We start from the raw sequence: 52,462 nt of genomic DNA, 5'->3' as shown, positions 1-52,462 counted from the left end.
CAGGGATAGGGAAATGTTTTTTAATCTTGCTTTTTATTTAATTTCATTATTGATTATATTTTAGTGCTTTATTTTTCTGTTGCTTTTTTCATTTTTTTTGTTTTTAGTTGTTTTGGTTTGGGGTTTTATTGTTTTATTTAAAGGTTTTTGCTTGCTTATTTTGTTTAAGTTTTTTTATTGTTTTTAATGGTTTGATAACACGCATTGGTATGTTTTACTTTGTTTTATATAGTATCACTATTTTTAGTTTCTTGGGTTTTTATCCCTATATAATTAGTGTAAGATAACAACTATAATAAATAAATTTGAAAAGGTAGTCAATGTCTAGTGGTTTTAAAATGTTAAAAAGTCAGAGTTAAAGAATGGCACTGAACCTGAATTAATCATTATGGGACGGCTGAAAAATTCGCTAAATTGAGAGCGAGTAACCCTAACTTAAAAAGAACAATAGCTTTCACAGAAGCAGAAAGGGCTGACTTGAGCGCTGCGGGTCTATCTAGGGTTTATGAACATATGATAGAGGGTCAATGCGGAATTGTTTCAGTATTCATGGGGAATTATACTAGAGAAACCAATATGAAGCGGACTAAACACCTCAAGTCTCTCTTAAGAGCGTTATACCCTGAAGTGGGATTTATTACTATTCAAGGTTCTTGCCAAGAAAAAGCTAGCGATATTCCTAGTAATGAAGTTTCTTTTTTGTCTATACGCTCAAAGACCATCGCTTTGATTTAAGAGCAGAACTCATCAAATTAGGAAACAAATTCGAGCAAGACAGCATTGCGTGGTGTCCTGAAATGGTAGAAAAAGGCGGTAAGGTTTATGCTAGATTTAGTCTCATTTGCACCACACCAAACCTTGATGGGGTTGAGGCTTATGGCTTCTCTGGCAAAATACACAGGAAATGTAAATTCGGTCAGTTAATAGGAAAATCAGAGCTTGTCAGTTTTGGTAAAGATATAAACCCTAGCACTAAATCATTCCAAAGTGCTTATTCAAAAATACACGGAAAGAAGTTCTTTTTCTATAAACCCACACAAATAGCCGAAAACACCTTACAGAGTTTAAAAGCCAAACTTGACGCTAATAGAATGAAAACTAGCACAACGGGTGGGGTAATAAGCACTTTCCGGTTATGTGGATATGAAAAAGGCGTTCAGGTTGGATAGCGTTCTAGGAACTAACCCATGAAAAATTTCAACATTACAAGCGATAAAGTCAGTCAAAGTCTCATCAATGCTATGAAAACTTACAAAATCAAACCGACTTTAAAAACGACTTTAAGTGAAGCTATGAATAACCCTAACTTAAAGGCGTTTGATGAGCTGACTAAAAAAGAAAAATACAGCATAACCGCTCCTTTCTAGATTGTATAAACATCTATATAACGATGAGTGCTTGTGTCTTTCAGCTAACAGAGAGTTTAAGTTGAGCTTATGGCAAGATGAAGGGTTTGATACCGCCGCTGATATGATTGTGGATTATTATAAGTGGGTCTGTTGGTACTATCCTTTCTAAATACCTAATGAGCGATGCAGAGAATGTCCAAAGAAACAAGGAATGAGAAGCGGATATTAAAAAGCTATACCCAAAAATCGGTTATATTAAAGTCAATGGCGTTTATCAAGGCAGTAAAGAACCTAGCTTTCTTATCTACGCATTAGGTGTGGATTTATTGACAACCATTAGAGAGCTTGGATACCAATACAAACAAGATAGCGTGGTGTATTCTACTAGCAACAGCTCTGAAGCGTGGTTGTATTTCACTACCCTTTAAAATCCGCATTCTTTGAGAAAAAGGAAGGGTGAAGGTTATAAGCCTTATAAAAGGGGTCAAAAAATTAAGATTGCTAACCACATCAATATTGACCAAAATTGAGAAAGCCCCAACTCCCCTAAATTCTTAAAGAATTACTCAGAGACTTTTAAACACATCATAGCTTTTATGCGAAAATCTTATAGAGCGGTATCTGTTGATAGCGTAACGATAAAATCCATTAAAGCCAAGCTAGGGAAAAACCATTGCCATATAGTGAGCGGTAGCTACCAAGTAGGGGGTGTGCGTAAAGTAATCTCTAGGTTTAACACTAAAAAACCCCTTTTTCATTAGACAGCGTGCTAAAAGCCAATCCCTTTGACACTGGCATTGGGTTAGGCGTTTGAGTTGTGGTAATAAGGTTAGTCCTAAACATGCTAACATGTCAAAATTAGCTACATAAGGGTAAGTTATCTTGTCTCTGTTAGCGATTTTGTGATTTGCAAGGAAAGATTTATGGATGAAATTAAAACGCTGTTAGTGGATTTTTTCCCACAGGCAAAGCATTTTGGGATAATCTTGATCAAGGCTGTTGTTGTCTTTTGTATAGGTTTTTATTTTTCGTTTTTCTTACAAAACAAAACCTTGAAACTTTTATCCAAAAAGGATGAGATTTTAGCGAATTTTGTCGCGCAGGTTACTTTTATCTTAATCCTTATCATCACCACAATCATTGCGCTCAGCACGCTAGGCGTGCAAACCACCTCTATTATCACTGTTTTAGGAACGGTGGGGATTGCGGTGGCGTTGGCTTTAAAAGATTACCTTTCAAGCATTGCTGGAGGGATAATCCTTATTATTTTACACCCTTTCAAAAAAGGAGACATCATTGAAATCTCTGGCCTAGAGGGCAAAGTAGAAGCGCTTAATTTTTTTAACACTTCTTTACGCTTGCATGACGGGCGTTTGGCGGTTTTACCCAATAGAAGTGTCGCTAATTCTAATATTATCAATAGCAATAACACGGCATGTCGGCGCATTGAATGGGTTTGTGGGGTAGGGTATGGGAGCGATATTGAACTGGTGCATAAGACGATAAAAGATGTTATTGATACAATGGAAAAAATTGATAAAAACATGCCCACTTTTATTGGAATCACGGATTTTGGATCCAGCTCATTGAATTTCACCATTAGAGTTTGGGCAAAGATTGAAGACGGGATCTTTAATGTGCGCAGCGAACTCATTGAACGCATCAAAAACGCTCTAGACGCTAACCACATTGAAATCCCTTTCAACAAGCTAGATATTGCTATTAAAAATCAAGACTCTTCTAAGTGATTGGTGTGAGACGCATTGATTGCAGTGATACTTGAATTTTAAAGGAGACCCTATGTCAAGCGATTTTAAAAACCTTTTCATCGGTGCTAATAATTCTAAACGCACCAAGTTAGCTTAATAGCGAAAAAAACCCTATCAATTCTAACTCGTTATCATCTCTCATTGATGCCCGCCTTTAAGGAATACAAGGAAGCTAAAAGCCAACTACCTCTCTTTAAAATCTCTGTCAACTCTAACCAACCCCTATCCGTTCAATTAAACGAGTATGATAAGAAAAAGTCAGTGTTAAGAGCCGTTTTAAACACAAGATCAAAAAGAGACAATAACCTGGTGCATTATGATGATTTGACTATGGCTCAAAAAATGAATACCACCGCTTTATCTATGAGCCGATTATGCGATCGGATGCTAAACTGCCCAGTAGCGGTTATCTCTGGTTGTAGGACTTATAACGATAAAGCCATTATTGCGGATTATGGATTAAAAGAAGCCACCAAGATTTTAGAACTGAATGCGACAACAGAGGTCGAGAAAAAAGAGGAAGTTGAAGCCCTTTTAAAACCCTTTATGCTCACTAACACTGATAACGAAAAAAGAACCAAGTGGTTGAGAAAAAAGCTAGACCTATACAAGGGCTACATAGGATACAAAATTGTTAAAGGTTATACAGAGAAGCAGGTATGCCACAAGCTAACATAGAAACTAGCTTCATTTGTTTTGAACTCAAACCATTCCATAATAAAAATCAGTTCAAAGACATCATAGTGAATTTGGGTAGGGAGTTCAACCAAGACAGCATTATTATCAACAGCCCTAAAGATAAGCGTGGGGCTGTATTCACTTTAATATGCACTACCCCTTACCCCTACTTGATGCTTGATGGGGAAAAAACAAGACTTGGAGAACCCTTTGCTGAATTAAAAGACCCTAAATTTAGGAACTCTATCGCTGATGAAGCCTTACCTAATGGTCAGTCAAACCCTGATTTTTTGATTGCTTTCACGGAGTTTATGCGTAGCGTTGCTAAACACAGCTACAGCGAAACTAAAAAAGATAAAATCAAAAGAGATGATAAATCTAAATCCGCTAGGTTTGGATTCTCTACCTATGAAAGTATAGCAAGAACTTATAAGGCAACCGAACAAAAAGACATTACCCTAACAGTGTTCTTGCTAAATTAAAAGCCAATTTGATAGAGAACGGGCAGAGAAAAATAAGAGGAACTAGGGGTAGTTGGGAAAATTGGAGCAAGTGGGTTCCTGGATACTCCTACGACTTGAACGCTTCCTTTACTATGGATAGCGTTCTAGATAACACATACAAACCCAAACCCCTTAAAACTAATCAATTTGATACTAACACTGGGTATTGTTCCATTAACGAACAAGACCTACTCAATCAGTTCATCAATGTGAGCGCGAAATTATCCCACGACACCTTATTAGCGATAAGACAAACAGAAAACATAGACCTAGTTTATGCTTTGATTAAAGACACCACTTATATGATTTTATCTTTGAGATTGATAAAGCGGTGAAGCGTTCAATCATCTAGTCATTGAAGTCCCCCAAATCCGTCCTTAAGAATGCAGAACTCAATCAAATTAAAAATGCATTAACCTCACAAATCTATAATGGAGCGTATAGTTTCAGGGGTGGTGAGTGTGAAAAACAAAGCCCTTGGTTTTTGCCAAATGGGTTTCTAGCGTTTCATTGACTAGGGGGTGTTTTTTTGGGATAATTTCCCCTTTAAGCGCCTTAAAATCCCCTAAACGCTCTAAAAACTAGCACACCCATTAAAATCAAAGCTTTTTAATTTTATTCTAAAAAAATAAATGAGAGCAAACCCAACAAACCGCTTTATTATGACCCTATAAAAATAGGGGAAAAAGCGAGATCTGCAATTAATCTTGCTGGATTCTTATGGCTGTGGGTGTGGATAGTTCTTCTTCAGTAGGGATTCTTAAAAAATCGCTATTACCCACTTTTCTTGTTTGTTTCACCACAGGCTGAGAGGGCGTAGCGATAGATTCCAAACCCGCTCCACCGCTGTTTCTTTCAGCACCGGTTGCAATGATAGTAACGCGCACATGATCAATGGGGATACTCTCGCTCGTGTGTTGGCCAAACTTAACATCAACATCTTGATTGGCTCGTTCTTGAATAGATATGCAAGCTTGAGAATAAGCATACATAGGATAATCAGGGTGGTGTTCAAAAAAGACAATAATGCTCTTAGCCCCATCAATAGAAGCGTCATCAAGAAGAGGCGATTGGATCGCATTTTCCACTGCTAATTTAGCGGATTCTTCGCCAGTGGCCTCACCAATACCCATTAACGCAAAGCCTTTAAAACCAAGAGCGCTTTTTAAATCGGAAAAATCAACATTAATATCACCGGGCTTAGTGATGATCGTAGAAATACCGCTCACAGCTCTAACCAAGACATCATCAACTTCCTTATAGCATTCTTTGGTGCTGGCATTTTTTTTCATGGTCAAAAGAATTTTATCATTAGGGATAACCAAAATAGAATCGCTAGATTGCTCCAACTCCTTTAACCCCTCTTCGGCTTTCTTGCTTTTTTGAGACCCTTCGTATTTGAAAGGCTTGGTAACGATAGCAATCGTGAGCGCTCCCACTTCTTTTGCGATTTTAACGATAGTAGGGGTGGCTCCAGTCCCAGTCCCTCCTCCAAGCCCTGTAGAGACAATGACTAATTTGGCGTCCTTAATCGCTTCTCTAATTTCATTAGCGCTTTCTTCAGCGGCTTTCCTACCAATATCAGGAACCCCTCCAGCACCTAAACCTCCAGTAGACTCTTTGCCTAAAAGGATTTTAACCGGAGCGGGATTGTTTTTGAGATGTTGGCCATCAGTGTTCGTTGCAATGGGGGTAACATCTTGATGCACGCCGTATTCAACCAAGTGTTTAATCATGTTAGACCCTCCACCTCCAACACCGATGACAACAATCTTAGCCCCTTTATAAGCTGGATCGCTTACTTCTTCAATGCTCGCTTGACCAATATTATAATTTTCCATCTCTGATTGATGAACCATAGCCACATTCCCCTTGAGATACGATTTTTGCAAATCTTAAACTTTGATAAATAGCTGAAAGATTATACCATGTTTTCTGGCTTTTGATAACTATCAAGGCGTTTTTATCGCATAAAGAAATGGCTGTATCTTAAAAGATTTTAGAAATCTTATCAAGGAAACTTTTAAAAAAACCTTTTTGTTCGGTGGGTTTTATAGGCAAGAAGTCATCGTTTTTAGCGGTGTTTAAAGGAGCGTTAGAGGTTTTTAAATCGCTCAAATTCCTTTCTGTGGGCGATGAATGGATATGGGGGGTAGGGCTTGATTGATGGGCTGTTCTTGTGTAATCATCGCTTTCATGGTAGCGGATAACCCCTTTAGAGTCTCTTTCATAATTGGTATGCCCCCCTGCTTTGTATAAAATCAAGCCAACCACGACTGAAAAGCGAGGATCTTTCAAGTCTTCAAACATGCCCATGATATTGTATTTTTCCACAGGGGCCGCCAAACGCACCGGGTAATTAGTGAAATGGGTTCTGGCTAATTCTTTGATCCCTTTCATTAAAGCCATCCCACCGGTTAACACAACGCCCCCACCCAAATGCTCTTCTAAGCCGCTATCCTGAATGCTCCTGTGGATGATTTTAAAAGTTTCTAAAGCCCTTTCCCTCATGATAGTTTGGATTTCACTAAGCGGCACAATATGGCTTTCATGGCCATCAGAGCCGGTGGTAGGGATTTGGACATTTTGAGAGGGCGTTTCTGTGCCTTCAAAAGAAAGATCCCCATATTTGATCTTAACTTCTTCAGCGTAAGGGAATGGGGTGTTGAGCATGTGCGATAAATCCGTGGTTAAATGGTGAGAGCCTACGGGTAAGTATTTGTTATAGCGTATGGAATTGCCGCTATAAATCGTAAGGTTGCATGTCTCTCCGCCCATATCCACGCAAGCCACGCCCAATTCCCTTTCATCATTAGACAAGGTGGCAATCGAGGCTGCATAAGAATTGATCACGATGTTTTCAATCTCTACTCCAGATTGGATCATGATTTTTTCTAAATTTTCAATGTTGTTTTTTTCTGTATAGACAATGTGGATAAAGACTTCTAAGCGAGTCCCGCTCATTCCTAAGGGGTCATTCACTTCTTGTTTGTCTAAAGTGAAGCGATAGGGGAGAGCATGCAAAATATGTTTATCATTATCTAAGCCTGCTTTAGCGCATGCGTTATTGATAGCGCGATTGATTTCATCTATAGTAACCACATTGTCTTTAGTGCTAGCCACACCGGTGATATCTCTAATGCTTTCAGTATAAGCCCCAGAAAAAGAAACAATCGCTTTAGTTTTAGGGTAATACGATTCCCTAAAGGATGAAATGGGGTTATTCCTGTCTTCATCAGCGTTCAAACCTGCCATTTTTTTAGCGCTATTGATCACTTCTTTAATGGCGTTAGAAGCGTGAGCAAGGCTATTGATACGCCCTCTTTTAATGGCTTTTGAATTGATTTCTTTAGAGTCTTGATGGGCGGTGCCAATGATGCGCAAAATCCCTTCTTTAAATTCAGCCACTATCGCGCAAATCTTTCTAGAGCCTATATCAACCCCTATAACGATTTCTTTATGTTCCATGATTTCCCCTTGCATTTATTGAATGTATTTGACTATCTTATAGCGTTTTTTCAATTCTTCTATCAACGCTTTATCAAAAAAATCCGTTTTAGTGTTATTGACTAAACGTTGCATATACTGGCTTTCTTCTGCACTAAAGGAGTGGTTGAAATTTTGTTCTGTGATTTGATAGAGCACCACTTTATTACCAATAGTAATAAACCCTTTTTTTTCTTGGCGGTTAAAAAGGGTGTTGATAAACTTAGCGCTTTCTTCTTGGTTAAGTTCGCTAATAGTGCCTCCAAAATTAGGGCTTACATAGCCCACGCTTTTGCCTTTAAAATCCTTAAGCTTTTCTTTAGCTAAAGCTTGCAACGCCATAAGGGTTTTTTCTTGAGTCAAGCGGGTTTTAAGAGCGCTTTTAGCTTCATTAAAATTTTGCAATTCGTCTTTAATTTGAGAGATGAGTTGCACCACAATAAAACCATCTTTAAAAGACTCTGGTTTTAGGATTTCAAGGGGCTTGAGAGCGGCGAGTTTTTGCGTGATTTCAGCAGTATAGGGGGAGTTGTTTTCTTCAAAATCTTGCGTGGTGTAGTTTTGCACGTTCGCTTTTTTTAAAGCGATATAACTCCTTAAGGCTTTTTCATTCGCTTTTTGCATGCTTAAATCATGCTTGACTTGCTCTTGAACGCTTTTAAAATCCCGCAATTTCCCCTCTTTATCCAAATAAGACACCTTGTTTTTATGGTAGTATTCCTCCAACTCTTTCAAATCAGGTTTTTCCAAACTAGCGTCAAAATATAAAGAGCGTGTTTTAAAGCTCGTGGGCTTTTTAAAATCCTTTTTATGGGACTCGTAATATTTTTTCATCTCTTCTTCATTAAGAGAGATTTTAACATCATTAGGGTTTAGGATAAGAATGTCTAATTTGTCTTGCAATTTTGCCCAAAGCGATAGGCTGGATTGCTCTAAAGGGGTAGTGGTTTTGGGGAAGAGAGCGCTGATTTTTTGAAGGATTAAAAGCCTTTCAACGCTTTCTTCAAAATGCTTGGGGCGGTAATGGCTTTGCTTTAAGATATTTTTATACAATTCTTCATCAAAAACGCCATCTTTTTGAAAAACGCTCGTTTTTCTGATTTCTTTGGCCACTTCTTGCTTCGTAGCGCCAAGCCCTAAATCTAAAGCGAGATTCCTCAATAAGGCTTGATTGATGAGCGAATCTAAAGCGCTTTTTTCCAAATGCATGGCTTTGATTTGATCTTCAGTGAGTTCTTTAAAATCAGGGATAGACTCAGCATATGCGTCTTTAAGGCGGCGGTATTCTTGGGCTAATTCTTCTTGAGAAATCTTAATCTGTCCCACTTTGGCAGCGCTATCGCTGTCTAAAGAAAAGCTGTATTGCCCCCAGCCTATCATCCCGGCAGCAATAAAAGCGATCGTGCTTATCCATATTGTAACCACTAAATACTTTCTATGATTTTGCATCCATTCAATCATAAGAACTCTAATCCCTTTTAAAAAATCAAAAATGTGAAATTCAGGTTTAAACAACCTTATAGTAAAATCAAATAACCCTATTTTAACCAAAGGTTATTAAAATTATCCTTATTATAGAGAGTTTTTAACATGAATTTTCAAGAAAATTTAGCCGCTTTGGATTTGGAGTATCTTTGGCACCCTTGCTCGCAAATGCAAGAGCATCAAAATTCCCCCATTATCCCCATTAAAAAGGCTCAAGGGATTTACCTCTATGATTTTAATGATAACGCTTACATGGATTTAATCAGTTCATGGTGGGTGAATCTTTTTGGGCATAATAACGCCTACATCAGCCAGCAGCTTAAAAATCAAATTGATAATCTAGAGCATGTCCTTTTGGCTTCTTTTAGCCATAAGCCCATTATCACGCTCTCTCAAAGGCTTTGCCAGCTCACCGGTATGGATAAATGCTTTTATGCGGATAACGGCTCATCTTGCATTGAAATCGCTTTGAAAATGAGCTATCACGCCCATTTTTTAAAAAACCAAACGCGCCGCAAAAAGCTTTTTTTATCGCTTTCTAATTCCTATCATGGCGAGACTTTGGGAGCGTTAAGCGTGGGCGATGTGAAACTTTATAAAGACACTTACACCCCTTTATTGCTCAAGAATCTCACCACACCCGTGCCTAAAAACGATAGCGAGATAGAAAATAGTTTGAACGCTTTAAAGCGTTTGTTAGACAAGCATCATGAAGAAATTTGCGCCTTCATTGCAGAGCCTCTTTTGCAATGCGCAGGGAACATGCATATTTATAGCGCAAAATATTTAAAACAAGCCGTTTTATTGTGCAAGCAAAAAAATATCCACATTATTTTTGATGAAATCGCTACCGGGTTTGGGCGCACAGGGAGCATGTTTGCTTATGAACAATGCGAGATTGAGCCTGATTTTTTATGCTTGTCTAAGGGGATTAGTGGGGGGTATTTGCCTTTAAGCACGCTATTAACCCGCAATGAAATCTATAACCAATTTTATGCCCCCTATGAAGAAAATAAAGCGTTTTTGCATTCGCACAGCTACACAGGAAACGCCCTAGCATGCGCATGCGCGAACGCCACGCTGGATATTTTTGAAAAAGAAAATGTTATTGAAAAGAACAAGGCTTTAAGCGGGTTTATTTTTAGCGCGCTCCAAAACGCGTTAAAACCCTTGATAGAGCAACAAGTGGTGTCTAACTTAAGGCATTTGGGCATGGTCTTTGCCTTTGAAGTTTTTATTCAAACTAAAGAGCGTTTGAGTTTGGCGGTTTTTAAAAAAGCTCTAAAAAAAGGTTTGTTATTACGCCCCTTAAACAACACCATTTACCTCATGCCCCCTTATATTATCACGCATGAAGAAATCAAAAAGGCGGTTGCGGGGTTAGTGGAAGTGATTGATGAATTAAAAAAGGCTGAAAACAAATAGTAAAGAGCTTGAATTTTAGTCAAGCGGTAGCTTTTTCCTGTCTGTTTGATTTCAAAAATCAAGTTTTTAACTCGATATAAAACCTATTCAATCAAACCTATTCAATGATTTTGGGCACAACGAAATAATGATCCTGGCTGTGTTTGTTGTGGCTTAAAATCTCTTTGGCAATGTTAGGTTGGCTTTTGGGCTCGTCTTCTCTTAAGGGGGTGCTAAGATGCGTATCTGTTTTTAGATCATGAGTTTCTAAAGCGAAGATGTTTTCTACAAAGCCTAAAACCTCCGCTAAATGGCCTTTAACACTCTCTTTACGCTCGTCTTTAATCTCTAGCATGCTCAATTTTTCTAAGCGTTGCAATAGTTTATCATCAATTTGCATTCTTTTCCTTTAGTTTAAAATAGGGGTTCGTCCATCGTTGCTGGGGCTTTGATGCCCATGAGCTTTAACACGCTGCTAGCGATATTGTTCAACGCTCCGTTTTTTATGGATTTGACTCCATCCCCCAAAACAAAGCAATACACGCTCCCAGCGGTGTGGTTGGTTAAGGGGTTTTGGTTTTCATCTTTCATGCGCTCGCAATTCCCATGATCGCTGGTTAAAAGCATGGCGTAATCCAATTCTTTAGCCAGTGAAAGGATTTCCCCTAAGCATGCATCCACTGCTTCTACCGCTTTGATACTCGCTTCAAAATTCCCTGTATGCCCTACCATATCGCCATTAGCAAAATTCACAATGATCAAATCCGTGCCTAGTTTCATTTGCTCTAACACCGCAAGGGTTACTTCTTTAGCGCTCATTTCAGGCTTTAAATCATAAGTGGTTACTTTTGGGCTTTGGATAAGCACCCGGTTTTCATTTTTAAAAGGCGTTTCCACTCCGCCATTGATGAAAAAGGTTACATGCGCGTATTTTTCAGTCTCAGCGATATGGCTTTGGGTCAGGTTGTGTTGAGAGACTACTTCAGCGAGCGTGTTTTGAACGCTTTCTTTGGGGAATAAAACAGGGTAGGGGAAAGTGTTATCATAAGGCGTCATGGTAGCGATATGGAGTTTTTTAAAAGCTTGGCGTTTAAAGCCACTGAATTCCTTTTGGCCTAAAGCGCTCACGATTTCTCTAGCCCTATCATTCCTGAAATTGATAAAAATAAAGCTTTCATCATCTTGCATGCCGCAATAATCTTTAAAACAAGCGGGCATGATAAATTCATCGGTAATATTTTTATCATACTGGCTTTGGATATACTCGCTAGGGCTTAAAGGCGTGTGATTAAGCCCCATTAAGCTATGATACGCAAGCTCAATCCTTTCAAAGCGCTTATCCCTATCCATGGCATAAAAACGACCGCTTATGGTAGCGATTTGAATGTTTTCATTGCAGATATTTTGCATGGTTTCTAAATAAGTTAAAGCGCTTTTAGGAGCGACATCGCGCCCATCGGTGATTAAATGCAGACAGACTTTTTTATGGGATTTTTCACACTCTAAAGCCAAAGCGATAAAATGCTCAATGTGTGAATGCACGCCTCCATCGCTCATCAAACCCATAAGATGCACCACAGGGCTTTTTTGGATCGTGTTTAAAAAAGCGGAGTTGTTTTTTAATCCATCGTTTTGAAGGCTTAAAGAAATTTTGACTAAATCCTGATACAGCACCCTACCAGCCCCAATGCACATATGCCCCACTTCAGAATTCCCCATTTGCCCCTTAGGTAAACCCACGCTCAAGCCATGCGTATCAATCAGGCTATAAGGCAAGGTTTTAAACATCAAGTCATAAGTGGGTTTTTTAGCATGAAAGAAAGCGTTATGATCGCTATCTTTACGATACCCAATGCCATCAGTGATAATCAAAAGAGTTTTTTGCGCCATTTTTAGGACTTTTTAAAGCTCTTGCATGAGAGTGATGTGGTTGGCTAAAATCGCATTCCTTTGCCCTGGAGAGCAATTTTTGCACACTTCTTGTTTTTTGGAATTTTTGGAAGCGGTTTTAGCGTGGCTTTTAATATTATTTATATTATTTTTAGAGGAGCGTTTTGGACTCACTTTAGCCGGTTTTTGAGAGCGTTTTTTAGCGGGTGTGAAATCAGCACTATTGATTTGAGCCAAATACATGGGTTTATCTTTTGCTTTTTCTGGCTTGTTGGTTATTTGCTCGCTAGTTGCCTCTTTCATTTCTTGGGGTTTTTCTGCTTGGGTTTGCTCTGTTTGAGTTTCTTTAGCAATTAAGGTTTGGGGCATGGCGTTGCCGATAGGGTCTAAATCCAGGTTGCTATTAGCGCTTTTTTGCAATTCTTGGTCATTACTAGACTGCGAATCAAAGATTTTAGATTCTTTCAAACGCCTGATCCTGTCTTGTATATCCTCATAATATTTTTCAGCATCAGCGTTAGACTTTTCGTTTTTTTCCCAACGACTGCCCTTGTTGTAAGATTTAATCATGTCTTTTAGATTGTCATGGTAGCGTGTTTTCCAATAGAGCAACTCTTTTAAAGCCACTTCAGAAGCAAACGAATCGTTTTTAATGAGCAATTCCCCCATCACATTACGCAAAAAGGGGCTATCATTATGCCCATAGCTTTTTAGAACGCTTGGGATATAAGAATGATACACGCCCGCGCTCGGATCTGAAAAATTGATTTTATAAACCCCTGCGCATGACTCTTTCCATGCAATGCCTGCCATTTCATAGCCTAAATTTTCTTTAGAGCCGAATTGATAGGCGGCTTTTAAAACTTCTTTTTGCTTAGCGTTAAAGTCTTTAAGGTTGTCGCAATTGGTCATCATGACTTTAGTAACGGGCGATTTGGGCTTGTTTTTAACCCCTTTAGCGGACTTAGGCTCTGTTTTAGTGGGGCTTTCTGTTGCGGCTAAGCTTAAAGATGCGCTTAAGGCTGTGCCTAGCCATAAGGCTTTAAAGATGGTGTGAGTGAGTGGGGTTAAATGTTTCAAAACGCCTACCTTTTGTATTTAAAAAATAAACTAAACTAAAAATAAATTCAAGTATAATTCTAACATGATTTAGTCTTAAAAGTGATTTTGTTTTTTAGGGAGAATTGAGATTTTGCATTCAGATGAATTGTTAGTAGAGATTTTAGTTGAAGAATTGCCCGCACAAGCGTTATTGAATGAATATAAAGAAATGCCTAAAAAACTCCACGCTCTTTTTCAAAAACGCGCTTTAGAAGTGGGAACTATAGAGGTTTTTTACACCCCTAGGCGCTTGTGTTTGTTCATCAAAGACTTTCCTCTTTTAACCCAAGAAACTAAAGAGGAATTTTTTGGCCCTCCCGTTAAAATCGCATGCAATCACCAAGATAAAACGCAAGGGTTGAACGTGCTAGGTTTAGGGTTTTATCAAAAATTAGGACTAAAGGATCCCAAGCATTTCCAAACAGCGTTTAAAAACAATAAAGAAGTGCTTTATCACGCTAAAATCCATGAAAAAGAGCCTACAAAAGACTTAATCATGCCTATTGTGTTAGAGTTTTTAGAGGGTTTGAATTTTGGGAAGTCTATGCGTTGGGGCAATGTGGAAAAAAGCTTTATCAGACCCATTCATAATATTTGCGTGTTGTTTAATGGGGAAGATTTTAACGGTATTGAAGTCAAAGAGTATGGCTTTAAAACCAAGCAAGCCACGAAAGCACACCGACAAGAGGGTTTTGATTTTATCCAGGTGGATAGCCCTAAAGCGTATTTTGAAGTTTTAGAAAAAAACCATGTCATTTTAGACCCTAAAAAGCGCGAAGCGAAAATCTTGCAAGAAATTAAAGAGTTAGAAACAAAGCATGACATTATTGTAGAAATAGATAGGGATCTATTAGATGAAGTTGTAGCGATCACAGAATACCCCAGTGCGCTTTTAGGGGAGTTTGACAAGGCGTTTTTAAAATTACCCAGTGAAATCATCACCACTTCCATGAAAGAAAACCAACGCTATTTTGCAACCTTTTGTCAAAAAAGCCAAGAAGAAAGCCCAACATTATACAACGGCTTTATCGTGGTGAGTAACGCTATCAATAAAGACAAGCAAAAAATCATTGCAGGCAATCAAAAGGTTTTAAAAGCCCGTTTGAGCGATGCGGTTTTCTTTTATGAAAACGATCTCAAAAAGCCTTTGGATAACGCTCCTTTAGAGAGCGTGGTTTTTGTGCAAGGTTTAGGGACTTTAAAAGATAAAATGGAGCGCGAATCAACCATCGCCCAATACTTGACGCAAAAATATATTTCATCTTTAAACATGCCTTTAGAAAAAGCCCTTGAGTTAGTTAGCCGAGCCGTTAAAATCGCTAAGGCGGATTTACTCAGTGAAGTGGTGTATGAATTTAGCGAACTTCAAGGGATCATGGGCTATTACTACGCTTTAAAACAAAACGAAAACGAGTTAGTCGCTTTGAGTGTGAAAGAGCAGTATTTGCCCGCAAGCGAAAACGCCCCCTTGCCCTCTAGCGTTTTTAGTTCAATCGTGGCTTTGAGCTTGAAATTAGACAGCCTGTTTTCTCTTTTTAGCGCGGGTAAAATCCCTAGCGGTTCTAAAGATCCTTTTGCTTTAAGGCGCTTGAGTTTTGGGCTATTGAAAATCATCGCGCATTACGGGTTAGAATTTGATTTGAAAGCGGATTTAAAAAATCTCTTTGAAGAAGTGGCCGTTTATCAAAGCTTTGATTTAGAAATTTTAGAGAAGTTTTTACTAGAGCGCTTTAATAATTTAATAGATTGCAACCCCTCTATTATAAGGAGCGTGTTAAACACCAATGAGCGAGATATTGTTACAATCATTCAAAAAGTCAAAGCCTTAAAACGCTTTTTAGACGATCCTAAGAACGCTCAAAAAAAAGAGTTGCTTTTTAGCGCTTTCAAACGCCTAGCCAATATCAATAAAGACAGAAACCCTAACGAGTCAAGCGGGTTTTCCACGAGTCTTTTCAAAGAATCGCAAGAGCATGCCCTTTTTGAAGCGTTTAACGCGATCAAAACAAGCACTTTTGAGGGTTTGGATAGCAAAATAGAGGCTTATTTTGGTTTGCATGCGCCTTTAGAAGAATATTTTAAAAGCGTGCTAGTCATGGATAAAGATATAGAAATCCAAAAAAATCGTAAAAATTTCTTGTGGGGCGTGTATCAAAGTTTCTTAGAGATTGGGGATATTAAAGAAATTGCGATTTAATGCTGTCAAACGCAAAGTCCGGCGTTTTTTGGGGGTAACTTTTTTTATAAGCATGTTTAGCGTGGGCATGCTTAGCGCGAAAATCTTTACCCTACAAGAGTTTTTTAAAGAAGTAGAAACCAATTCAATGGAGTTGATCGGCAAAAAAGCCGATTTTAAAAGCCGTTTGAATGAGCAACGATCCGTGAATGCTTGGGATTTTCCCTATATTGAGAATGAAACTTCTATGGTGAAAAACTTCCAAGGCATTATAGAAGCGCAACCCAGAACCCTTTTAATGATAAGACCCAAACTTCCATGGGTGAGCTCGCTTTTATCCAAAAGCCTTTCTATTAAAACCATTCAATACGATAAGAGTTATCAATTAAATAAAAATCTCGCTTTTATTGGCGCTAAACGCCTTTATTTGACTTATGTGATGACTAAAGAAAAATATCAGGTGTATGTGCAACGGGAAGCGAACTTTTATTCGCAGCTCAAAATCGCTAAAGAAAAAGTCAAAGCCGGCAGCATGAGCGAAAAGGACTATATCAACTTCAATAATTCTTATTTGGAATCCAAACTCGCTAAAACCAATGTGGAAACCAAACTCATAGATTTAGAAAAAATGCTAGACACGATGCTCGCTATTGTGGAGCCGGTCAAAGAGGGGGCGCATTTTGACACTTATTTAGATCATTTGCATGATGTCAAGGTGATCGGTTTAGATTTTGAATACGTGCGATTAGAACCTGAAGCGTTAAAGTTTAAATTGGATCGCTCGTTGTATGTGGATATTTTGGATTTGACGGCTAAAGATTATCAGGTGAATGCGAAATTGGCTAATAGAGATGTGTTTAATGCATTTGAGTTTGGGATTGGCTCTGAAAGCTATAACTCTTCAACTAATCTTTCTGTAGAAGTGCGTATCCCTTTACCGGTAACGCCTAAAAATATCTATCAAAAGCGTAAATTCTTGGATTTGCAAAGCGGGACGCTCGTGCAAAATGAAGTGATGAAACGAAACATTAGAATCAACGCCAACTCCTACTTAAACCAGCTCAAAACCAAAGAAGCATACATTGAAACCCAAAAAGAAGCCATTGCTAATAAGAAGCGTTTGATGGAAATGGGGCGCCTCGCTTATGAAGCCCAAAAAATCGGACTTTTTGAATACTTGATTTATCAAAATTCTTACATGGACGCTCTCATCACTCTAGCGGAAGCTAAGATTGAATACATTGATATTAGCGCGCTTTTAGAAGAGACTTTAGGGGAGAGCTTGACCAGATTAGGAGTATTGCATTGAAGCGGGCGTTATTGTGGCTGATGTTAATGGGCGTTTTTTCAATGGGTGTTTCTTTAAAGGCCAAAGAGTATCCAGAAATTGTTTTGGAAGAAAAAAACTTGCAACCCATGGGGTTAAAGGTTATCAGTTTAGATAAAGAAATTTTTAGTAAAGGGCTTCCTTTTAACGCTTATATTGATTTTGATAGTAAAAGCTCTGTGGTGCAGAGCTTGAGTTTTGATGCGTCTGTGGTTGCGGTTTATAAAAGAGAGGGCGAGCAGGTGAAAGCTGGAGATGCGATCTGTGAAGTGAGCTCTATTGATTTGAGCAATCTGTATTTTGAATTGCAAAACAACCAAAATAAATTAAAAATCGCTAAAGATATTACTAAAAAAGATTTAGAGCTTTATAGGGCGGGGGTGATCCCTAAAAGGGAGTATCAAACGAGCTTTCTAACCAGTGAAGAAATGGGCTTAAAAGTCAATCAACTAGAATCCACTTTTAAAAGCTTTGGCGTGGATCCCAAAAACCCTAAAGGGCATTATGGTTTTAGGATTGTGGCTAGCGATAGCGGTCTTTTGGCGTTAGCGCCTAAAAATGTGGGCGAGAAGATTTTGGCTTTCACTAGCTATGTGCGTATTTCAAAAAGCGATGATTTGATTGCTCAAATCAAATTGCCTATAGGCGTTTCTAAATCCATTAAAAGAGATTCGCCGGTCTATAATGAAGAGGGGGAAAAAATCGGGAAGATCCAAAGCGTTTCGGTGGTGTTAGACAAAGGCTCTAACACGATTTTAGCCACCGCCTTATTAGATGAGAGCAATTACCATGTGGGGGAAATGGTAGAAATGTATATTCAAGGCTCTCAACCCAAAGACTCGGTTTTAATCCCTTCAAACGCTTTAATCAGAAACGGGAAAGATTACTTAGTGTTTGTGAGAACGCCTAAAGGTTTTAGGCCTGTGGTGGTTCAAGTTTTAGAAGAGCGCAGCAAGATTTTTATCGTGAACGCTCAAAATTTACACCCTAATGACAGCGTGGCAGTGGGGTCATTGATAGGGTTAAAAGGCATGATCAACAATTTAGGGGAAGAATAATGCTCGCTTCCATTATTGAATTTTCCTTACGCCAGCGAATAATCGTGATTGTTGGCGCTATTCTTATTTTATTTTTTGGGACTTATAGTTTTATCAACACTCCAGTGGACGCTTTCCCGGATATTTCGCCCACTCAAGTTAAAATCATTTTAAAACTCCCTGGCTCTAGCCCTGAAGAAATGGAAAACAACATCGTGCGCCCTTTAGAATTGGAGCTTTTAGGGCTAAAAGGGCAAAAATCTTTAAGAAGTATTTCAAAATATTCTATTTCAGACATCACGATAGATTTTGATGACAGCGTGGATATTTATTTAGCGAGGAATATTGTCAATGAGCGCTTGAGCAGCGTGATGAAAGATTTACCCGTGGGGGTTGAAGGGGGCATGGCGCCCATTGTTACGCCGCTATCAGATATCTTTATGTTCACCATTGATGGCAATATCACCGAGATAGAAAAACGACAGCTTTTAGACTTTGTGATCCGCCCGCAATTAAGAATGATTAGCCGCGTGGCGGATGTCAATTCTATTGGAGGCTTTAGCAGAGCGTTTGTGATTGTGCCGGATTTTAATGACATGGCGAGGCTTGGGATAAGCATTTCTGATTTAGAAGAGGCTGTAAGAGTGAATTTAAGAAACAGCGGAGCGGGGCGCGTGGATAGAGATGGCGAAACCTTTTTAGTCAAAATCCAAACCGCTTCTTTGAGTTTAGAAGACATTGGCAAAATCACCGTTTCCACGAATTTAGGGCATTTGCACATTAAGGATTTTGCGAAAGTCATCAGCCAGTCTCGCACCCGTTTGGGGTTTGTTACTAAAGATGGCGTGGGTGAGACCACAGAAGGGTTAGTGCTTTCTTTAAAAGACGCCAACACCAAAGAAATCATCACTCAAGTGTATCAAAAACTAGAAGAATTAAAACCCTTTTTACCAAGTGGCGTGTCTATTAATGTTTTTTATGATCGATCAGAATTCACGCAAAAAGCCATTGCCACCGTTTCTAAAACGCTCATTGAAGCCGTTGTTTTAATCATCATCACGCTCTTTTTATTTTTAGGGAATTTGAGGGCGAGCGTGGCTGTGGGGGTGATTTTACCCTTAAGCTTGTCCGTGGCGTTTATTTTTATTAAGATTAGCGATTTGACTTTAAACTTGATGAGTTTAGGGGGGTTGGTTATCGCTATAGGCATGCTCATTGACTCAGCCGTGGTGGTGGTGGAAAACGCTTTTGAAAAATTGAGCGCTAACACTAAAACCACTAAACTCCATGCGATCTATCGCTCTTGCAAAGAAATCGCCGTTTCAGTGGTGAGCGGGGTGGTGATTATTATGGTGTTTTTTGTGCCGATTCTAACCTTACAGGGGTTAGAGGGCAAGATGTTTAGGCCTTTAGCGCAAAGCATTGTGTATGCGCTTTTAGGCACTTTAGTTTTATCCATCACTATCATTCCTGTAGTGAGCTCTCTTGTTTTAAAAGCCACGCCCCATAGCGAAACCTTTTTGACGAGGTTTTTAAACAGAATCTACACCCCTTTATTGGATTTTTTTGTGCATAACCCTAAAAAAGTGATTTTAGGAGCGTTTGTTTTTTTAATCGCAAGCCTTTCTTTATTTCCCTTTGTGGGAAAGAATTTCATGCCCATTTTAGATGAGGGCGATGTGGTTTTGAGCGTGGAAACCGCTCCTTCTATTTCTTTAGATCAATCTAGGGATCTCATGTTAAACATTGAAAACGCGATTAAAAAGCATGTCAAGGAAGTCAAAAGCATTGTCGCGCGCACAGGGAGCGATGAATTGGGGCTGGATTTAGGGGGCTTGAATCAAACCGATACTTTTATTTCTTTCATCCCTAAAAAAGAATGGAGCGTTAAAACCAAAGATGAATTATTGGAAAAAATCACAGATTCCTTAAAAGACTTTAAGGGGATTAACTTTTCTTTCACCCAACCCATTGAAATGAGGATTTCTGAAATGCTTACAGGGGTTAGGGGGGATTTAGCGGTTAAGATTTTTGGAGATGATATTAGCGAATTGAATAAATTGAGTTTTCAAATCGCGCAAGCTCTAAAAGGGATTAAAGGCTCTAGTGAAGTTTTAACCACGCTCAATGAGGGCGTGAATTATTTGTATGTAATCCCTAATAAAGAATCGATGGCGAATGTGGGGATCACTAGCAATGAATTTTCCAAGTTTTTAAAATCCGCTTTAGAGGGCTTGGTTGTAGATGTGATCCCTACAGGGATTTCACGCACGCCGGTGATGATCCGCCAAGAGAGTGATTTTGCAAGCTCTATCACTAAAATCAAAAGTTTAGCCTTGACTTCAAAATATGGCGTTTTAGTGCCTATCACTTCTATCGCTAAAATTGAAGAAGTGGATGGCCCTGTTTCTATCGTGCGTGAAAATTCAATGCGCATGAGCGTGGTTCGCAGTAATGTGGTGGGGCGCGATTTGGACTCTTTTGTAGAAGAGGCTAAAAAAGTGATCGCTCAAAACATCAAACTCCCTCCCAGCTACTATATCACTTATGGGGGGCAGTTTGAAAACCAGCAACGGGCCAATAAAAGGCTTTCCACCGTTATCCCTTTAAGCATCTTAGCGATTTTTTTCATTCTTTTTTTCACTTTTAAAAGCATTCCTTTAGCCTTGCTCATTCTTTTGAATATCCCTTTTGCGGTTACTGGAGGCCTTATTGCGTTGTTTGTGGTAGGGGAGTATATTTCCGTGCCAGCGAGCGTGGGCTTTATCGCTCTTTTTGGGATTGCGGTTTTAAATGGCGTGGTGATGATAGGCTATTTTAAAGAGCTTCTCTTACAAGGAAAAAGCGTAGAAGAATGCGTTTTATTGGGCGCTAAAAGGCGTTTGAGACCGGTTTTAATGACCGCTTGCATTGCCGGTTTGGGTTTGCTCCCTTTATTATTTTCTCATAGCGTAGGATCAGAAGTCCAAAAACCTTTAGCGATCGTGGTGCTTGGGGGCTTAGTCACCTCAAGCGCTCTAACCTTACTCTTACTGCCGCCCATGTTCATGCTCATCGCTAAAAAGATTAAAATCGTTTGAGTTAAAGGATTTTGCATGCTCGCTTTAGAAATTTATATTGATATTTGCTTGAAAGACGCTTTAATAGATTATTTGTTTGAAAAAGGCTTTGATGATTTTTTTTATGTGGAGTGCTATAAATACGCCGCTTCTTCATTGCTTTTAAGCCAAAAAGAGCAGGTGAGCGGGCGCAAAGACTACGCTAAATTCAAGCTTTTTTTAAGCGATGAAGTGGCTTTATCTTTGGCTCAAGCTTTAAAAAATCAGTTCGCTTCTAAAGAAATGAAATTGTTTTATTCTCAAACGCATGGGTTGTAGAATACTTGTTTAAGCGATAGTTTCTTAAAGTGGGGGAAGGGTTTGAGCTAAAAAGAAAGAAATCGGGCTTTATAAAAAATTTCTACAATCAAATAAAATGTAAGGCAATAAAAATGCTTGAAGCATTTTTTGCAATCAAATATCAAAAGAGCTTGATGTTAATCAAGCGATAATTCTTTAAGCGGTCTTGGGGGATAGGGGGTTTTTAAGGGGGTTAAGGGGGGGTTATCGCAAAATCCCCCCTCATCCCCTTAAGGAAAGAAGTTTGACCATATCAAAATGAAAGAAAAAACGAGTTTTTGATTAATAAAAAGAACCTTGAATAGAGTATCAAAATTGAGTATAATGAGAGCCATTAAATGGTGCTAGGAGTTTGTAATGACTATTATTCTTAAAAATCCGCTTTTTCTCTCTCTCTAGTCAGCCGTTTTATTTTTTCACCCCCATATAAACCCATACCCATATAAACCCTTTTTTTAGGGATTTTTTGGGGATTTTTGCGTCTTGTTTAGATTTTAATTTTTAATATAAAGGATTGGTAATGATTTTATACGCACAGACAAATTTTGTGGAGTTTTTAGAACAGGTTTTAGAAGTTTTAAAAGAAGTGGAGATCGATAAAACAGAATGTTTCACTCTTTTAGCAAGCATTCAAAAACAACAGCTTGTGATACCCGTTGTGGGGAATTTTAGCGCAGGGAAAAGCACGCTATTAAACCGCTTTTTAGAAAAGAGCGTTTTGCCTACCGGTATCACGCCAGAGACTTCTTTAGCCACTGAGTTGCACTATAGCACTAATGAACGCATAGAGGCTTTTTCAAACAATGATGAAAAAACAGAGAGTTTTGAACTGAATGAGCAAAGTTTTGAGACGATTAAAGAGAATGCCACGGAGTATTCCTACCTTAAGGTTTATTTGAATAATGAAGCTTTGAAAAACAGCGCTCCTTTAGTGTTTGTGGATATGCCTGGGTTTGATAGTCCCATTTCAAGCCACACCCATGCCAAATATTTAGAAAGAAGCGTGCATTTTGTCATCCTCACAAGCGTAGAAGAGGGCAACCTCACTAAACGCATGGTTAGGGAATTAAAAAACCTTTTAGAGTTTGACAAAGGCCTTAGCTTTATTTTGAGTAAAACGAATTTAAGGACGCCTTCGCAAGTAGAAGAAATCTCTCACTACATTCAAGATCAAATCCAAGATCACCTTGATTTGACAACGCATCTTATTTATTCCAATAAAGACAATAACGCTCTTTAGAGGTAGCGGATAAAATAGACGCTGAAAAGCTTTTTAACGCTTTGTATTTGAAACGATTGAAGTTTTTAAATTCCCGGTTACAAAACAGCCTAAAAAGCGTGATGGAAAGCTTTGATTACTCTAAAGAAAAGGCTTTAGAAGAAATCAAAGCTTTGGATTTGGGAGTTAAAGACATTGAAAAAACCTATGAAAAATTAAGGGCTAATTTAGAAGAAGAATATTCTAGCGTGGCTGTGGGATCGGTGGTTAAAAAAGTGCTAGAAGATGTCAGGGAGCAAAAATCTTATTTAGCCGCTTTAATCAACAGGCCTAACGAGCTTAATAGCGAAATGGAAAGCATCATGCAACAAAGCTTGATCAAAAACGCTAAATTAGAGATTGAAAAGATCAACCTTTCTTTTTCAAAAGATTTTTGCACAGAATTTGAAAGCCTGAACAACACGCAGCTTTCTAGCGATTTGTCTGTGAATTTAGAGCATGGCCTTGAACTAGGGATCAACGCCTTAAGCGTGATTTTAGCCAAAAACCCGGTTACAAGACCCTTCGAGCTGATCTTGCAAGGGTTAAAACCTCTTTTAAAAGAATTATTGGCGTTATTGCCTAATATCATCGCTTCATTCTTTAGAAACGAGGAAAAAGAGCGGGCGAAATTAGAAAATCTGATTGAAGTTAAAGTGATACCAGAGGTTCAATACAATCTTAAAAAAGTTTTACCGGGCTTGTTTAATGAATGCTTTGAAAATTCCCTAAAAGGTTTAAAAGATCGTTGTGAATTAGAAATCACACATAAAAAACAAGAAATCGCACTCGCTCAAAAAGAAAAAGAAAAACACCTAAACGATTTAGAAAATCAAAAACAAATCTTAGAAAACAAGATCAACGCTTTAAGCGATCTAGAACAACAATATTTAAAGGATTAAAAATGAACGCTCAAGAACTCATCAAAAAAAGCGCTTTAGTTGAAAAAACGCTACAAGAACAAGGCTTGCAAGAAAGAGCGAAGCCTTTTATGAGCGATAACTCTGTGATCAAAACCGAAGAGTTAGAGAAAACGCTAAAAGAAATGCAGGCTAAAGATAGGGATCTTAAAGTCGGTATCATCGGGCGCGTGAAAGCGGGCAAAAGCTCGCTTCTAAACGCTTTGATTTTTGAGGGTGTAGAGGTTTTACCCAAAGCGGCAACGCCCATGACGGCTAGTTTTACTGTTTTAAAATACGCCAATACCCTGAGTGCTGAAGTGGAGTTTTATAGCCCAAAGGATATTGCAGAGCTTGAAAACGAACATGAAAGGTATGTAAGGGAGTTTAACAGGATTGTTGAAGAAGAAGTCAAAAAACAAAAAGAAAAACAGAGTTTGTCAAATAGGGCTAAAGAGGGAGTAAAGAGTTTTAGCAACAAAGCGTTAAGTATGGTTAGCAGAAATAAAAGCGATGAAGCAGCACCCAAAGAGAGGGTTTTAAGCGATGAAGAAATAGTAAAAAGGGCTGAAAGGATCGCTAAAGATACATTAAAAGGGGACGAAAAACTCGTTTCATCACACGATCAATACGAAAGAATGAAAAAAAGCGGATCGCTTAACACGAAAAACTTAGATCCGCGCATTCAAGCCAACAGCTTACAAGAGCTGAATCAAAAATTGCTCCAATTCGTGGGCGCGGACGGGAAGTTCATGCCCTACACTAAAGCGGTGCAAATTTCTTTGAATAACCCCAACCTTAAAGATTTGGAAGTGATTGACACCCCTGGCGTGAATGATCCCATCGCTTCTAGGGAAGAGCGCACCAAAGCCTTATTGAAAGATTGCGATGTGGTGTTTATTATAAGCCCTTCTGGTCAGTTTTTAACGGATAGCGATATGGATCTGTTTGACAGGGTTTCTAATAAAGAAGGCCTTCAAGAAATTTATTTTGTGGCAAGCCAAGCCGACAGCGCTGTTCTTTCTATGAGTGAAGTGGAAAAATCCAACCAACACCTCCCTACAGCCTTAGAAAACGCGCAAAAAGCCCTTTCATCTCAATTAAATAATATCATGGAAAAGTTGATTCAAAACTACCCTAACCAACGAGAGATTTTTGAAAAAGCAATCAAAAACGGCGTCATTTTGACTTCAGGGGTTTGCTTTAGCATGTATAAAGACTTTAACAACCAAGCTTCTTGGGAAAGAAACCAAAAAACAGAAGAGTATCACAATGCCTTACGGAATTTAAAAGATTTTTACCCTGACGCTTTTAATAGCGATGATAAGTCTAAAGAAAGTTTATTGTTTTTAAGCAATATGAGCGCGATTAAAGAGCGTTTAGAAAAAGCCGCTCAAAGGAAAGAAGAGATCATTTCTCAAAGATTGCAAGATTATGCAAAAAGCCAAGCCAACAACCTCCATAATTTGATCGTGCAGTTATTGCAAGACCTAGAAGATGAAAAAAAGAGGATTAAAAACGCTGATATGGGGGCTATCAAAAAGCAAATAGAGGTTTATGAAAACCTTTCTGGTAACATTGAAACGAAGTTTAGGGAAGCGTATGAAGAATTTATCTTGCATTTCATCAACAATATCAGAGTTGGCTTGGAAGAAACCTTAACGAAAGCTATCCAAACGGCTAAAATGCACTCTAGAGAAGAAGAGGAAGAAGAGCGTTACACTGAAAGAGTGAAGCAAGGCGGTTTGGGAGGTTGGGCAAGATTTTTTGGTAGCATTGTTGGTGAAAAAGATTGGGGCTATAATGAAGTAGAACGCACAAGAGCAACCATTAAAGCCGGAGCGGTGCTTGATTATTTGACAGAGATGCATGAACGCTGTGAAGGAGCTTTGAATGACAGTGCTAATTCTTTTAAAGTCGTTTTCAAAAAAGAACTCTACGCTAAAGTCTTTAAACAATTGCGCGAAATCATCTCTGATGATTTGATTGATGAGGTGGCTTTCCAAAGAAGCGTGATGGCTGTTTTAGATTCCATTGAATTTAAAGAGTTTGATTACACTGATAAGCTTCCTGGCGAGATAAGGGGGAAAACGGGTAATTTAAAAGGCGATGAAGCCGATGCTTTTATACAAAGCGTGGGGAATTATGTGAGGAATTTTGAATCTGAGGCTAAAAAAGATGTGAAAGGCTATATCCAAGGTTTAAGAGGGAATTTAGAAAAGCAAAACCTTGCCAGCGATACGCTTAAAAAACTCCAAAAAGACATGCAAAATTTGCACAATCAAGTCCAAAATAAAGTGCAATCCATCGCTCAATTAGACGCAAAAATCAAGGCTTTAAAAGAGATCCAATGATTAATTTTTTTAATGGTATTTTTAATGACAATAGCAAGGCTGAAAACCACCACAATACAGAGGGTTTAAAAGAACGCTACGATTTAATCGCTCGTATTTTAAACGCTAAAATGGAAAATGAAGGGCTAGAAGAATACCAGCAAATCTTAGACAACGAGTTTTTAGAGTTCGCTAGCGGCGTGGATTCGCTCAAAGAAAAGGAAATAGCGTTACTGATGCTCCAAGAAATTAAAAAAGAATTGCAATTGGTAGCGAGCTACCCTAGTTTGTTCCAAAAAACCATCGTTGCGGTGGGGGGAGGGTTTAGCGCGGGCAAATCCACTTTTTTAAACAACTTGTTGGGCTTGAAATTAAAACTCCCTGAACACATAGATCCCACCACAGCTATCCCCACTTATTGCTTAAAGGGTAAAAAAGAGGTTTTAATGGGGTTTTCTCAAAATGGGGGCATGGTGGAATTACCACATCTTAAGTTTAACCATCAGTTTTTAGAATCCCTTGTCTTTAATCTCAAAGAGATCATGCCCTTCATGCTTTTGACGCTCCTAGCGTGCCTTTTGAATTTTTATGCTTCATAGACACGCCTGGCTATAACCCCGGCAATCAAGGCTATACGGGTGGGGACAAAGAAGCCTCTAAAGAATCCCTAAAGCACGCTAAACACATTTTATGGCTTATCAGTTGCGAGCGTGGGGGTATTGAAAGCGATGATTTAGAGTTTTTGCGAGAATTATACGAAGAAGAGGGCAAGCAGGTTTTTATCGTATTGAGTAGGGCTGATAGGCGCACCAAAAGCCAATTAGAAGAAGTCGCTAAGAAAATTAGAGAGACTTTAAAAGATAATGGTATTGAGTTTTTAGGGATTTGCGCTTACAGCGCTACAAGGTATCAAGAGATTAAAGAGTTCAGCGAAAAAAGCAAAGTTTTTAAATCGCTTGAGAAATTTCTAATGAAGTTAAATCAAAGGAGCGAGAAACAAAACGAAATTTTAAGCGTTTTATACGAAGTGCATCGGATGTATGAAAAGGCTATTAATCAAGACGCTAACAAATTCAAACGCTACCAAAGAGAATTGCGTTCTGTTAGATTGGATTTGATGCAAAAAGGCTTTGATGATTTTAGCGATAAAATTTTTAGAAGAATTGAGATTTTAGAAAAAGAATTTTCTGAGCAAGAAGAATCCAAAAGAGAGAATTTAGCGCGATTGAACGGAGTGATCAACTTGTTTAAAAAGAGCATTGATAAGGTTTTTGATCGTGTGAGCGCTTTCACTTGGGAAAAATACAAAGAACAAAACGACGAAGAGGACGAAGAAACAAACCGCCGAGAGTTTGAAGAAATCAAAAAAATGGTGCTGTTTTTCAGGGATCTCAATTTATTTTATTTGGATTGGTATGAATGGAGTGAAGAAGAGATCCAAGAAACTAGAGATAGTTTAGATAAATGTAATGAGTTACTCCAACTGCATTACTCTTTAAAAAATTTGCAAACGTTTAGGGAATACAAAGAAACAAATGAGAAAGATTATCAAGAGTCTTTGAACAACGAGGAGCTTCAAAATAATTTGCGGGAGTGGAGGGATCTAAAAAACACACCGGAAGAAACAAACCGCCGAGAGTTTGAAGAAATCAAAGAAATGGTGCTGTATTTTAGGGATTGGTGCATGTTTTGCTTGGATTGGTATGATTTGAGCCAAGAAAAAATCCAAGAATTTAGAGATGCGATGGATAATGATAATAGACTGCTCCAATTAGACTATTCTTTAAAAAATTTGTTAAGGCTTAAAGGATACAAAGAAACAAATGAGAAAACTTATCAAGAGTGCTTAAACGATGAGAAGCTTCAAAATAATTTGTGGGAGTGGAGGCGATCAAAAAATCAACAAAACAACAATAAAGCTTTCAATGCGAATGATACGAATTTATTTGAAACTATTAGGCAGTTATTGAGCAGTTGGAAATAGATGTATCACAAGTTACGCCAGAAGCGAAACTTGTGAAGGATTTAGGTGTGGACTCTTTAGATATCGTGGAATTAATCATGGCGTTAGAAGAAAGGTTTGGCATTGAGATTTCTGATGAGCAAGCGGAAAAAATCGTCAATGTAGGCGATATAATGAGATATATTGAGAAACAACTAATTTAACGCTTTTTAATTTTAAAATATTATTTAATATGTATATGTTTTAATCAAAGACAGCGTTTTGAATGTAAGGGCTATTTTAAACTTATTATTGTAAAATGGTGAGTTTTACAATCAATGAGATTAGGAATTTAATGGAAATTGCAGTATTTGGTGGCGGGGCGTGGGGGAGGGCTTTAGCCTTTGCTTTTGGAGAAAAGAATGAAGTCAAAATCATTTCAAGGCGCGATTTAAACGAGCCGTTAAAAAAGCTCAATAACGCTTTGATTTCTAAAGGTTCTGCCCCCATAGAGCAAGTGGATTTACAAAGAGGCTTAAAAGCAGTGCTCTATGTGATCGCTATTAGCGTGCAGCATCTAAGGGAATGGTTTCAAAACGCTTCTTTACCCAAAAACGCTAAGGTTTTAATCGCTTCTAAAGGGATAGAGGTTTTAAACAGGGCGTTTGTGAGCGAGATCGCAAAGGATTTTATCGATCCTAATTCTGTGTGTTTTTTAGCGGGTCCGAGTTTTGCGGCTGAAATCATTCAAGGCCTGCCTTGCGCGCTAGTCATTCATTCTAATAATCAGGCTTTAGCGCTAGAATTCGCCAATAAAACCCCCTCTTTTATCAGAGCTTACGCCCAACAAGACATCATAGGGGGTGAAATCGCTGGGGCGTATAAAAATGTGATAGCCATTGCGGGGGGGGTTTGTGATGGCTTGAAATTAGGCAATAGCGCTAAAGCGAGTTTATTGTCTAGAGGTTTAGTGGAAATGCAACGCTTTGGGGCGTTCTTTGGGGGCAAGACAGAGACTTTTTTAGGGCTTTCTGGGGCTGGGGATTTGTTTTTAACCGCTAATTCTATTTTATCTAGGAATTATCGTGTGGGTTTGGGGCTAGCCCAAAACAAGCCTTTAGAGGTGGTTTTAGAAGAATTAGGCGAAGTGGCTGAGGGGGTGAAAACGACCAACGCCATTGTGGAAATCGCTAGAAAATACGGCATTTATACGCCCATTGCGAGCGAATTAGCCTTGCTTTTAAAGGGTAAGAGTGTGCTAGAGAGCATGAACGATTTGATCAGACGCGCTTAAAAGGAAAGAGAGCATGCAAGATTTTTCAAGTTTATTATTAAAATTACAAGAGTATTGGAAGAATCAAGGCTGTTTGGTGATCCAGCCTTATGATATTCCTGCAGGAGCTGGGACATTCCACCCGGCCACGCTTTTAAGGAGTTTGGACAAAAAGCCGTGGAATGTGGCGTATGTCGCGCCCTCTAGAAGGCCTACTGATGGGCGCTATGGGGAAAACCCTAACCGCTTGGGGAGTTATTACCAATTCCAAGTAGTCATCAAGCCCAGCCCTTCTCATATCCAGGAACTCTATTTAAAAAGCTTAGAAGTGTTAGGGATAAACCTTAATGAGCATGATATACGATTTGTAGAAGACAATTGGGAGAGTCCGACTTTGGGGGCATGGGGGCTTGGCTGGGAAGTGTGGCTTGATGGCATGGAGGTTACGCAATTCACTTATTTCCAGCAAGTGGGAGGCATTGCTTGTAGCCCTATCCCGGTGGAGATCACTTACGGCTTAGAAAGATTGGCGATGTATGTGCAAAAAGTGGAAAATATCCTAGAGATTGAATGGGCTAAAAACAATCATGACAGCGTGCGTTACGCGCAAGTGCATTTAGAAAGCGAATATCAATTCAGCAAGTATCATTTTGAAACAGCGAGCGTGAAAAGGCTATTAGAAATGTTTAAAAACGCTCAAGCCGAAGCCTTGCATTGCTTGGAAAACAAGCTCCCCTTACCGGCTTATGATTTGGTGATGCTATGCTCGCATTTTTTCAATATTTTAGACGCCAGAAAAGCGATTTCGGTGGCTGAAAGGCAAAATTATATTTTACAAATCAGGGATTTAGCCAAAGGGTGTGCGCTTCTTTATAAAGAGCAAGAAGAAGAGAGGGAAGAGCGCTTAAAAAACGCTTTAACAAAGGCTGAAAATGGCGTTAGTTAAGGAAGTGTTGGGAGTTTTGAATCGCCTTTCGCCTTTTGAACTCCAAGAATTGTGGGATAACAGCGGGTTGAATGTGGGGAGTGAAAATAGTGAATTTAGCGAGATTGTCGCATGTTTAGAAATCACGCTTAACATCGCTCTAAATGCGCCACAAAACGCCCTAATCATCACGCACCACCCTTTAATTTTCAAGCCCTTAAAAACGCTTAGCTACGAGGCTTATCCGGGGAATATTTTAAAAATCTTAATCCAAAAAAACATTTCAGTCATCAGCATGCACACGAATTTTGACAAAACGCATTTAAATAAGCATTTCGCTAGTGCGCTTTTAGGGTTTGATGGCTTGATAGAAAAAGGCCTTATGTTAGTGAAAGAAAACGCTAATATAGAATTTGATGCGCTTGTAGAAAGGATTAAATCTTCTTTAGGGGTGGGACAATTAGCATGCGTCAAAAGTTCTCAAATGATTAAAGATTTAGCGTTTGTGTGCGGATCGGGAGCGTCCATGTTCTCTTCTTTAAAAGCGCAAAGCTGTTTAATTACAGGCGATGTGAAATACCATGACGCTATGATCGCTCAATCTTTAGGGATAAGCTTGATTGACGCCACGCATTATTATAGCGAAAGGGGTTTTGCACTGATTGTGGCTGAAATTTTGCATTCTTTTGATTATTTGGTTACAATAGAGAATTTTAAAAACCCCTTGCAAATCATTTAAAGGAAAGCGATGAACACCCATCTCAAACAATTGATTGAAATTTCGCATTTGGATAAAGAAATTGACTCCTTAGAGCCATTGATCAGAGAAAAACGAAAAGACTTGGATAAAGCCTTGAATGATAAAGAAGCTAAAAATAAAGCGATTTTGAATTTAGAAGAGGAAAAATTAGCCCTAAAATTACAGGTTTCTAAAAACGAGCAAACCCTACAAGACACGAACGCTAAAATCGCCAGCATTCAAAAGAAAATGAGCGAGATCAAATCCGAAAGGGAATTGCGCTCTTTAAACATTGAAGAAGATATTGCTAAAGAACGCTCCAACCAAGCCAACAGAGAAATTGAAAACCTGCAAAATGAAATCAAGCGCAAAAGCGAAAAACAAGAGAATTTGAAAAAAGAAATGCTAGAGCTTGAAAAATTAGCGTTGGAATTGGAAAACCTAGTGGAAAACGAAGTCAAAAACATCAAAGAAACCCAACAAATCATCTTCAAAAAGAAAGAAGAACTCGTGGAAAAAACCGAGCCTAAAATCTATAGCTTTTATGAAAGGATTAGAAGATGGGCGAAAAACACGAGCATTGTAACGATCAAAAAACAGGCTTGTGGGGGTTGTTTTATTAGACTAAACGATAAGATTTATACCGAAGTGCTAACGAGTGGGGATATGATCACTTGCCCGTATTGCGGGCGTATTTTATACGCTGAGGGCGCGTATGAAAGTAACGCTCAACCTCCAAAAGAAAGCCAACCAAAAGAAAGTCAAGAATTAGTTTGATTGTTTAAGTTTTTTTACCTTTTATTGTTAACTTTGGGGCATCTTTTTGGTGTGCCTTTCATCTTGCTTTTGAGTTTTAAGGAAAAATACCGCCATTCTTTGAAAGCTCGTTTTTTTCTCAAAGACAATTTTTTAAAAAGCGAGCCGACTTTTTGGTTTCATGCATGCTCTTATGGGGAGGTCAAATCCTTAGAGCCGATCATTCAAGCTTTAAAAGAGTCGATTTTAATCAGCGTTACCACTAATACCGGCTTTGAATTAGCCGCTCAAACTTATCGGCATTCTAAGCATATAGAAGTGCGTTACCTGCCTTTTGAAACCCTATTGTTTGCATGGAAAAAAAACTTAAAACGCTTAAAAACTTTGGTGGTTACAGAAGCGGAATTGTGGTTTAATGTGTTTGATACGGCTCAAAAATTAGGGGCAAAAACCATGCTCATTAACGCTAGGATCAGCGTTCGTTCTTACCCCAAGTATCAGCGTTTTTCTTTCTTTTATGCGCTTTTATTCAAACGCATTGATTTGATTTTAGCGCAAAGCAAGGAGGATAAAAAGCGCTTGTTGAATCTAGGGGCAAAAAAAGTGGTGGATTTTTTGAATATCAAGCGTTTTTCAAAGCCTGTGATCGCTTCGTTTTACCCTAAAAACCCGGACGCTTTAAACATTGTTTTAGCCAGCACGCATGAGGGCGAGGAGGAATTGGGGTTAAAAGCGTTTTTAGAATTGAAAAAGACTTTTAAAAACGCAAGATTAATTGTTGTGCCGCGCCACCCCGAGCGTTTTAAAAGCGTGCGGAATTTGTTGCAAGATATTTTAAAAACGACGCCTTTTAGTTGGGAGTGTTTTTCTTCAAAGGGTTTTGTGGAATGCGATATTTTGTTAGTGGATAGCTTGGGGGAATTGAATAACTTCTATGCGATCGCTGATATTGTCATTTTAGGGGGTTCGTTTGTCAAAATGGGGGGGCATAACCCTTTAGAGCCGGCGTTTTTTAATGCGCGCTTGATCACAGGGGAGCATCTTTTCAACCAAGTAGCGTTGTTTGAACTAGTCAAGCCCTATAAAATCGTTCCAAAAGAGGATCTGTTAGGCGCTCTTTTAGATTACAAAAATTTAGGCGTGGCACGTTTTTTAGAAAACGGGCATGATTTAAACGAATTGCTCGCATTCATTAAACATTAAAAAGGATAAACATGGAAAAAGCTTATAAAATATTGAGCGTTCAAGAAAACATTTCGCATAAAAAAGCCAAAGCTTTGATTGATTTGGGGTTAGTGAGTATAGGGGGGAAGAAATTGATGGTCGCCAGAAAGGAATTACCCAAAAACACGCATTTTAGCGTCCAAAAGGTTGAAAAACCCGGCGTGATTTTTGAAGATAAAAACATTCTAGCCCTTTTTAAACCCCCCTTTATAGAGAGCTATGATTTAGTTTCTTTTTTCAAAGGTTGGGTTTTGTTGCACCGCTTGGATAAAGAAACAAGCGGGGTGATTTTACTGGTGAAAGAAAATTCAGAATTCCACTTAAAAGCGAAAAAGGCTTTTAAAAATAGGGCGGTTAAAAAGGAGTATTTAGCGCTCGCTCAAGGGATTGTAGAAGAAGAGCGAGAAATCAACGCTCCCATTCTTACGATTAAAACCACTAAAGCTTTCAGTAAAATCTCTAAAAAAGGGCAAGAAGCGGTTACAATCATCACGCCCTTAAAAATCATCAACAAAAAAACCCTTTTAAAAGTGGGAATCAAAACCGGAAGAACCCACCAAATCAGAGTCCATTTAAAGCATATCAACCACCCTATTATAGGCGATACAATCTATGGCGATAGCCAACACTCCGCCAAACGCTTGATGCTCCATGCGCATAAAATCTCGTTATTGGGGTATGAATTTGAAGCGATCCCCCCTAAAGAATTTGAATTTTAAGGATTGATCATGAACGCTTGGAATACGATTTATGATCAATTTAACCCTATCGCTTTTAGTCTTGGCAGTATTGAAGTGCATTGGTATGGTTTGGCGTATGCGTGCGCGATTGTTACCGCTTTTTATATGGCGTTAAGAATGATCCAAAAAGACCCCAAGCGATTCCCCATTGAAAGGAAGGAATTTGAGAGTTATTTTCTATGGGCGGAGCTTGGCATTGTGCTAGGGGCAAGGGTAGGATACATTCTTATTTATGAGCCTAATTCCAGCTATTATTTGACGCATTTTTGGCAAATCTTTAACCCTTTTGATAGCAATGGGGATTTTGTAGGCATTCGTGGGATGAGCTATCATGGGGGGTTGGTGGGGTTTTTGATCGCTTCGTATCTTTATAGCCGTAAGGATTTGAAAAAGCTTTTGATTTATTTGGATTTGATTGCGATTAGCCTGCCTTTAGGGTATGTTTTTGGGAGGATTGGGAATTTTTTAAACCAGGAGCTTGTGGGGAGGATTGTCCCCAAAGACAGCCATTTAGGGCAAATCATAGGCATTATGGTGGATAATCAATTGCGTTATCCCAGCCAATTGATTGAAGCGTTTTTAGAGGGGGTTATCGTGTTTTTAATGGTAATGTGGGCTAAAAAGCACACCAAAACGCATGGGTTGCTCATCGTGGTTTATGGCTTGGGGTATTCGTTGATGCGCTTTATTGCGGAATTTTACAGAGAGCCGGATAGCCAATTAGGGGTTTATTTTTTGAATTTGAGCATGGGGCAGATTTTAAGCTTGCTTATGGTAATTGTTTCGTTAGGGATTTTATTGTATGCTACAAAAAATTCTAAAAAAATAAAGGAAAATCAATGAAATTTTTGGATCAAGAAAAAAGAAGACAATTATTAAACGAGTGCCATTCTTGCAAGATGTTTGATAGCCATTATGAGTTTTCTAGCACAGAATTAGAAGAAATCGCTGAAATCGCTAGGCTATCGCCAAGCTCTTACAACACGCAGCCATGGCATTTTGTGATGGTTACTAATAAGGATTTAAAAAAACAAATTGCAGCACACAGCTATTTTAATGAAGAAATGATTAAAAGCACTTCAGCGTTAATGGTGGTATGCTCTTTAAGACCCAGCGAGTTGTTACCACACAGCCATTACATGCAAAACCTCTATTCGGAGTCTTATAAAGTTAGAGTGATCCCTTCTTTTGCTCAAATGCTTGGCGTGAGATTCAACCACAGCATGCAAAAATTGGAAAGCTATATTTTAGAGCAATGCTATATCGCTGTGGGGCAAATTTGCATGGGCGTGAGCTTAATGGGATTGGATAGTTGCATTATTGGAGGCTTTGATCCTTTAAAAGTGGGCGAGGTTTTAGAAGAGCGTATCAATAAGCCTAAAATCGCATGCTTGATCGCTTTGGGTAAGAGGGTGGCAGAAGCGAGCCAAAAATCAAGAAAATCAAAAGTTGATGCGATTACTTGGTTGTGATTAAACGAAATTAAAAACTTTTTAACTATAATCAAACCTAAATTAAAGTTTAAGGAGTGGCATTTTGTTTAAAAGAATGGTTTTAATCGCTCTTTTAGGGGTGTTTTCAAGCGTTTCATTAAGCGCTAAGAGTCTTTTAAGAGATGATGGGATTTTAGTTTCTGATTTAAAGAGCATGAAATCAGAATTGTCTGATGCTCCTGCTTGGGTTTTTGAAGACGCTAAAGTCCCCTACGAAGAAATGGGCGTGGCGTATATCCCTGTTAGTAACAAATATTTAGGGATTGAGCAAGCGACTTTAAACGCTAAATTGAGCCTGATCGTGGTTTTTCATGAAATCATGTTGAAGTATAAAAAACGCTTCATGGAGCAATTCCATGAGTCCGAGCAAACGACTACGAATATCAGCTACGCTATCTATAATTACCTAGCGACTAAGATCCAGGTATCCGACACCTATACGAATTTAAAATCTGAGGTGGCTGTGGTGAAAATCAAGCTAGTGGGTTGCCAGATTGAGCAAATCAAAAGGCATTTAAAAGCGAGTGTTGAAAACCTTAACGATAATGAAATCGCTTACATCGCTAAGGTCGCTCAAAAAGAATTTGGTAGCGTTTGCGCGTTAAGGTAGTTTATAGCATTCTAGCGAGCATGTTTAGGGCATGCTCTACGCTTTTATTTTGAATGCTTTCTCTGTTCCCTTCAAAAAAACAGCGATCAATTAAAGCTTGAGTTCCTAACTTTTGTGCACCAATATAAATCGTGCCTACAGGATTAGCCTTGCTCCCCCCATTAGGGCCAGCCACCCCACTCATCGCAAGCGCTAAATCCACTTTAAAATTTAAAAACACGCCTAATAGCATTTCTTTCACGCATTCTTCGCTATAAACCCCAAAGACTTTTAAAGTCGTGGCATTGACTTTCAACAATTCACGCTTAACCTCTTCATTGTAACACACAATACCCCCCATAAAAACCGCTGAAGCCCCGCTAATGGAAGTGAATGCATGCGATAATAACCCCCCAGAGCAGCTTTCAGCCACCGCAATTTTTAAACCTAAAGATTTCAAGCGCTCTATTAAAGCGTTTGCGCTTTTTTGGTGATCGTCTAATTCCACAATATTGGAGTTAAAAAGCGTTTTAAGATAGATTCTTGCTTGTTTGATATTCTCGCCTTTTAATTCAATGCAATCTTCTTTGACTTGAGCGAGAATGTTTAATCGTTTCAATTCTTTTTCAATCAAAATAAAACCGCTCTCATTATCCATATTCAAAAATTTAAATTTCATTTTAACCTTTCAAAACCCTAAATTCAGCGTGCGCCATAATTCTTCCACTTCTTCTAATTCTAAATCAATCGTGCTTTGAGTGCGAAAAAAAGCTTGGATTTTTTCTAAATTCAGGCTTTTAGTTTTCAAACAAGAGGGGTGTGCTAGAATAAACCCTTGCGCTAAAGCGACAGAACGCTCTAATTTTGCATCGCATAAAAAACAAGAATTGTAACTTTGCAAGCGCCCTTCAAAATTCAAAAGCGTTGCATACATTTCTAAAATCACTCTTAAGGGGTGCTGTTTGGCGAGTTTGTTAGCCCCATCATCTAAAGTGTCAAAATAGATACTATCCAAAGAATGCACGCCTTCTAAATGCTTGAACAAGAGAGCGCAAAAGCGTTGCCAAAAAAACAAGCGCTCCATTTCTCTTTCCCAAATATAGCCTAAATGCAAAATATTCCTTAACTTGGGTAAAAATTTATCATCGTTTTCTTCTTCAAAATCAATTTTACGCCCCACATTCAGCACGCTATGGCGTTTGCCATAGAAACGATAGAGGGTTTTGAGTTGGTTTTTGGTTAAAACGCGCACGATCAAATCTTCATCTCTTATGCTTTGTGTTTGTAAAAGAAACCCTTGCATCACTACTCTTAAGATAATTTGGTTTATTATAAGCAAAACTTGGATACAATCCTAATAAAACTGCAAAATTAAGGAAAAACATGGGATTTGCAGATTTCTTTAAAAATTTTAAGATCAATAAATTGCGGACAGCACCAAGTAAGGAAGAACAGCCAAGCCATTGGGTGAAATGCCCTAAATGTTATGCGTTAATGTATCATAAAGAAGTGTTTAGTAAATACAGCGTGTGTTTGAAATGCCATTACCATTTCCGCATGAACGCAACTGAAAGGATTGAATTTCTATGCGATGTGGGGAGTTTTGAAGAGTTTGACAAACACTTACGGCCTAATGATCCTTTAAATTTCGTGGATAAAGAGAGCTATAAACAACGCATTAAAAAATACGAAAAAAGGACTAACCGCCCAAGCTCCGTGATCAGCGGTGAGGCTAAAATCAACCGCATGCCTTTGCAGATCGTGGTGTTTGATTTTAGCTTTATGGGAGGGAGTTTAGGCTCTGTGGAGGGCGAAAAGATCGTAAGAGCGATCAATCGCGCGGTCGCTAAAAGAGAAGCGTTATTGATTGTTTCAGCGAGTGGGGGGGCTAGGATGCAAGAATCCACTTATTCGCTCATGCAAATGGCTAAAACGAGTGCGGCTTTGAACCGATTGAGTGAGGCCAAACTCCCTTTCATTTCGCTCTTAAGCGATCCCACTTATGGGGGCGTTAGCGCGTCTTTTGCTTTTTTAGGGGATCTCATTATCGCAGAGCCTGGGGCGATGATAGGTTTTGCAGGGCCTAGAGTGATCAAGCAAACTATAGGGGCGGATTTGCCTGAGGGCTTTCAAACAGCGGAATTTTTATTAGAGCATGGCTTGATTGATATGATTGTGCACAGGAAGGATTTGAAAAAAACTTTGAGCGATTTGATCGCTATGATGATGCATAAGACTTCAAAGATTTTTTAAAGTTTTAACATTGATGCGTTGCGTGGTGTATTCTATCGCTAAAAGTTCGCCTTTAGAGTTAGTGAAAATCTATCAAAAGCAATGCAAGCAATTTGATTGCGAGCTGGAATTAGTGGATTTATTCCCTAAAAATACCGCCAACGCTCAAAAAGTTTCTAAAGAACTCGCTCAAAAAAGCTACTCTCTAGCCTTTGAGCCGTATTTAAACCATAAGGCAAAAAATATTGCCTTACACCCTAAATCTCAAAGGGGCGATAGCTTTGCGTTTAGTAAAATGTTAGAAAATCATCTTAATATTAATTTTTTTATCGCTGGAGCGTATGGGTTTGAAGAAAATTTTTTAAAGGATTGTCAAGCTTGGAGTTTGAGCGAGATGACTTTTAGCCATGAAGTGGCTAAAATTGTCTTGTGCGAGCAAATCTATAGGGCTTTAAGCATTATTTTTAAGCATCCATACCATAAATAGGAGGTGCACATGCGTTTTTACATTATCTTTACATTTTTGTTCATTGTGGGTTTTGGCGTGTTTGTTTATAGTATTGATCCGCAAGCGTATGCCTTCAATTTAGGGAGCTACAGCTTTAATTTTCCCATTGCCGTATGGCTTATGGGCGTTTTGGGCATGTTCGCTTTTTTTTCATGGGTTTTTTTATTCAAACACAATCTCAGCCATAAAATCCGCTTATACCACGAAAAAAGGGATTTTGACAAATTGCTCAAACAAATCCTGTCCCAAGACACCCAAAAGACTTTTTTAAAAACGAAATTTAAAAGCGATCTCGCTAAAAACCTCTCTCAAATCTTAGCCCGCTATGATTTAAAGGCTGATTTAAACACGCCAAGTAGCGGGTGCGAAAAAGTGGATAACCTTTTTAAGCATTACCACAATATAGAAAATAACACCCTTGAGCCTAAAGATCACGCTAAGCATTCGTTAGCTTATGAGCATGCTTATTTTTCTAAACGCTTGAAGGCTTTCATTCATAACGATTTGAAAAACGCCTTTGAAGTTTTAACAAACGCGCAAATCCCTTTGGAATTACGCCGCTACGCTTTTATAGAAATCGCCCAAAAAGGCAACAAAAAAGAGATTTTAAAGGCTTTGAATGCGATGCAAGAGAACTTGGACAAAGAGTGCGTGAAGTCTTTTTTAAAAGCCTTTTTTGAAAAATCTTTAAACACAGACACTTTAAAAATTTCAGAGCTTTGCAAAAAGGTGGGTTATGACAAGAATGATTATTTAAAGCTCGCCCAAAAAGCGCAAAAATTTCTTGTCCCCGATCAATGGTTCCAGTTTTTTGAGATTTTAAGCCAAGAAGACGATAAGGCGCAAAAAGCCTTTTTATTCGTGTTGTTAGAATTAGAAATGAACGATCTCGCTAAGGAGCATTTAGCGGTTTTATCCTTTGAAGAATACATGCTTTTAAACGCTTACATGGATTTGAAACAAGAGCATAAAAAAGCCTATAAGTTAGAAGCGTTTTTGTAGGGGGTTTGTTTGGCTTCATGTTTTTAGGGCAGATAAAAATAGATGATTACAAAAAATTCAAGAAATGGGCTAATGGAGTCGTTTTTAGCGCCAAATGATAAGAGGAAAGACGCTAATGCTTTAAACCTTGATGAAATTAATCCTAAAAGAAACAATTAAAGCCAAAAATATGTTTTAACCCGCCATAAAAAGTTTTAGTAACCCGTATTTGATGAAAACAGAGCTTTTTTTATTTTTTAAATTTTTTATGAATTTTATCCGTATTTTAAAAATACTTTACTCAATCAATACAACAAAAGAGTTTTAAGAAGATTTAAAAAAGGGCTAAAAAATAAATTTGTGCTTTTGAAAGATGATATTTTAAAAGATGATAAGGGTATTAAAGAATACCCCAAATAACGCTTTAAAAACGCACCACCATAGTAACCATGTATGAGCCTGATTTGAAGTTGCTAGGAGCACCTTCAGGCAATTTGATATGGAAATACTTTTGACAACCATTGATCGCTTTTTCATAATTCCTAGTGAAAGAATGATGATGGCGGTTTTCCAAAGGCCCTTTCATGTGCTTGCTCATTAACGCAGAATGCTTCAATTTGACAAACAGAAGCAAGTTTTCACCGAACAATGATTTCATCGTGAAAACGAACGCTCGTTTGTAAAATGTCCGTTTGTCAATATCAATCCCAATAATCCCACTCCTATCCGAATAGACTAAAGGTTTTGAATACAATCTCAGATCATCGCCACTCAAAACGCTCAACAAAATCCCTAAACTTATTAGTGTCCTAACCCCATTTTCTTTCCTTAAGATATAACATTATCCGTATGTTTAACAGATAAGGAAATTTAACTTAAAACACCTTAATAGTTGATTAAAAAATTAAAAAAAATGTATTTTTTTAAAAAGCGTTACTCTTTAGGGATTTGTGAAAATTTTTATAATTGGTGGTTATTTTTGAATAATTTTTTTAATTGATTGGTAATGAAATAAGACTCTTTTTTAGTCAAATACGGATCGTTCAAACCTTATTTTAATTTTAAAAAATGGGATTTTTAAGCTTTACTTAAGAATATTTAAGTTTTTAGATTTTCACCATAAAACCTTTTTAAAAGATAAAACACCCCCACAAGCAAAGCCACACCGATTACAAACGCGAGCGAGCGCGAATGCATAAAACTTGCCACCCCTAAACTCACCGCGCTGCAAAGCATCGCAATAGTCGCATAAGGGAATTGTGTGATGAAATGGCTTTGCACCGAACACCCTGCCCCCGTAGCCGATAGGATAGTCGTGTCAGAAATGGGGCTTGTGTGATCGCCATAAACCGCGCCTGAAAGGATCGCTGAAACAATCAAAATAATATCGCTTTCACTAGCCATGCCCGCTCCAATGGGAAGCATGATCGCAAACGCTCCCCAGCTTGTGCCGGTAGAAAAAGCGATAAACCCAGAGATTAAAAAAAAGATTAAAGGCATATATGCGCCTCCCCCGCTATTTAAAAACTCCTTGCTGATGTGGGCCAAGTAAAGCCCTGTTTGAGCGTCATCTCTAATCACAGGCCCGATAGCCCAAGCGAGCGTTAAGACTAGTATCGCCGGCCCCACACTTTTAAAGCCATCAAGCATGAGTTTAAAAAAGCTCCCTTTTTCTAAAAACTTATAAGCTAAAAGATAAGTAACAATGAGCGAAAACAGCCCTCCATAAAAGAGCGAAAAACTCGCATCAGTGTTTTTTAAGACCACTCCTGTATAAAAAATCAATGATGAAATGGACACAATCAATAATAAAATAGAAAGGGGCAACAAACTCAAGGGGGCTAGTTTTGAAGAGCTTTCTTCTTGTTCGCTATAAAAATCCTTCACGCCTATGTTTTGATACTTTCTCATGCTAGGGAGGTTGATTTGCCATAAAATAGTAAGAAAGACTGCGATGAGCGCAAAAATCGCATAATAATTACTGCTTAAGCTTTGAACAAGCACCGAAAAACTATCTTTCAATAAGGGCGAGCTGTCATTATTCATGATCCCCATAATATATGCCCCCCAGCTAGAAATAGGGACTAATAAGCACACCGGTGCTGAAGTGGAGTCTATAATATAAGCCAAGCGCTCTCGTGTGGAGTTATGAGCGTCGTTTAAAGACTTTGAGATTTGCCCCACGGTCAGGGCGTTAAAATAATCATCTACAAAAATAATGATGCCTGAAAAAAAGGCGATAAATTCAGGGGTTTTAGCGTTTTTTGAGTATTTTTTAGCTTTTTTGACAAAGTTTTGCACGCTACCGGATTTTAAAATCACTTGGCTTAAAATGCCTAAAAAGATCAAAAACCCAAAAACATAGAGATTAGAAAGATTGAAATGAAGCCCCTTTTCTGGCTCATAAGCGTAAAAAACGGAAGTGATTTTATGATAAATATATTCTACAAGTTGAGAAAGGTGTAAAGAATGCATTAAAACAGCGCTCACTAAAATGCCTACAAACAACGAGAGCGCGACTCTTTTAGTGAAAACCACCATTAAAATAACGCTGAAAGGAACAATAAGGCTTAACGCTGACAATCCCACCGAATAAAATCCTTTAAACTAATCTTTAAATTTCAATTAAAAGAGACAATCAATATTCACAAAATTCTTTGTTAAAAGAAGAGATGAATTTGCCAAAACAAATCGCTTAAAAGATTTTAATCAAGTGGCCGGGAGAGAGGGATTCGAACCCCCGGAGGTATGACCCTCAACGGTTTTCAAGACCGCCGCTTTCAACCACTCAGCCATCTCCCGCTATTTTCATAAAAGTCCCTTACAAAAGTCCCTAAATGACTACAATATGGAGGCGACACCCGGATTCGAACCGGGGGATCAAGGTTTTGCAGACCCATGCCTTACCACTTGGCTATGTCGCCTTAAATTTAACACTAGTGCGTCTATTGAGATAACAAAATCAAACCATATATTAATTTGGTTTAATTTGCAATGATGGTGCCCAAAGCCGGACTTGAACCGGCACGGTATTGCTACCGAGGGATTTTAAGTCCCTTGTGTCTACCAATTCCACCACCTGGGCAAACTAAATAGAAACCATGCTCTAGAAGTTAAATCAAAATATGGAGCGGGAAACGGGGATCGAACCCGCGGCCCCGACCTTGGCAAGGTCGTGCTCTACCACTGAGCTATTCCCGCACTCTTTATTCAAAAAGACGATTGTTATTGTATCTAAACTCAATAATAAAAGTCAAGGTTTTGTTCAAATTTCCAACTCTCTTTTAAAAACAGATTGTGGCTTTGCCCTCTTTTAGTGGCAATGAGTGTCTGTAAAAATGCTCAAAGGCATTTTGTAAAATAAGCCATAATAAAAGGGCTTGCAAGCGAGTGATAGCTTTAATATTTAATGATAACAAGCCTAAAATTCAAATCAAACCCGTTTAAGAATTTCTAAATATGGGTAAAAAATATACAATACCTTATAATAAGATGAAAATTCATGGCGTTTTGCGCTCATTTTTTATTTCTTTATTAATTTGATTGCATAATAATAGCTGACATAACACATCATCATAGGAGTTTCAATCATGAAAGAAGTCATCCATTCAACGCTAGCCCCAAAAGCGATAGGCCCTTACTCTCAAGCTATCGCTACTAACGATCTTGTTTTTGTCTCTGGGCAATTGGGTATTGATGTAAGCACCGGCGAGTTTAAAGGTGCGGACATTCATTCTCAAACCACGCAATCCATGGAAAATATCAAAGCGATTTTAAAAGAAGCAGGGTTAGGGATGGATAGCGTGGTTAAAACGACTATTTTATTGAAAAGTTTAGACGATTTTGCGGTGGTGAATGAAATTTATGGGAGTTATTTTAAAGAGCCTTATCCGGCTAGAGCGACCTTTCAAGTGGCTAAACTACCTAAAGACGCTTTAGTAGAAATTGAAGCGATAGCCATTAAGTAATTCTATTTAAGGGACTATCAGCATGAAAAAAGAAGTCGTGGTCATAGGCGGTGGGATTGTAGGGCTTTCTTGCGCGTATTCTATGCATAAGTTAGGGCATAAGGTCTGCGTGATTGAAAAAAGCGATGGTGCAAACGGCACTTCTTTTGGGAATGCTGGGCTCATTTCTGCGTTTAAAAAAGCCCCGCTCTCATGCCCTGGTGTGGTGTTAGACACCTTAAAGCTCATGCTCAAAAACCAAGCCCCTTTAAAATTCCATTTTGGGCTTAATTTAAAGCTCTATCAATGGATTTTAAAATTTGTAAAAAGCGCGAACGCCAAATCCACGCACCGCACCATGGCGTTGTTTGAACGCTACGGGTGGCTGAGTGTTGATATGTATCATCAAATGCTAAAAGACGGCATGGACTTTTGGTATAAAGAAGACGGGCTTTTAATGATCTACACTTTAGAAGAAAGTTTTGAAAAAAAGATTAAAACTTGCGATAACAGCGGCACTTATAAAATCCTTAGCGCTAAAGAGACCAAAGAATACATGCCCGTTGTTAATGATAATATCTGCGGGAGCGTGCTTTTGACCGAAAACGCGCATGTGGATCCGGGCGAAGTGATGCGCTCTTTGCAAGAATATTTACAAAATGTGGGCGTGGAGTTCCTTTATAATGAAGAGGTTGTTGATTTTGAATTTAAAAACAACCTCATTGATGGCGTTATCACGCATAAGGAAAAAATCCAAGCAGAAACAATCATTCTAGCCACTGGGGCTAACCCCACTCTCATTAAAAAAACCAAAAACGATTTTTTAATGATGGGGGCTAAAGGCTATAGCATCACCTTTAAAATGCCTGAAGAATTGAAACCCAAAACCTCTTCTTTATTTGCGGATATTTTCATGGCAATGACCCCACGAAGAGACACCGTTAGAATCACTTCTAAATTAGAATTAAACACTAATAACGCTCTCATTGATAAAGAGCAAATCGCTAACATGAAAAAGAATTTAGCCGCTTTCACGCAGCCTTTTGAAATGAAAGACGCCACAGAGTGGTGCGGTTTCAGGCCCTTAACCCCTAATGATATTCCTTATTTGGGCTATGACAAACGCTATAAAAACTTAATCCATGCGACAGGACTAGGCTGGCTTGGCATCACTTTTGGCCCGGCCATTGGTAAAATCATCGCCAATTTAAGCCAAGACGGAGCGAATGAAAAAAATGCCGATATTATGCTTTTTTCTGCATTTTTTAGGGATTAAGGAATTTCTTTTTTAAACCCTAGTTTGTTAAGGAGCTTTTATGGAAACGATTGATTCGGTGGTGCGTTTATTATCTAATTTTGTGTGGGGGATTCCCATGCAAATTTTATTAGTAGGCACCGGCTTGTTTTTAACCTTTTATCTTAGGGGTTTGCAATTCAGTAAGATCTTTTATGCGATCAAAATCCTTTTTGACAAAGAGTCCCAATCTAAGGGCGACATTTCACAATTTTCCGCTCTCATGCTCTCTTTAGGGGCGACTGTAGGCATTGGGAGTATCGTAGGCGTAGCGACTGCTATCAGCATTGCAGGGCCAGGAGCGGTGTTTTGGATGTGGGTTACCGGGCTTGTTGGCATGGCGACTAAGTATTCTGAGGGGATTTTAGCGGTGAAATATAGGGAAAAAGGGGCGTTTGGATACAACGGAGGGCCTATGTATTATATTAAAAACGGCCTTAACATGCCCAAACTCGCCATGGCGTTTGCGATTTTTACGATTATTGCGAGCATTGGCACCGGTAACATGACGCAATCTAATGCGGTTTCTTCCATTTTGAGTGAACAAGCGAACCTGCCCACTTGGGTTTCAGGTTTATTGCTCACGATTTTAACCGCTTTCATTGTCATAGGGGGGATCAAATCCATTGGTAAATTCACTTCTTATTTAGCTCCTGTTATGGTGCTTTTGTATTTGATCGCTATCATTTATATTATTGTTAGCCATTTTGATTTAGCCCTTCAAGCGATCAAACTCATTTTTGAAGAAGCCTTTAACCCTAAACCCGTTGTGGGCGGAGCGGCAGGTGCATTAATGGCGACGATGATAAAAACCGGTGTGGCTAGGGGGTTGTATTCTAATGAAGCGGGGTTAGGGAGTTCGGCTATTATTGCCGCAAGCGCTCAAACACGCCACCCGGTGCGCCAAGCCTTAGTGTCCATGCTCCAAACTTTTATTGTAACCTTAATAGTGTGTTCGGCGACAGCGAGCGTGATTTTAATGGCGCCAGAATACAACACCTTGCTCCCTAATGGGGAAAAATTAAGCGCTAATTTGCTCACTCTAAAAAGCACGGAGTATTTTCTAGGCTCATTAGGGACGGTGGTGATTTTTACAACCATGATCTTTTTTGCCTACTCTACGATTATTGGTTGGGCTTATTATGGGGAAAAATGCACTGAATACGCCTTTGGTGAAAAAAAAGTGAAATATTACCGCTTGATCTTTTTAGCGAGTGTGATGGTGGGGGCTATGGCTAAAATTGATTTTGTGTGGAATTTAGCGGATCTTTCTAACGGGCTTATGGCTATCCCTAATTTGATCGCTTTGATTTTGTTGCATAAGGTGGTTTCTTCAGAAACTCGTTGGTATTTTAGCAAGCATTCTAACAAGTAAAATGACATGTTAAAAAGGGCGAGTTTTGTAGAAGTGGATACCGCTTCTTTAAGACATAATTTTCATGCAGTCAAAAGCATTGTCCCTAAAGACGCCCATATCATGGCGGTTGTCAAGGCGAACGCTTATGGGGCAGGGGCGATTAAAGCGAGCGAAATTTTTTTACAAGAAGGGGCTAATTATTTAGGGGTAGCGGCCTTAGATGAAGCTTTAGAGTTGCGTTCTCATTTTTCTAAAACCCCCATTTTGATCTTAGGTTATAGCCCTAACGCTAACGCTTCCATGCTGATTGATAACGATTTGAGCGCTATGGTTTTTAGCCTTGAACAAGCGGAAATTTTTTCTCAAATGGCTTTAAAAGCCAAAAAACGCTTAAAAATTCATCTTAAAATTGATACCGGCATGCACCGCTTGGGTTTAGAGCCTAATTTTAAAAGCATAGAAACCATTAAAAAAATCCGCGCTTTAAAAGGCTTGGAAATAGAGGGGATATTCACGCATTTAAGCAACGCTGATGCTAAGATTAAAACCCATGCTAAAAACCAAATGAAAGCCTTTAACGCTTTTTTAGAACAGCTTTTAAATCAAAAAATAGAATTTCAATACCGCCATGCCTACAATTCTGCCGGCATCCTTTCTTTGTGTAACGGGAATGAAAACCGCTTCTTAAACCTTTATCGCCCAGGGATCATGCTCTATGGTTTTTACCCTTCTAATGAAATGAAAGAATCATGCCCAACCATCTTAAAAAATGTTATCAGTTTGAAAGCGCAAATCGTTCAAATCAGAAGCGTTAAAAAAGGCGAATTTATTGGCTATGGCGAGCATTTTTATACCAATGAAGAGACTTTAGTGGGTGTTTTAGCTCTAGGGTATGCGGACGGGTTAGCGCGCGCTTTAGGCAATCGCATTCAAGTAGTAATCAATAACCAACTAGCCCCTCTTATTGGCAAGGTGTGCATGGATCAGTGCTTTGTCAAACTCAATAATATTGAAGCCAAAGAGGGCGATGAGGTCATCTTATTTGGGGATAAAAGCGCTAAGGCTAATGACGCAAGCGAAATCGCTGCACTTTTAAACACCATTCCTTATGAAACTATCAGCACCCTATCCAAACGCTTGGAGCGCGTCTATATTTAAAATCAAACCATGCAAAATTTTTATTTTGTGCTAGAATGCGCGAAAAATAATGATTAGGATTGATTAAAAAATGAAAAAAGTTTTATTTCTCTTTTTATTGGTAATAAGTTTTTTTGGGGGTTTTTTGAACGCTTCTAGCCTGTATGAAAAACTGATTAATAAAGAAACGATCAGCGTTGGCACAGAAGGCATTTACCCCCCTTTCACTTACCATAATAAAGAGGGCAAGCTCACCGGCTATGATGTGGAAGTGGCTAGGGAGTTGGCCAAAGAGCTTGGCGTGAAGATCAAATTCCACGAAACTTCATGGGATATTATGCTGACAGGCTTGAAATCGGGGCGTTTTGATATGGTCGCTAACCAAGTGAGTTTGACGACTAAAAAACGCCAAGCGGCTTTTGACAAAAGCTTGCCTTATAGCTATTCAGGCACGATCATGCTCGTTAGGAAAGATGAAAACCGCATTAAAGGCATTGAAGATATTAAGGACTTAAAGGCGGCTAACACTTTAAGCTCCACTTATGGGGAAATCGCTTTTAAATACGACGCTCAAATCGTTTCGGTGGATTCTATGGCGCAAGCCTTGTTGCTAGTGGCGCAAAAACGAGCCGATTTGACCTTAAATAGTTCTTTAGCAATCTTAAACTACCTAAACACCCATAAAAACAACCCCTTTAAAATCGCATGGGAGTCCAAAGAAAAAGATGGGGGCACTTCCTTTGTCATCAACAAGCACCAAGAAAAAGCCTTAGAGCTTATCAACCAGGCGATGCAAAGATTGATCAATAAAGGGGTTTTAAAACGCTTAGGCGAACAATTTTTTGGAAAAGATGTCAGCCAGCCCTAATCTGTCTTTGTTTTTTGAATCTTTAGATTTGAGCAAGGAGCGTTTGGAATTATTGTTAGAGGCTTTCTACCCCATGCTAAAAGCCGCTTTTTGCATTTCTTTGCCTTTAGCGATCATTTCTTTCATTTTGGGCTTGTTCATTGCGGTTTTTGTGGCCCTCATTAAAATCGCACCCTCTAAACATTTCGTTCATAAGGCTTTATTAGCGGGCGTGAATTTCTATGTTTCGCTCATTAGAGGCACGCCTTTATTGGTCCAAATTGTGGTGGTGTTTTATGGTTTGCCCGCCCTTGGGGTCTATATTGATCCGATCCCAGCAGGCATTATTGCGTTTTCTTTTAATGTAGGGGCATACGCTTCAGAGACTTTGAGGGCGAGCTTTCTTTCTGTCCCTAAAGATCAATGGGATTCAAGCTTGAGTTTGGGTTTGAACTACTTGCAAACCTTTTGGCATGTCATCTTTTTTCAAGCGCTCAAAGTCGCTACGCCAAGCCTGAGTAACACCTTCATCAGCCTTTTTAAAGAAACTTCTTTGGCGTCTGTGGTAACTATCGCAGAGGTTTTTAGGATCGCGCAACAAAAAGCGAACGCCAGCTATGACTTTTTGCCTATTTACTTGGAAGCCGCTTTGATTTATTGGCTTTTTTGCTTGGTTTTAGAAGCGGTCCAAAAGCGCGTGGAAAAAATCTTAAATTAAAGTTGGCTTATTCTAATCTCTTTAATATTTGATTATAATACAGCCTAGAATAAAAACAAGGAAATTCCCATGGGTGTGTTTTTGGATAAGAGCATTAAAGATGTGGTAGATGGATTGAATGTTCGTTATTTTTTGCCTGACATTCAGCGCGAATATGTGTGGCTCAAAAAAGCTGATAAAAAGAAAGATAGAGCAACTTTTTGACTCCATTCTTAGGGGCTATCCTATCGGCTCTTTTTTATTTTGGAAATTACAAAAAGAGGATATAGCCAAGAGTGATGAACAAGATAGCGATAAACTCAATTTCCAACTTTATCAATTCATTACAAACTACGATGAGCGAAAGCCTCACAATGAAAAAATCCGTATTGAACAAATCAAGTGTGATGATTTGTATATCGTCCTAGATGGCCAACAGCGTTTAACCTCGCTTTATATCGGGCTTAAAGGCACTAGAACGCTTAAGAAAAAGAACGCTAAAATCAACAACCCTAACGCTTATGAAGAGAAGCGTTTGTATTTGAATTTGAAGCGCCAGCCAAACATGGACAACCCCGAAGACAATTACCAGTTTGAATTCCATGCCAAAAAGCCTGAAAACGATAAAAAACATTGGTGGTTTAAGGTGGGGGATATTTTGGAATTAAAGAGTGTTATAAATTATGTGAGAGAACACAATTTAGGTAATGAAAAGTCAAAATTACTAGAAACACTAAACAAAGCTTTTCACGACAAACAACTCATTTCATTTTTTGAAGAAACAGAAAAAAATCTTAATAAAGTTTTAAATATTTTTATCCGTGTCAATAGCGGCGGGGTCAAGTTAAGCTATTCTGATTTATTGATGTCTATTTTGACAGCAAGCTTTTCAAGCGATATTAGAGAAAAAATGAATGAGCTAGTGGGTGCTTTAAAAGACAAAGGTTTTTCAAACATGGGGCAAGACCAGGTGCTAAAAACTTGCTTGCTTCTCATTGGTAAAGACACTACTTTTGAATTAAAAAATTTTAATAAACCAAATATTAAAAAAATTGAAGACAATTGGGAAAAAATTACAGAAAGCATTTATAACGCTGCAAAACTATTAGAAAATTTTGGTTATGCCGGCTATTTAGGTTCAGCTTATATTCTATCCAGTTTAGCCTATTTTTATTTTTTAAATCCAAAAATGGATAAAAACGATGAAGAACAAGCCCTAAAATTTGTCCGTAACGCTCAAATCACGAGTTATTTTAGTAACTCAACAGATACAAAATTAAGCGTTATTGCTCATAGCATGAAAGAAGTGCAAACTTTTGAATCATTCAACCACAATTTAGCCAAACACCAAACATGGCCTTTAAAAATCACTAACGATGCGATAGAAGAAATGATGTGTTCTAGTAGCCATGCTTTAGTCTTTCCTATTTTACAAATCTTATACCCAAACCTGAACTGCAAAACCAACACTTTTCATATAGACCATATTTATCCAAAGTCCAAGTTTAATGGGAAAAATAAAAAATTAAATCAAGATTTCTATGGGTGGAGGGATTATTTATTTAATCTCCAGCTTTTAGAAGGTGCAGAAAACATCGCCAAAAAGGATAAAGACCCTGAGGTGTGGCTCAAAGAAGAAAAAGATGAGCGAGCCATAGAAGAGTATAAAAGAAAAAATTATATTGACCCTAATTTAAAATTAGAGTGGGAAAATATCAAGGAATTTCGTGAAAAAAGAGAAGAAGCTATCATTAAAACATTAAAAGAAGTGTTATTGCCCAAGTCTTCATAGGAGTGTTTTTTTAGCTGATAGAATTGGGTAAAGCGTTTTGACAAAATGGGTAAAACAAAATGTAAAATCGTTTAAGTGATTCTTAATGATAAAAAAGATAAAATAATTCACTTTTTGAACGCTAATAAATTTCATTTACTGCTTGTTATCTAAAAATGCCGTTAAGGTGTAAGTTAGCTATATTAATTTTATCAACATTAGTTTCAAAATGAAAAATTAAAAGGGCGATAGCCTTAGTGAAAGGATAATCAATAAAACATTTAGGCAAAAAAGAGGTAAGAACCTTAGGGTTATCTTCGCTTGGCGGGACTTTAGAATTTTACGATTTTATCATCTTTGTATTTTTTACGAGTATCATTGCCAAGCACTTTTTCCCAAACACGCTTAGCCCTATTTGGTCTGAAATCAACACTTATGGTATCTTTGCCGCAGGCTATCTGGCACGCCCGCTTGGCGGCATAGTGATGGCCCACTTTGGGGATAGATTCGGCCGTAAAAACATGTTCATGCTCTCTATTTTATTGATGGTAATCCCAACTTTTGCGCTCGCTTTGATGCCAACTTTTAATCATTTTGTGAGTTTTGGCGTTGATAGCATGGGACTTACCCCAAAAAACGCTCATTATCTTGGTTATATAGCTCCTGTTTTTTTGATATTTGTTAGGATCTGTCAAGGCGTTGCTGTGGGTGGTGAATTGCCTGGCGCTTGGGTTTTTGTCCATGAACATGCTCCGCAAGGCCAAAAAAACACTTATATCGGTTTTTTAAGCGCTTCTGTAGTTTCTGGGATTTTGCTTGGGAGTTTGGTTTATATTGGGATTTACATGGTTTTTGACAAGCCTGTTGTTGAAGATTGGGCTTGGCGGGTTGCTTTTGGGCTTGGAGGGATTTTTGGTATCATTTCTGTCTATTTGAGACGCTTTTTAGAAGAAACTCCTGTTTTTCAGCAAATGAAGCAGGACAATGCCTTAGTTAAATTCCCACTTAAAGAGGTGTTTAAAAATTCTTTCTTTGGCATATTAATCTCCATGCTTATCACTTGGGTTTTAACCGCTTGTATTTTGATTTTTATCCTTTTTGTTCCAAATTTTACCCTCATGCATCCCAATTTCAATTTCACTCCTTTTGAAAAAACCTATTTTCAAATTTTAGGACTTGTTGGCATTGTAAGTTCTATTATTTTAACCGGGCTTTTGGCCGATAAAATCAAACCACACAAAGTTTGCATGGCTTTTAGCGTGGCCTTTGCCTTTTTTGGCTTTTTATTCTTTAAAGAATTTTATTCTAACGCGCCAAGTTTAGTAAATACCATAGTTTTATACTTTTTAGCTTGCTTTTGTGCGGGTATTATGAATTTTTGCCCTATTTTTATGAGCGATGTGTTTAGCGCTAGAATCCGTTTTAGCGGGATTTCCTTCGCTTATAACATAGCCTATGCTATAACCGCTGGCTTTACCCCTCAACTTTCAAGCTGGTTAAATGCAAAAGCTATAGCAGCACCTGAAAGTTTGCAAAGTTATGGTTTAAGCTTTTATATTGTTGTGGTTGCTTTAATCGCTTTTATCGTATCGCTTTTAATGGCGCCAATTTACAACAAATCTAACACCCACGAAGTGCCGCCCATAACATGAAAGAAGCGCAAACCTTTGAGTGATTCAATCAAGATTTAGCCGATAGCGTTGGTGGGTTTTTAGTGGTGATGAAATTCTTAACCCAACGCATCACAATGAAATTATCGTTTGATTAAGCTCTTTAATATTTTAGCGTTTTAAAACACCCACCCGTAATTAAAAAACACCTTAAAATGGCTAGCCCCTTCATTAAAAACAAAAGAGTTCGTGTAATCGCTACCACTAGAAACGACGCTAGCTTTTCTTTGGATTAAAGGGATGCTAA

At 38.5% G+C, this 52,462-nt stretch carries 44 protein-coding genes, 4 tRNA genes and 3 pseudogenes; 37 read left to right on the top strand and 14 right to left on the bottom strand.

The features are described from left to right. Nucleotides 1–477 precede the first annotated feature (477 nt). The 7 genes from KX581_RS06270 to KX581_RS06240 all read left to right on the top strand — a co-directional run bounded on the left by KX581_RS06270 (nucleotide 478) and on the right by KX581_RS06240 (nucleotide 4,634). Nucleotides 478–735: a hypothetical protein gene (locus KX581_RS06270; RefSeq protein WP_001271272.1), complete on the top strand. Its 258-nt coding sequence runs from the start codon at nucleotides 478–480 to the stop codon at nucleotides 733–735. Nucleotides 736–797: 62 nt separating this feature from the next. Then, a complete protein-coding gene (locus KX581_RS06265; RefSeq protein WP_231175875.1) occupies nucleotides 798–1,169 on the top strand; it encodes a hypothetical protein in 372 nt (123 codons plus the stop codon). A gap of 18 nt (nucleotides 1,170–1,187) precedes the next feature. Continuing rightward, nucleotides 1,188–1,367 carry a hypothetical protein gene (locus KX581_RS06260; protein WP_000787875.1) on the top strand — a complete coding sequence of 60 codons (180 nt, stop codon included), beginning with the start codon at nucleotides 1,188–1,190 and terminating at the stop codon, nucleotides 1,365–1,367. Nucleotides 1,368–2,272: 905 nt separating this feature from the next. Beyond that, complete coding sequence (gene mscS / locus KX581_RS06255; RefSeq protein WP_231175874.1) at nucleotides 2,273–3,097, top strand: small-conductance mechanosensitive channel MscS; 825 nt, start codon at nucleotides 2,273–2,275, stop codon at nucleotides 3,095–3,097. A gap of 165 nt (nucleotides 3,098–3,262) precedes the next feature. After that, nucleotides 3,263–3,796 carry a hypothetical protein gene (locus KX581_RS06250; protein WP_231175873.1) on the top strand — a complete coding sequence of 178 codons (534 nt, stop codon included), beginning with the start codon at nucleotides 3,263–3,265 and terminating at the stop codon, nucleotides 3,794–3,796. Further along, the gene (locus KX581_RS06245; protein ID WP_053574731.1) at nucleotides 3,778–4,278 is read left to right on the top strand and encodes a hypothetical protein; all 501 of its coding nucleotides are present in this window, start codon (nucleotides 3,778–3,780) and stop codon (nucleotides 4,276–4,278) included. Before KX581_RS06250 ends, KX581_RS06245 begins: the two co-directional genes overlap by 19 nt. A 113-nt stretch (nucleotides 4,279–4,391) precedes the next feature. Next, nucleotides 4,392–4,634, top strand: coding sequence for a hypothetical protein (locus KX581_RS06240; RefSeq protein ID WP_001875112.1), 243 nt, complete (start codon nucleotides 4,392–4,394; stop codon nucleotides 4,632–4,634). Between the two features lie 366 nt (nucleotides 4,635–5,000). On the opposite strand, the gene ftsZ is transcribed toward KX581_RS06240, so the two are convergent. From ftsZ to KX581_RS06225, 3 genes are all read right to left on the bottom strand, one after another. Further along, nucleotides 5,001–6,158, bottom strand: coding sequence for a cell division protein FtsZ (gene ftsZ / locus KX581_RS06235; RefSeq protein ID WP_000233623.1), 1,158 nt, complete (start codon nucleotides 6,156–6,158; stop codon nucleotides 5,001–5,003). Between the two features lie 130 nt (nucleotides 6,159–6,288). After that, nucleotides 6,289–7,767: a cell division protein FtsA gene (gene ftsA / locus KX581_RS06230; protein WP_231175872.1), complete on the bottom strand. Its 1,479-nt coding sequence runs from the start codon at nucleotides 7,765–7,767 to the stop codon at nucleotides 6,289–6,291. Between the two features lie 15 nt (nucleotides 7,768–7,782). Continuing rightward, nucleotides 7,783–9,246, bottom strand: coding sequence for a peptidylprolyl isomerase (locus tag KX581_RS06225; protein ID WP_231175871.1), 1,464 nt, complete (start codon nucleotides 9,244–9,246; stop codon nucleotides 7,783–7,785). A 129-nt stretch (nucleotides 9,247–9,375) separates the two neighbouring features. On the opposite strand from KX581_RS06225, the gene KX581_RS06220 reads away from it, so the two are divergent. After that, nucleotides 9,376–10,695 (top strand): adenosylmethionine--8-amino-7-oxononanoate transaminase, encoded by a 1,320-nt coding sequence (locus KX581_RS06220; protein WP_231175870.1) that lies wholly within the window; start codon nucleotides 9,376–9,378, stop codon nucleotides 10,693–10,695. 97 nt (nucleotides 10,696–10,792) lie between these two features. Here the strand turns inward: KX581_RS06220 and gatC are convergent, their stop codons facing one another. From gatC to KX581_RS06205, 3 genes are read right to left on the bottom strand one after another with little or no spacing between them, the layout of a single operon-like run. Continuing rightward, nucleotides 10,793–11,074 carry an Asp-tRNA(Asn)/Glu-tRNA(Gln) amidotransferase subunit GatC gene (gene gatC, locus KX581_RS06215; protein ID WP_097682549.1) on the bottom strand — a complete coding sequence of 94 codons (282 nt, stop codon included), beginning with the start codon at nucleotides 11,072–11,074 and terminating at the stop codon, nucleotides 10,793–10,795. Nucleotides 11,075–11,088: 14 nt separating this feature from the next. Next, nucleotides 11,089–12,564 (bottom strand): 2,3-bisphosphoglycerate-independent phosphoglycerate mutase, encoded by a 1,476-nt coding sequence (gpmI, locus tag KX581_RS06210; RefSeq protein WP_180629483.1) that lies wholly within the window; start codon nucleotides 12,562–12,564, stop codon nucleotides 11,089–11,091. Between the two features lie 12 nt (nucleotides 12,565–12,576). Continuing rightward, nucleotides 12,577–13,644 carry a hypothetical protein gene (locus KX581_RS06205; RefSeq protein ID WP_231175869.1) on the bottom strand — a complete coding sequence of 356 codons (1,068 nt, stop codon included), beginning with the start codon at nucleotides 13,642–13,644 and terminating at the stop codon, nucleotides 12,577–12,579. 112 nt (nucleotides 13,645–13,756) lie between these two features. Here KX581_RS06205 and glyS point away from each other — a divergent pair, with 112 nt between their 5' ends. From glyS to KX581_RS06115, 18 genes and pseudogenes are all read left to right on the top strand, one after another. Then, nucleotides 13,757–15,862, top strand: coding sequence for a glycine--tRNA ligase subunit beta (glyS, locus tag KX581_RS06200; RefSeq protein WP_231175868.1), 2,106 nt, complete (start codon nucleotides 13,757–13,759; stop codon nucleotides 15,860–15,862). After that, nucleotides 15,852–17,150 (top strand): TolC family protein, encoded by a 1,299-nt coding sequence (locus KX581_RS06195; protein ID WP_231175867.1) that lies wholly within the window; start codon nucleotides 15,852–15,854, stop codon nucleotides 17,148–17,150. Before glyS ends, KX581_RS06195 begins: the two co-directional genes overlap by 11 nt. Further along, a complete protein-coding gene (locus KX581_RS06190) occupies nucleotides 17,147–18,226 on the top strand; it encodes an efflux RND transporter periplasmic adaptor subunit (protein WP_231175866.1) in 1,080 nt (359 codons plus the stop codon). Before KX581_RS06195 ends, KX581_RS06190 begins: the two co-directional genes overlap by 4 nt. Continuing rightward, nucleotides 18,226–21,285 (top strand): efflux RND transporter permease subunit, encoded by a 3,060-nt coding sequence (locus KX581_RS06185; RefSeq protein ID WP_231175865.1) that lies wholly within the window; start codon nucleotides 18,226–18,228, stop codon nucleotides 21,283–21,285. The genes KX581_RS06190 and KX581_RS06185 overlap by 1 nt, the downstream gene beginning before the upstream one ends. Before the next feature lie 15 nt (nucleotides 21,286–21,300). After that, on the top strand, nucleotides 21,301–21,582 hold the full coding sequence (locus tag KX581_RS06180) for a DUF3240 family protein (protein WP_000880319.1): 282 nt from the start codon (nucleotides 21,301–21,303) through the stop codon (nucleotides 21,580–21,582). A 541-nt stretch (nucleotides 21,583–22,123) separates the two neighbouring features. Then, nucleotides 22,124–23,763: pseudogene (locus tag KX581_RS06175) on the top strand (dynamin family protein). A gap of 2 nt (nucleotides 23,764–23,765) precedes the next feature. Further along, on the top strand, nucleotides 23,766–26,114 hold the full coding sequence (locus KX581_RS06170; RefSeq protein ID WP_231175864.1) for a dynamin-like GTPase family protein: 2,349 nt from the start codon (nucleotides 23,766–23,768) through the stop codon (nucleotides 26,112–26,114). Then, a pseudogene (locus KX581_RS06165) lies at nucleotides 26,111–28,077 on the top strand (dynamin family protein). Before KX581_RS06170 ends, KX581_RS06165 begins: the two are co-directional and overlap by 4 nt. A gap of 32 nt (nucleotides 28,078–28,109) precedes the next feature. After that, the gene (gene acpP / locus KX581_RS08415) at nucleotides 28,110–28,259 is read left to right on the top strand and encodes an acyl carrier protein (protein WP_414600161.1); all 150 of its coding nucleotides are present in this window, start codon (nucleotides 28,110–28,112) and stop codon (nucleotides 28,257–28,259) included. Nucleotides 28,260–28,390: 131 nt separating this feature from the next. Next, nucleotides 28,391–29,329, top strand: coding sequence for an NAD(P)H-dependent glycerol-3-phosphate dehydrogenase (locus KX581_RS06155; protein ID WP_180510857.1), 939 nt, complete (start codon nucleotides 28,391–28,393; stop codon nucleotides 29,327–29,329). Between the two features lie 13 nt (nucleotides 29,330–29,342). Further along, nucleotides 29,343–30,254 (top strand): glycine--tRNA ligase subunit alpha, encoded by a 912-nt coding sequence (gene glyQ / locus KX581_RS06150; protein ID WP_231175863.1) that lies wholly within the window; start codon nucleotides 29,343–29,345, stop codon nucleotides 30,252–30,254. Then, the gene (locus KX581_RS06145) at nucleotides 30,241–30,972 is read left to right on the top strand and encodes a GTP cyclohydrolase I (RefSeq protein WP_231175862.1); all 732 of its coding nucleotides are present in this window, start codon (nucleotides 30,241–30,243) and stop codon (nucleotides 30,970–30,972) included. Before glyQ ends, KX581_RS06145 begins: the two co-directional genes overlap by 14 nt. A gap of 9 nt (nucleotides 30,973–30,981) precedes the next feature. Then, on the top strand, nucleotides 30,982–31,749 hold the full coding sequence (locus tag KX581_RS06140; protein ID WP_231175861.1) for a zinc ribbon domain-containing protein: 768 nt from the start codon (nucleotides 30,982–30,984) through the stop codon (nucleotides 31,747–31,749). Further along, nucleotides 31,750–32,931 (top strand): lipid IV(A) 3-deoxy-D-manno-octulosonic acid transferase, encoded by a 1,182-nt coding sequence (gene waaA, locus KX581_RS06135; RefSeq protein ID WP_231175860.1) that lies wholly within the window; start codon nucleotides 31,750–31,752, stop codon nucleotides 32,929–32,931. 11 nt (nucleotides 32,932–32,942) lie between these two features. Beyond that, nucleotides 32,943–33,671, top strand: a complete 729-nt coding sequence (locus tag KX581_RS06130; protein ID WP_231175859.1) for an RluA family pseudouridine synthase — start codon at nucleotides 32,943–32,945, stop codon at nucleotides 33,669–33,671. A gap of 9 nt (nucleotides 33,672–33,680) precedes the next feature. Next, complete coding sequence (gene lgt / locus KX581_RS06125) at nucleotides 33,681–34,535, top strand: prolipoprotein diacylglyceryl transferase (RefSeq protein ID WP_180445885.1); 855 nt, start codon at nucleotides 33,681–33,683, stop codon at nucleotides 34,533–34,535. Next, a complete protein-coding gene (gene rdxA / locus KX581_RS06120) occupies nucleotides 34,532–35,164 on the top strand; it encodes an oxygen-insensitive NAD(P)H-dependent oxidoreductase RdxA (protein ID WP_231175858.1) in 633 nt (210 codons plus the stop codon). Before lgt ends, rdxA begins: the two co-directional genes overlap by 4 nt. 64 nt (nucleotides 35,165–35,228) lie before the next feature. Beyond that, nucleotides 35,229–35,795 (top strand): hypothetical protein, encoded by a 567-nt coding sequence (locus KX581_RS06115; protein ID WP_231175857.1) that lies wholly within the window; start codon nucleotides 35,229–35,231, stop codon nucleotides 35,793–35,795. A gap of 1 nt (nucleotide 35,796) precedes the next feature. Here the strand turns inward: KX581_RS06115 and KX581_RS06110 are convergent, their stop codons facing one another. Beyond that, nucleotides 35,797–36,453, bottom strand: coding sequence for a CinA family protein (locus KX581_RS06110; RefSeq protein WP_231175856.1), 657 nt, complete (start codon nucleotides 36,451–36,453; stop codon nucleotides 35,797–35,799). Between the two features lie 9 nt (nucleotides 36,454–36,462). Next, nucleotides 36,463–37,077: a recombination protein RecO gene (gene recO / locus KX581_RS06105; protein WP_231175855.1), complete on the bottom strand. Its 615-nt coding sequence runs from the start codon at nucleotides 37,075–37,077 to the stop codon at nucleotides 36,463–36,465. 80 nt (nucleotides 37,078–37,157) lie between these two features. Between recO and accD the strand changes: the two genes are divergently transcribed. The 3 genes from accD to KX581_RS06090 are packed head-to-tail and all read left to right on the top strand — an operon-like array spanning nucleotide 37,158 to nucleotide 39,516. Then, a complete protein-coding gene (gene accD / locus KX581_RS06100; RefSeq protein WP_000505062.1) occupies nucleotides 37,158–38,027 on the top strand; it encodes an acetyl-CoA carboxylase, carboxyltransferase subunit beta in 870 nt (289 codons plus the stop codon). Between the two features lie 13 nt (nucleotides 38,028–38,040). After that, the gene (rlmH, locus tag KX581_RS06095) at nucleotides 38,041–38,493 is read left to right on the top strand and encodes a 23S rRNA (pseudouridine(1915)-N(3))-methyltransferase RlmH (protein WP_220955704.1); all 453 of its coding nucleotides are present in this window, start codon (nucleotides 38,041–38,043) and stop codon (nucleotides 38,491–38,493) included. Nucleotides 38,494–38,502: 9 nt separating this feature from the next. Then, a complete protein-coding gene (locus tag KX581_RS06090; protein ID WP_120856156.1) occupies nucleotides 38,503–39,516 on the top strand; it encodes a LapA family protein in 1,014 nt (337 codons plus the stop codon). A 403-nt stretch (nucleotides 39,517–39,919) separates the two neighbouring features. Here KX581_RS06090 and KX581_RS06085 read toward each other — a convergent pair whose 3' ends face one another. The 6 genes from KX581_RS06085 to KX581_RS06060 all read right to left on the bottom strand — a co-directional run bounded on the left by KX581_RS06085 (nucleotide 39,920) and on the right by KX581_RS06060 (nucleotide 42,696). Further along, the gene (locus tag KX581_RS06085; RefSeq protein WP_231175854.1) at nucleotides 39,920–40,282 is read right to left on the bottom strand and encodes a hypothetical protein; all 363 of its coding nucleotides are present in this window, start codon (nucleotides 40,280–40,282) and stop codon (nucleotides 39,920–39,922) included. Nucleotides 40,283–40,593: 311 nt separating this feature from the next. Continuing rightward, entirely contained in the window at nucleotides 40,594–42,084 is a 1,491-nt protein-coding gene (locus tag KX581_RS06080; RefSeq protein ID WP_231175853.1) for a Na+/H+ antiporter NhaC family protein, read from the bottom strand. Nucleotides 42,085–42,209: 125 nt separating this feature from the next. Further along, nucleotides 42,210–42,297, bottom strand: a tRNA-Ser gene (locus KX581_RS06075). A gap of 47 nt (nucleotides 42,298–42,344) precedes the next feature. Then, nucleotides 42,345–42,419 (bottom strand) — tRNA-Cys (locus KX581_RS06070). A 74-nt stretch (nucleotides 42,420–42,493) separates the two neighbouring features. Continuing rightward, a tRNA-Leu gene (locus KX581_RS06065) sits at nucleotides 42,494–42,580 on the bottom strand. Nucleotides 42,581–42,621: 41 nt separating this feature from the next. Beyond that, nucleotides 42,622–42,696: transfer RNA gene (locus KX581_RS06060), tRNA-Gly, on the bottom strand. Nucleotides 42,697–43,085: 389 nt separating this feature from the next. Between KX581_RS06060 and KX581_RS06055 the strand changes: the two genes are divergently transcribed. From KX581_RS06055 to KX581_RS06020, 8 genes and pseudogenes are all read left to right on the top strand, one after another. Next, complete coding sequence (locus KX581_RS06055; RefSeq protein ID WP_000665814.1) at nucleotides 43,086–43,463, top strand: RidA family protein; 378 nt, start codon at nucleotides 43,086–43,088, stop codon at nucleotides 43,461–43,463. Between the two features lie 22 nt (nucleotides 43,464–43,485). Further along, nucleotides 43,486–44,718, top strand: a complete 1,233-nt coding sequence (locus KX581_RS06050) for an NAD(P)/FAD-dependent oxidoreductase (RefSeq protein WP_120873188.1) — start codon at nucleotides 43,486–43,488, stop codon at nucleotides 44,716–44,718. A 40-nt stretch (nucleotides 44,719–44,758) separates the two neighbouring features. Then, nucleotides 44,759–46,111, top strand: coding sequence for an alanine/glycine:cation symporter family protein (locus tag KX581_RS06045; RefSeq protein WP_231175852.1), 1,353 nt, complete (start codon nucleotides 44,759–44,761; stop codon nucleotides 46,109–46,111). A 6-nt stretch (nucleotides 46,112–46,117) separates the two neighbouring features. Further along, nucleotides 46,118–47,251 carry an alanine racemase gene (alr, locus tag KX581_RS06040; protein WP_231175851.1) on the top strand — a complete coding sequence of 378 codons (1,134 nt, stop codon included), beginning with the start codon at nucleotides 46,118–46,120 and terminating at the stop codon, nucleotides 47,249–47,251. A 70-nt stretch (nucleotides 47,252–47,321) separates the two neighbouring features. After that, nucleotides 47,322–48,098 carry an amino acid ABC transporter substrate-binding protein gene (locus KX581_RS06035; RefSeq protein ID WP_231175850.1) on the top strand — a complete coding sequence of 259 codons (777 nt, stop codon included), beginning with the start codon at nucleotides 47,322–47,324 and terminating at the stop codon, nucleotides 48,096–48,098. Beyond that, nucleotides 48,082–48,795, top strand: a complete 714-nt coding sequence (locus KX581_RS06030; protein ID WP_231175877.1) for an amino acid ABC transporter permease — start codon at nucleotides 48,082–48,084, stop codon at nucleotides 48,793–48,795. The genes KX581_RS06035 and KX581_RS06030 overlap by 17 nt, the downstream gene beginning before the upstream one ends. A gap of 69 nt (nucleotides 48,796–48,864) precedes the next feature. Next, a pseudogene (locus KX581_RS06025) lies at nucleotides 48,865–50,566 on the top strand (DUF262 domain-containing protein). Nucleotides 50,567–50,817: 251 nt separating this feature from the next. After that, complete coding sequence (locus tag KX581_RS06020) at nucleotides 50,818–52,197, top strand: MFS transporter (RefSeq protein WP_231175876.1); 1,380 nt, start codon at nucleotides 50,818–50,820, stop codon at nucleotides 52,195–52,197. The last annotated feature ends 265 nt before the right edge of the window (nucleotides 52,198–52,462 follow it).

The organism is Helicobacter pylori, assembly GCF_021062735.1.
Taxonomy (GTDB): domain Bacteria; phylum Campylobacterota; class Campylobacteria; order Campylobacterales; family Helicobacteraceae; genus Helicobacter; species Helicobacter pylori_DN.
The sequence above is the reverse complement of the archived record's forward strand: the minus strand, read 5'-3'. Positions and strand labels throughout refer to the sequence as shown.

What these genes read in the sequence shown, in the direction of transcription:
- KX581_RS06265 (WP_231175875.1), top strand. Translation starts at nt 798, where the DNA reads ATGGTAGAAAAAGGCGGTAAGGTTTATGCTAGATTTAGTCTCATTTGC.
- KX581_RS06260 (WP_000787875.1), top strand. Translation starts at nt 1,188, where the DNA reads ATGAAAAATTTCAACATTACAAGCGATAAAGTCAGTCAAAGTCTCATC.
- mscS (WP_231175874.1), top strand. Translation starts at nt 2,273, where the DNA reads ATGGATGAAATTAAAACGCTGTTAGTGGATTTTTTCCCACAGGCAAAG.
- KX581_RS06250 (WP_231175873.1), top strand. Translation starts at nt 3,263, where the DNA reads ATGCCCGCCTTTAAGGAATACAAGGAAGCTAAAAGCCAACTACCTCTC.
- KX581_RS06245 (WP_053574731.1), top strand. Translation starts at nt 3,778, where the DNA reads ATGCCACAAGCTAACATAGAAACTAGCTTCATTTGTTTTGAACTCAAA.
- KX581_RS06240 (WP_001875112.1), top strand. Translation starts at nt 4,392, where the DNA reads ATGGATAGCGTTCTAGATAACACATACAAACCCAAACCCCTTAAAACT.
- ftsZ (WP_000233623.1), bottom strand. Translation starts at nt 6,158, where the DNA reads ATGGTTCATCAATCAGAGATGGAAAATTATAATATTGGTCAAGCGAGC.
- ftsA (WP_231175872.1), bottom strand. Translation starts at nt 7,767, where the DNA reads ATGGAACATAAAGAAATCGTTATAGGGGTTGATATAGGCTCTAGAAAG.
- KX581_RS06225 (WP_231175871.1), bottom strand. Translation starts at nt 9,246, where the DNA reads ATGATTGAATGGATGCAAAATCATAGAAAGTATTTAGTGGTTACAATA.
- KX581_RS06220 (WP_231175870.1), top strand. Translation starts at nt 9,376, where the DNA reads ATGAATTTTCAAGAAAATTTAGCCGCTTTGGATTTGGAGTATCTTTGG.
- gatC (WP_097682549.1), bottom strand. Translation starts at nt 11,074, where the DNA reads ATGCAAATTGATGATAAACTATTGCAACGCTTAGAAAAATTGAGCATG.
- gpmI (WP_180629483.1), bottom strand. Translation starts at nt 12,564, where the DNA reads ATGGCGCAAAAAACTCTTTTGATTATCACTGATGGCATTGGGTATCGT.
- KX581_RS06185 (WP_231175865.1), top strand. Translation starts at nt 18,226, where the DNA reads ATGCTCGCTTCCATTATTGAATTTTCCTTACGCCAGCGAATAATCGTG.
- KX581_RS06180 (WP_000880319.1), top strand. Translation starts at nt 21,301, where the DNA reads ATGCTCGCTTTAGAAATTTATATTGATATTTGCTTGAAAGACGCTTTA.
- KX581_RS06170 (WP_231175864.1), top strand. Translation starts at nt 23,766, where the DNA reads ATGAACGCTCAAGAACTCATCAAAAAAAGCGCTTTAGTTGAAAAAACG.
- KX581_RS06155 (WP_180510857.1), top strand. Translation starts at nt 28,391, where the DNA reads ATGGAAATTGCAGTATTTGGTGGCGGGGCGTGGGGGAGGGCTTTAGCC.
- glyQ (WP_231175863.1), top strand. Translation starts at nt 29,343, where the DNA reads ATGCAAGATTTTTCAAGTTTATTATTAAAATTACAAGAGTATTGGAAG.
- KX581_RS06145 (WP_231175862.1), top strand. Translation starts at nt 30,241, where the DNA reads ATGGCGTTAGTTAAGGAAGTGTTGGGAGTTTTGAATCGCCTTTCGCCT.
- KX581_RS06140 (WP_231175861.1), top strand. Translation starts at nt 30,982, where the DNA reads ATGAACACCCATCTCAAACAATTGATTGAAATTTCGCATTTGGATAAA.
- KX581_RS06130 (WP_231175859.1), top strand. Translation starts at nt 32,943, where the DNA reads ATGGAAAAAGCTTATAAAATATTGAGCGTTCAAGAAAACATTTCGCAT.
- lgt (WP_180445885.1), top strand. Translation starts at nt 33,681, where the DNA reads ATGAACGCTTGGAATACGATTTATGATCAATTTAACCCTATCGCTTTT.
- rdxA (WP_231175858.1), top strand. Translation starts at nt 34,532, where the DNA reads ATGAAATTTTTGGATCAAGAAAAAAGAAGACAATTATTAAACGAGTGC.
- KX581_RS06110 (WP_231175856.1), bottom strand. Translation starts at nt 36,453, where the DNA reads ATGAAATTTAAATTTTTGAATATGGATAATGAGAGCGGTTTTATTTTG.
- recO (WP_231175855.1), bottom strand. Translation starts at nt 37,077, where the DNA reads ATGCAAGGGTTTCTTTTACAAACACAAAGCATAAGAGATGAAGATTTG.
- accD (WP_000505062.1), top strand. Translation starts at nt 37,158, where the DNA reads ATGGGATTTGCAGATTTCTTTAAAAATTTTAAGATCAATAAATTGCGG.
- rlmH (WP_220955704.1), top strand. Translation starts at nt 38,041, where the DNA reads ATGCGTTGCGTGGTGTATTCTATCGCTAAAAGTTCGCCTTTAGAGTTA.
- KX581_RS06090 (WP_120856156.1), top strand. Translation starts at nt 38,503, where the DNA reads ATGCGTTTTTACATTATCTTTACATTTTTGTTCATTGTGGGTTTTGGC.
- KX581_RS06055 (WP_000665814.1), top strand. Translation starts at nt 43,086, where the DNA reads ATGAAAGAAGTCATCCATTCAACGCTAGCCCCAAAAGCGATAGGCCCT.
- KX581_RS06050 (WP_120873188.1), top strand. Translation starts at nt 43,486, where the DNA reads ATGAAAAAAGAAGTCGTGGTCATAGGCGGTGGGATTGTAGGGCTTTCT.
- KX581_RS06045 (WP_231175852.1), top strand. Translation starts at nt 44,759, where the DNA reads ATGGAAACGATTGATTCGGTGGTGCGTTTATTATCTAATTTTGTGTGG.
- alr (WP_231175851.1), top strand. Translation starts at nt 46,118, where the DNA reads ATGTTAAAAAGGGCGAGTTTTGTAGAAGTGGATACCGCTTCTTTAAGA.
- KX581_RS06035 (WP_231175850.1), top strand. Translation starts at nt 47,322, where the DNA reads ATGAAAAAAGTTTTATTTCTCTTTTTATTGGTAATAAGTTTTTTTGGG.
- KX581_RS06030 (WP_231175877.1), top strand. Translation starts at nt 48,082, where the DNA reads ATGTCAGCCAGCCCTAATCTGTCTTTGTTTTTTGAATCTTTAGATTTG.